The following is a 57,671-nucleotide window of genomic DNA, read 5'->3' on the forward strand; positions in this document are numbered from 1 at the left end:
GCGCGGGACAGACCCTCGTGCGCATCGACGACGGCGGGCCGGGGACACCGCTGGACGTCGACCCCGGCGGGCTCTCCGCCGTGCTGGGCGACGCCGACGTCATCCTCGTCTCCGACTACGGCGGTGGTATCACCCGGGACGAGTCCGTACGGGAAGTCCTCACCGAGACGGCGACTCGCGTGCCGATGGTCTGGGACCCGCATCCGCGCGGGGGAGAGCCGGTGCCCGGTTGCACCGTGGTCACCCCCAACCTGGCGGAGGCCCGCGCAGCGTTGGGCCGGCTGGACACGAGGCGGGCCGAACCCCCTGAGACCGCGGCCGGCGTCCCGGACGACCGGCTGGCCGAAGCGCTGCGGGTGGGATGGGACGCCCGTTCTGTCTCCGTGACCGCCGGGGGCTGCGGGGCATTCCTCGCCACCTCCGGCACCGCCGAGCTTCTGCCGACCGTTCCGGTGGACTCATCCGACCCCTGCGGTGCGGGTGACCGGTTCGCGGCCGCTGTCGCCGTCCAATTGGCTGCCGGTGGGTCGGTCCACCGCTCGGTCGAGGCCGCGGTCGCGGCCGCCGCCCAGTGGGTGGAGGCCGGAGGCGCCGCTGCGTTCCGTGACGGACGCATCGGGCCGGATGGCCCCGCGGCTCCCCGGCGGTCCGCACCACGCGCGCTCGCGCAGGACCCGCAGGAGGCGGCCATCCACGCGGTGGCTGCCACCCGGGCTCGCGGTGGCACCGTGGTCGCCACCGGCGGGTGCTTCGATGTGCTGCACCCCGGCCACCTGGAGACGCTGCGCCGGGCCCGTGACCTGGGTGACGTGCTGGTGGTCCTGCTCAACTCCGACGACTCGGTCAGCCGTCTCAAGGGGCCGAGCCGGCCGGTGGTGGTCCAACAGGACCGGGCGGCCCTGCTCATGGGGCTCCGAGATGTCGACGGCGTCCTGGTCTTCGACGAGGACGATCCGTGTGCCGCCCTGGACCGGCTGCGCCCGGACATCTGGGTCAAGGGCGGGGACTACACCGCGGACCTACTCCCCGAGACGCCACTGGTCCGCAGCTGGGGCGGACGCGTGGAGGTGCTGTCCTACCTGCCCGGCCACTCCACCACCGGCATTGTGGAACGCATCACCGCCGGGAACGTGGATGTCCGCTGAGGCCCCCGAGCCCTATACGGCCGCCTGGCTAGCTGCCGGGCGCGGCGAGGCGCCGGGCCATAGGCCAGGTGGCGCGATGGGCGCAGCACAGGCCGGTCCGGACGGGGCCACTCCCGTGGCACTGCGCCCGGATGACGTCCTCGTGCTCCGCGCCCTCGGTCTGGGCGACGCCCTGACCGGCGTCGCCGCCCTCCGCGGGGTGCGGCGGCGGTACCCGGACCGCCGCCTCGTGCTGGCAGGCCCCGCCGCGACCGGCCGCTTGCTCCGGGACCTGGGCATCGTGGACGAGGTGCTTCCGCTCCCCGGACTGGTTCCGCTGCCGGAGTGCAGGCCCGGATCGGTGGCGGTGAACCTGCACGGCCGGGGTCCCGCCAGCCACCGACTGCTGCAGCGGGCACGACCCGCGCGGCTGATCGCCTACGGCGCCCCGGAGGCCGGGCACGCCGGGCCGGGCTGGCGGACGGACGAACACGAGGTGGACCGTTGGTGCCGCCTGGTGCGTGAGGCCGGGGGCGAATGCTCCCGCGCCGACCTGCGGCTGAGGTCCCGGGACACTGCCGCGGATGAGCGCCGGGCCAGTGCCGCGCCCGGGCCGGTTCTGGTGCACCCGGGGGCGGCCTCGGCCTCTCGGCATTGGCCGGTGGAGCGTTGGCGCCAGGTGACCGCCGCACTGGCAGCGGACGGTCACCGGGTTCTGATCACCGGATCGGCGACCGAGTCCGGTCTGGGACACGCCGTGGCCAGTGGACTGGCCGGCGTCGAGGACCACACGGGTGGCCAGGGGCTGAGTGGCCTCTCCACAATGGTGCGTGAAGCCGCACTCGTCCTGAGCGCGGACACCGGAGTCGCCCACCTGGCCACGGGTTGGTGCGTTCCCTCCGTGGTGCTGTTCGGCCCGGTGCCCCCGGCACGGTGGGGGCCGGCAATCGACCCGGACCTCCACACCGTCCTCTGGCACGGCGACCCCGACGCCGGCTCATGGGGCGACCCGCACGGCGACACCCTGGACCCCCTGCTGGAGAAGGTGTCCGTCGACGAGGTTTTGGACGCCGCCCGCGTCCTCCTCCGCCCGTACCCGTCTCTGTCCCCGTCCCTCGAAAGGATCCATCGTGAACCCTGAGAACCGCCAGAGCGATACCGGAGCCGGACCGCGGCGCCCGATCCGCCGCGCCGTCGTCACCGGAGGCGCGGGCTTCCTCGGCAGTCACCTGTGCACCGAGCTGCGGCGGCGCGAGGTCGAGGTGGTCTGCCTGGACAACTTCCTCACCGGCAATGCCGTCAACATCGAGCACCTGATCGGCGATCCCGGCTTCCGGCTGGTCCAGTGCGACGTCACGGACTACATCCATGTCCCCGGCGAGGTGGACCTCGTGCTGCACTTCGCCTCACCGGCCTCCCCGATCGACTACCTGAAGCTGCCCATCCACACCCTCAAGGTGGGCTCGATCGGCACCCTGCACGCTCTGGGTCTGGCCAAGGACAAGGGGGCCCGCTTCATCCTCGCCTCCACCTCGGAGGTCTACGGGGATCCGCAGGTGCATCCCCAGTCCGAGGACTACTGGGGACACGTCAACCCGGTGGGGCCCCGCGGGGTGTATGACGAGGCCAAGCGCTTCGCCGAGGCCATGACGGTGGCCTATCAGGGGCAGCACGCGGTGGACACGGGCATCGTCCGGATCTTCAACACCTTCGGCCCGCGGATGCGCCCCTTCGACGGCCGGGCGATCCCCACCTTCATCCGGCAGGCGCTGGCCGGCGAGCCGTTGACCGTCACGGGTGACGGCGCGCAGACGCGCTCGGTCTGTTACGTCTCCGATCTGGTGCGCGGGATCCTGGCCCTGGCATGGAGCAGCCATTCCGGGCCGATGAACATCGGCAACCCCCACGAGCTCTCCGTGCTGCAGATCGCCCGGGACGTCGTGGCCGCCACCGGATCCGACTCGGCGATCGAGTTCATCGACCGCCCGGTGGACGATCCCATGGTCCGCCGCCCGGACACGACCCTGGCCTCCCACGAGCTGGACTGGACCCCGGAGGTGCCCTGGACAGAGGGCCTCGCGCGCACCGTGGAATGGTTCCGCACGGCCGTGGACGAGGACAGCCTTGAGGCGGCCACCCGCCAGGACTGACTGTGGGCTGACAACCTCCGTCGTCCCACAGCCGGGACGACGGCGGCCGGCTCAGCTGACGTACTGACGCGCCTTGCTGCGGCGCTGGGAGTCCTCCAGCGCGAGGAAGCGCTCCTCGACGCGCGGGGGCAGCACCCGGCGTTCGCGCAGCACCCAGCCGGCGCCGGCCAGGGCGTCGGTGATGCCGGCGGCGGTGGTGCGGTCCCGCGGCGCCGTGCTGAGCACGTCGCGCGTGCGGCGCACCGCGGCTCCCACCGGGCGGCGCAGCCAGATGAACCAGAGGGTGTTGCGCAGGCCGTGACGCCGGCGCAGGTGCGGATCACGGACCGTCGACGCCTGGTGGTGCACCAGCATGTCCGGCAGGTGGCACAGTTCCCAGCCCGCCGTGGCGAGGTCCGCCGCCATCAACTCCTCCTCGCCGCCGAGCCAGAGCCGCGGACTGAAACCGCCGACGTCGCGGAAGGCCGCCGTGCGCATCACCGAGGCCCCGGCCAGGAAGCTGCCGAGCGCCGGGCCCGGGAGCCACTCCGGGCCGGACACGGGGGAATGCAACAACTCGGCGTTGATGGGATCCTCCCGGCCGCCGGGCTCCACGAGGATCCGGCCGGTGACCACGCCCAGCAGGGGATGGGCGGACAGCGCCGCCACGGCCAGGTCCAGGGCGCCCGGCTCCCACCACGTGTCGTCGTCGCAGAACGCCACGAACTCGGTGGTCACCTGCTCCATGGCCAGGTTGCGTCCCACGGCACCCAGGTTGTCGGGGCTGGCGACCAGCACGACCTGAGGGTCTCCCGAGTACCGCTCCTGGATGGCTGGCGCCGTCCCGTCAGAGGACCCGTTGTCCACGACGACCACGCGGGGCCGCTCCGGCAGGGATGTCAGGCGTTCCAGCGACTGCAACGCTTCCGCCCGGCGGTTGTAGGTGATCATCACCACGGACAACCGAGCGTGAAGGGCCCCGGGTCCGCCGGGCGGCGGCGCCGGCGTGGCGGACACCATCACCTGGGGGCGCAACCGCGCGAGGTCGGCCTCGACGGAGGCGGGGACCGGTTGGCGGCGGCGCACCGCCGCCGGGATCCTCGGGAGGGCGGAGGCCAGCGCTCGTCGCCCCCTGGACCCGGCTGTCGCCGCCGTGCGGGCCTCGTGCCCCACGGACGCCCAGGGCCGACGCATCACCGTGGTCAGCAGCCGGCTCCGGAGCAGTTCCCGCTGGCGGGTCTCGTTCGGCTCCCTCAGACTCGAGGGATGGTGGTGGACCCACAGCTCCGGGGCATGGGCGAGCTCCCAGCCGGCGGCCGCCAGGTCCAGCGCCACCCGCTCCTCCTCGCCGGGGAATCGGACCACGGGGTCGAACCCACCCACCTGAAGGAATGCCGATCGGCGCACCATGGCGGCACAGGCTACGAAGCCCAGGAGCCGAGGTCCCGATCCGGTCGAGGCCGGCCCCAAGGGGGAGTCGGCCAGCACCGCATTGATGGGGTCCGGCACCTCGTCCGGCCCCACCGCGATGGAAGCAGCCAGCAGCCCCAGGCGCGGATGGTCCGCGAAGTGCTCCTCGCCGCGCCGCAGGGCGCCGGGCGACCACCAGGAGTCGTCATCGGCGAAGGCGACGAATTCCGTCTCCGCCAGCCGGGCACCCACGGATCGGGCCTCCGCGCCGTGGTTCCGCGAGAGCCGTACCACCCGCACACTCGGGAAGGCGGCCTCGATGGCCTCGGGCGACCCGTCCGTGGAGGCGTTGTCCACCACGATCACAGGCGCCTCGTGGTGTCCGAGGTAGGCCAGGAGCTCTTCACGGCGGTTGCGGGTGGCCACCACCACAGTGGTGCGTTCAGGTTTCCGGGATGCGGCCCCTGGTCCCGTCACGGCTGTCTCCCTTGGCTTGCTTGGCTTGCCCTGCAGATGCCTCCGAGCCTAGGGGGTACTCCGTGTACCGGGCCACAGAGGGGCCACCGATAGGCCAGCCGGACGACCTTCCGCTCTGGCCTACCTGCTGCTCCGGCCTATTTCCTGTCCTGGTTTCTGCCGTTTCTGCGCTTGGCCGCGTTCTTCTCCCGCTGGTGCAGGACCTTCTCGTGGATGGGGGCATCCGCCGAGGCACGCAGCTTGCGGTAGTACTCAGCGGCCTCGTCCTGACGCCGCGCCTCGTCCCCGGTGGTGATGTCCATCCGCAGATGCTCCTGCTCGTAGCCGAAGGCATCGACCAGGGTCTGCGCGTGCGGACGCAGGCGGGCCGCCAGACGGTTGATGTAGGTTCGCAGGGTGCGTGCACGTTGCGGGGAGATCCGGCCGGTCTCCAAGAACCAGCCCAGGTCGTCCTCGATCACCCGCAAGGCGAAGAGGTTGCGCATCCAGGTCATGACCTGGCGGGTGTGATCGTCCTCGATCTGCTCGATCGCCCGCGTGAACGCCTCCCATTCGAGCAATTCGCCGTGATTGCGGGCGGCATCGATCAGGTCCGCCTGGTGCAGGTTGAAGGTGGCGGCCTGTTCGGCCTGGGACTTCCGAGCCACCGGCATCAGGGCCTGGGCGACGGCCCCGGTCTTGGTCCGCACCCGATCCTCGAGCAGAGCCCTCTGGACCTCGGCATCCTTGAACCAACTGGCGCTCTTGCGCTCCGAGCCCGCATCCTGCACTGACTGCACCACGCGGCGCAGGCCGGACCGGTACACGACGGCCTCGGTGGCCTGGCCCCGGACGTAGCGGGACAGGGCTCCGATGGAGAGGTTGGTCAGGTCCTTGGAGTAGTCAGAGAGCAGTCGTTTGCCGACCAGCTGGAGCAAGACGTTGTTGTCTCCCTCGAAGGTCACGAAGATGTCCAGGTCGTGGCGCAGCGAGGCGAAGCGGTTCTTCGCCATGTATCCCGCACCACCACAGGCCTCACGGGATTCCTGCAGCGTGTCCAGTGCGTTCCAGGTCGCCAGTGGCTTGATGGCCGCGGCCAGTGTCTCGAGTTCCTGCCGGTCCTCGTCGGTGTCTGACTCCCCGGAGAACACGGCGTCGAACTTCTCCAGCAACTCGTTGGCGGCGAAGGTGTCGGCATAGGTCCGGGCGAGGCGATCGATCAGGCGGCGCTGGTGGAGCTGGTAGTCCATCAGCACCTCCTCGTGCGTGTCCGAGGTCGCGTTGAACTGCCGGCGCTGATTGCCGTAGGTGATGGCACCGGTCAGGGCCAGGGCGGAGGCGGAGGCACCGGACAGAGCGAGGGAGACCCTGCCCTGGACCAGGGTGCCGATCATAGTGAAGAACCGGCGGCCGGGGGAGGCGATGTCCGAGGAATAGCCGCCCTTCTCGTCCACGGAGCCGTAGCGGTTCAGCAGGTTGGTACGGGGGATGCGCACGTGGTCGAAGTGCAGCCGGCCGTTGTCGATGCCGTTGAGCCCGCCCTTGTATCCATCGTCCTCGCCACCGATGCCCGGCAGGAAGCCGCCGGTCTCATCACGGAGCGGGACGTAGAAGGCGTGCACCCCGTGGTTGACCCCGCTGGTGATCAGCTGGGCGAAGACCACCGCGGCCTTGCCGTGGAGTGCGGCGTTGCCCAGGAACTCCTTCCAGGCCGCCTTGAAGGGCGTGTGGATCTCGAACTCATCGGTCTCCGGGACGTACGTCGCCGTGGTCGCCAGCGAGGAGACGTCCGAACCGTGGCCGATCTCCGTCATGGCGAAGGCACCCGGCACCTCCAGGCTCATGACGGCGGGCAGGAGGCGCTCGTGGTGCTCCTCCGTGCCCAGGTGCAGGATGGCGGAGCCGAACAGGCCCCACTGCACCCCGGCCTTGATCTGGAGCGACGGGTCGGCACTCACCAGTTCCGCGAACGTGGCGATGTTCCCGCCGTGGTTGTCACTGCCACCGAGATGCCGCGGGAACGCCTTGTTGACCTGACCGCGGTCCACGAGGATGCGCAGCTGACCCAGCACCCGCTCACGGTGGTCCTCCATGGTGAGGTTCTCGATCTTGTGCAGCTCCGGGTCCTTGACGTTCTCCCGTCCCTCCAGCCGGTCCGCGGCCCACCGACCGAGCAGCAGCTGCTGGACGGAGTCCAGGTCCAGTCCGCCGGGCTCTGCCGCGGAGATGGCGCTGAAGGCGCCCTGCGGTTCGGTGTCCGGATTCGCCTGGGTGGGCGGCACCGCGCCGGCCGGTACCGCGGTGGTGCTGGAATCAGAGGTGGTGGTCATGACTGCTCCTGTTCGGGAGTGGGCGGTTCGGTGGACGTGGCTCGTACGGGTTGTACACGGTGATCAGGCGGATCAGGCAGATCGACAGCGGCATAGGTGCCGGACAGGCCCACTGTGAGCCACGCGGTGATCTTGCGGGCCAGCCGACCCGCATCCGGCCGGTCGGCGCCGGATGGGGTGGACAACCAGGATTCTCCGGCCGAGCGGACCATGCCGATGGCGGCCCGCGGCCAGTACCAGGTGGCGGAGGCCGCGGAGGGACGACGGCCCTGCTGGCGCAGGTAGTCGCGGAAGTGGACATCCATGACGGCGGCGATCCGCTCGAAGAAGTCGGCCATCGCGGCCGGCTGCCCACCAGTGGCGCTGGGGCCGCCGGGCCCGCCGGACGGGCCGGACGGGCCGGACCCCTCGGTGGCCTCGGAGGTCTCCGGCGGCAGTCGCGTCGAGAAGGCATAGACATGGGGCGAGGACTCGGCCAGCCTGAGGTACACGGAGACCATCGCGTACAGACCCTCCAGGGCGTTGTCCGAGGTCTCCGCGGCGGCCAGCAGCTCACGTTCCATGAAGTCGATGGCGCGTTCGCCCACGGCGGCCTGCAAACCGTTCTTGTCCCCGAAGTACCGGTAGAAGACGCTCTTGGAGGTTCCGGCATGCGTGGCGATGTCGCCCATGGACGCCTGGGGTCCGAGATCGTGGACGGCGTGGCGGGCGGCCCGGATCAGTTCTGCGCGCCGCTGCAGGCGGTGCTCGTCCCAACGGGTGGCGCGGCCATCCGGCGTATCGGCGTCCTTGACTGCGGTATTCACGATACCGAGCGTATCAGGTACTCTGGGTATCAGTAAGCCCCGTCACGTTGCATCCACGGCCCGCCGTGAAACCCGAAGGGATCACCATGACCGAGAAGACCTCCCCGACCTCCGCGAACATCTCAGCCGCTCCGCAGGACTCACCGCGGATCGCGTCCGGCCAGCCCGCCATCGCCGGGGGCGAGGTGCGGCAGGCCGTCATCATCGGTGGAAACCGCACCCCGTTCGCGCGGTCCCATGGCGCCTATGCCAAGGCGACCAACAAGGACCTGCTGACCTCCGCCCTGAACGGACTCATTGCCCGGTTCGGGCTGCAGGGGGAGCGGATCGGGGAGGTCGCGGCCGGCGCGGTCATCAAGCACAGCAAGGACTTCAACCTGACCCGGGAATCCGTCCTCGGCACCTCGCTGGACCCGGCCACGCCGGCTCACGAGGTCCAGATCGCCTGTGCCACGGGCATGGAGGCCATCGGGGGGCTCGCCAACAAGATCCGACTGGGGCAACTCGACTCGGCCATCGGCGGTGGCGTGGACAGCATCTCCGACGCCCCCATCGTCTTCAACGACGCCGCGCGCGCCGTGCTGATGGAGCTCAACCGCGCCCGCACCACGCAGGACCGGATCAAGGCCGTCCTGAAGTTCCGTCCCGGCCACCTCGCTCCGGAGGCCCCGGGCACCGAGGAGCCCCGCACGGGGCTGTCCATGGGGGAACACCAGGCCCGGACCACACACCAGTGGGGAATCACCCGGCAGGCTCAGGACGAGCTGGCCCTGGCCAGCCACCACCACCTCGCAGCCGCCTATGACCGTGGCTTCTTCGACGATCTCGTGACGCCTTTCGGCACGCTGACCCGGGACAACAACCTGCGTGGGGACACGACGCTCGAGAAGCTCGGCAAGCTCAAGCCCGCCTTCGGCCGCGACCTCGGGGACGAGGCCACCATGACCGCCGGAAACTCCACCCCGCTGACGGACGGGGCCTCGACGGTCCTGCTCGGTTCCGAGGAATGGGCCGCCGAGAGGGGCCTGCCCGTGCTCGCCGACTTCGTGGACTTCGAGACCGGTGCCGTGGACTTCGTGGACGGCAAGGAGGGCTTGCTCATGGCACCGGCCTACGCCCTGTCCCGGCTCCTGCAGCGCCAGGGACTGTCCTTGCAGGACTTCGACTACTACGAGATCCATGAGGCCTTCGCCGGAACAGTCCTGTCCACCCTGAAGGCCTGGGAGGATGAGGACTTCTGCCGAGACCAGCTGGGTCTGGACGCGCCACTGGGAGCCATCGACCGATCCAAACTCAACGTCAACGGCTCCTCGCTGGCAGCCGGTCACCCGTTCGCCGCCACCGGCGGGCGGATCACCGCCACCCTGGCCACGATGCTCCACGAGAAGGGGCCGGGCTCCCTCGGCCTGATCTCGGTCTGCGCAGCCGGCGGCCAGGGCATCGTCGCGATCGTCCGGGGGCGCTGAGCACATGGCCAAGGCACCGCAGACCGATACCTACACCGCACTCGTCAACCAGCCGCTGGGCCAGAAGCTCGCCGGGGCCCTCGGACTGCCCCGGCCGGCTGTCCTCCGGCGCTACGAGCCCGGCCAGACACTCGTGGAGGGCTCCGTGCTCGTCCTCGGCGGCGGCCATGCCGCCGACGAGGCCGCAGCCGTCCTGCTGGACTGGGGACTGGACGTCCGCCGGCAGTCGGCTCCGGCCGACCGCTATGGCGCCGTCGTCGTCTGTTATGACGACGCCGTCACTCCGGCCGACCTGTCCGCCACCACCCTGCAGCTCGGGGCCGTGCAGCGGAAACTGGGCCCGTCGGCCCGCGTGGTCACCGTCTACCGTGATCCGCTCGGATCGGGCCAGCCCGCCGTCCGGGCCGCCCGCCGGGGCGTCGAAGGCCTGACCCGTTCACTCGCCCACGAGATGCGCCGCGGGGCCACCGCCAACGGGATCGTGCTGGGCGAGAACACCGCGCTGTCCACCCCGGGGGCCACCGGGGCGCTGCGCTTCCTGCTCTCGGCCAAGAGCGCCTTCGTCTCCGGCCAGTTCATCCCCGTCTCCTCCGATGCCGGCGCCCTGCCACGAGACTGGGAGAAACCCCTGGCGGGCAAGGTGGCCGTGGTGACCGGTGCCGCCCGGGGCATCGGTGCCGCCATCGCCGCGACCCTGCACCGCGATGGAGCGACCATCGTCGGGGTCGACGTACCGGCCGCCGGCGAGGCCCTGGCCGGCGTCGTCAACTCAATCAACGGCACCGCACTGCAATTGGACATCACCGCGGCCGATGCCGGGGAGCGGATCCTCGCGCACTGCGCTGAGCGCCATGGGCGGCTGGACATCGTGGTGCACAACGCCGGGATCACCCGGGACAAGAAGCTCGCCAACATGGACGCTGCCCGGTGGGACTCCGTGCTCGCCGTGAACATCGAGTCCCAGCTGGCGATGAACCGAGTCTTCCTGGCAGCGACCGGCCAGGGTGTCGTGGCGGACGAGCTGCGGATCGCCTCGCTCGCCTCGACGTCCGGGATCGCGGGCAACGCCGGCCAGACGAACTACGCGGCGTCCAAGGCGGGGGTCATGGGGATGGTCTCCGCCACAGCGGAACTGATGGGCCCCGCCGGAACGGCCGGCGGAGGCACCGTCAACGCGGTGGCCCCCGGCTTCATCGAGACCGAGATGACCGCCCGGATGCCGATGGCCACCCGTGAGGTCGCTCGCCGGTTGAACTCCCTCCAGCAGGGAGGCCGGCCCGTCGACGTGGCGGAGGCCATCGCCTACCTGGTCTCCGATGCGGCTGGCGGGACCTCCGGGGCCACGCTGCGTGTCTGCGGCCAGGGCATGATGGGAGCCTGAGATGGAACGCGAGACCATGACCCCACTGAGCTCGAGCTACCGGTCCGCCCTGTCCACGGCAGCCAAGGACGCGCTGGTCAGACGGAGCCGCCCACAGCAGCTGCCGGGACGGACCGTGGTGGTCCACGACCACGAGATCAGTGCTGAACTCGCCGCCCGGTACGCCCGGATGTTCCACCGGAACGGTCCGGCCCTGGACACAGCCGACCTGCCTTCGGTGCTCGTGCACGTCGCCTCCTTCCCGGCGGCCATGGAACTCATGGCCGATCCGGATTTCCCGCTGCCACTGCTCGGCATGGTCCACCTCCGCAACCGCGTGGTCCACCATGCCCCGGTACCGGCCGGCACCCCGGTGGAGGTGGCCGCCTCGGCCACCCGCCTGAGCGCCCATCCGTCGGGCACCACCGTGGACCTCGTCGTCACCGTCCACGGCCCGGCGCGCGTTGACCGCCCCGCTTACGGCACTGTCAGCGACCCGAGCGACGGGACCGGGGAGCTGCAGCTGTTGTGGGAGGGCACGTCCACGTACCTGGCCGCCGGAGTCCACCTGCCGGCCCATGAGCGCCCGGCCAAGGCCGGTCACCCGCCGTTCACGGCACCGCAGCTGACCGCACAGTGGCGCCTCCCCGCGTCCACCGGTCGGGAGTATGCCGCCGTGTCCGGGGACTTCAACCCGATCCACCTGAATCCGGTGACCGCGAAGCTCCTGGGGCAGAAGGGCATGATCGCCCACGGGATGTACCTGGCCGGGCGGATGCTCGCGGGCCGGGAGCCGGCGGGTGCCGGTCACGAGTGGGAGATCTCCTTCGCCACCCCGGTGCTACTCCCGGGCACGGTGTCCCTGGGCGTCGTCCACGCGGATCGCCGCAACGCTGAAATCACCACCGAGCTCACGACCGAGGTCACGGCGTGGAATGGCCGCACCGGCAGGCCGCACTTCACCGGCTCGATCACGGTCCCGGGCTCAGGTCCGGGACACAGATCGGGGCCGGGGCAGGGCAGGGCGTAGAGGACAGGAGCACGGCCCTACCGGTCGGCGGAGAGCACCTCGTACGCCTCTGACATGTGGGCCGCCATGGCGTCCCAGCCGAACGTCCCGGCCCGGCGCGCCGCCGCCTGGCCCATCCGCCGCCACGCGGGCAGGTCTGCCACGATGCGCTCCAGCTCCTGTGCCCAGGTCTCCGGGTCCAGGCCGTCCACCAGCCGGCCGGTCTCACCGTCCGCCACGGCGTAGGCGAGCCCGCCCACCCGGTGCGCCAGCACGGGGGTCCCGCAGGCCTGGGCCTCGAGGGCTACCAGGCCGAAGGACTCCGAGAAGCTCGGCACGACCACCACGTCCGCAGCCCGGTAGACCTCCGCCAACTCCTGCGCGGACACGGGACCGGAGTCCGCGCACTGACCCTCCAGTCCGGCGGCCGAGACCAGGGCGGGGAGGTCGAGCTCATCCGCGCCCGAGTGGGCACCGGTCAGGTGCAGCTGCACCGGCGGAACACCGGAGGCCCGCCGATTCACCAGGCCTGCGGCCCGAATGGCCACCTGCGGGCCCTTGTGCCCTTGGATACGCCCGGCGAACAGGACCTTGAGCCCGTCCGGCCGACCGGGCCAGTGGGCGCCGCCGTCGGGATGGAAGACGGACGTGTCCACGCCCGGCGGGACCACCCTGATCCGGGCTGGATCGGCTCCGTAGTGGCCCCTCAGCTCGTCCCGCTCGGCCGGGGTGTTGGCCACCAGCAGGTCGGCCGCCGCGGCGATCTGCTGCTCGGCGGCCTCCCGTTCCTCCGACTCGCTGGACCGCGCGTCCCGGGCGTTCTTGACGGCCGCCATGGTGTGCATGGTGTGCACGATCGGTGCGTTCAGGTCTCCGGCCACCGCCATTCCGGCCAGTCCGGAGAGCCAGTAGTGGGAATGCACCACCCAGCGACAGTCGTCCCCGTGGCATCCGCCCGCGGCAGTCAGGGCACCGGGGGCCGCGGCGGCGAAGTCGTCCACCCACCGCGGCAGCTCCTCCTTGGGGACGTCTGCGGCCGGGCCGGCGGGGACCGGGACCACCCGGGCCCGGGCCGCTCCCGGCACGTCGGGCACCGTCAGGTCCTCGACGCGCTGGCCGGTCCGGTCGCGGCGCGTGAGGACCCAGACCGGATGCCCAGCAGCGGCCAGGGTGATGGCCAGCTGACGGACGTAGACGTTCATGCCACCGGCATCACCCTGGCCCGGCTGTGCCAACGGTGAGGTGTGCAGGGACACCATCACCACGCCGAAGGGCCGCGTCACGGTGTGGGACGCCCGTGGTCGGACTGCCGGCCCGAGGTCGGGCGGGAGTTCAGCTCGTGGTGCACCGCGTCCAGTAGTCGGGCGAACCCGGGGACGGAGTCCAGGTCGTCGATGAGCACGGCCCGCCCGGCTGCGTCCGCGAGCGGGATCTCCCAGTTCGGGTATTCGTGCTGCTGGGTGCCCGGCTGGTTCTGGATGCGCCGTTCGCCCACGGCGTCCACCAGCGCGATGCCGTGCAGCAGGGAGGGTGCCTGGGCCAGGTAGCGGTGCAGGGCCACCACAATGTCCGCCACCGCGGTCGGATCGGCTGGGTCAGCCGAGCCAGCTGGGCCAGTCGGGGTGAGGGGTGCCGCGGCCTCGGCGGACAGGAATCCCGCCTCCACGACGGCCTGGAGGAACGCCCGGCGCTCGGCACCGGCCCGGTCCCGCTCGGCGTGGGGATCGCCGGCCACCAGGTCGAGGCGTTCACGCAGGTCCAGGTGCGTGCCGGCCAGGTACCCGGCGGTCGGGGGCAGGTCATGGGTGTTCACGGAGGACAGGCACTGGACCCGGTAGTCCTGGGGCGGCCGGGGCCGGCCGTCCTCCTGCTCGAACCACAGGATCGAGGTGCCCAACAGCCCGCGGTGCGCCAGGTAGTCCTGGACCCACGGTTCGAAGGTGCCCAGGTCCTCGCCCACGACGACGGCCCCCGCGCGTTCCGCCTCGAGCGCCAGGATGCCGATCATCGCCTCGTGATCGTAGGTGACGTACGCGCCCTCGGTGGGGGACTGGCCCACCGGGATCCACCACAGCCGGAACAGCCCCAGGATGTGGTCAACCCGGATGCCGCCCGCGTGGCGCAACACCGAGCGGAGCATGTCGCGGTACGCGCGGTAACCGGTCTCGGCCAGCCGTTCGGGGTGCCACGGTGACTGGGACCAGTCCTGGCCGCGTTGGTTGTACATGTCCGGTGGGGCGCCGACGGACATGGACGAGACGAGCTGGTCCTGCAGCATCCAGGCGTCCGCGTTGTTGCGGTCCGCCCCGACGGCCAGGTCCTGCATCAGTCCCAATCGCATACCCGCCTCCCGGGCCGCCTGCTGCGCCGTGGCCAACTGCGTGTCACACAACCACTGCATCCAGCGGTGGAAGTCGACGTCCTCGGCCAGCTCCTGGCGATACCGCTCGGCCAGCCGACCCCCCGGCGTGAACTCGGGGTCCTGCCAGACAGGATCGGTGGCGTCAAAGACGCTGCGCAGGGCACACCACAGCGCGAAGTCCTCCAGCCCCTGGCCTTCCTGCTCCCGGTAGGCGCGGTAGGCGTGCGCCCGCTCCGGCGGGGCAGTGACCTGATGGAGCCGGCGCAGGGCCGTCAACTTGGCGGCGATGGTGGCGTTGCGGTCCAGGGACTCGGCGTTCGCGTTGTCGGCCTGGCGGGCGGTGGCCAGAGCGTCCACCTCGCGGCGATCACGCGGGTCAAGGGCAGCGTACTCGGCGAGTTCCTCGATGCGCAGGTACATCGGGTTGGTGAACCGGCGGGTCGAGGGGGAGTACGGCGAGGACACCACCGGCGGTCCCGGCGCGGTGGCATGCAGGGGGTTGGACAGGACGTAGTCACCGCCGTGCACGGCGGTCTGGACCGCCAGTGCCGCCAGGTCCCCGAAGTCGCCCACGCCCCAGGAGGCTGAGGACCGTGCCGAGTACAGCTGGACGGACAGCCCCCAGCCGCGCTGATGGCGGTAGGGGTCTGCAGTCGTGAGACGTTCCGGCGTCACGACGAGGGCGGCCTCGACCTCGTTGCCGTCCTCCACCCTGGCGACCAACCGGTGCCATCCCACCGGCAGGTCCCGGGGGAGGCGGAAGGTGACCTGCCCGATCAGCTCGCCGTCGATGTTCTGAGGTTCTGTGAAGTCCTCGAGTTGTTCGAGGGGACTGGTCTCTCCGGTCTCCAGCAAAACCGCGACCGTGATGGCACTCCCGTGGGGGACGTGGACCTGGACCGAGGATCCCGATCCCGCGTGGGAGACCGTGGTGTGCGGCAGCATGCGGCGCCACGGGGCCAACCGCCGTCGCTCCAGTGCCACCTCCAGCCCCGCCGTGCCGTCAGGTTCGACGGTGCAGCCCAGGGCTGCCAGCACCCTGGTCAGCGTGAGGTCGGAGACCAGGTGTTCGTGACCGTCATGACCCCGGTAGGAGGTCTGGATGCCATAGGCGTGGGCCAGCCGCTGGAGCAGGTCGCGGGCTTCGGTCATGGCTGGTGGGCCTCTTTCACGTGCGGGTGCGGCCGGGCCACCGGATCCGGTGCCCCGGTCCGATTATGGCAGGCCATCGCCGGTGGCGGCTCAGCCGCGAGCCAGGGCCGGAGGCAAACAGGCCAGCTGGCGTCCGGACAGTCCCGAGCGGATGCGCCGGGCCTGGTCCGGAGTGTAGTCCGGGGCCACTTCCGTCTTCATCGGTGTGCGCGAGGACCAGGTAAAGGTCACCGAGAAGCGGTCCCGGGCGATCGGCGGTGTAGCCCGGTGGAGCAGACGGCAGTTGTCCGCCACCACGGCCGTCCACTTCGGCCCGGTCGCCGCGGTCACGGCACCCGCGGGGACCATGTCCGCCACCCGGGCATCGTCCACGAAACCGGCCACGTAGTGCAGCCGATCCACGGCGTACAGCGTCTCGGCCAGTGGAATGTAGGCGTACGGCCCACCCTGGTCGTCGACGTCGTTGAGCCACACCAGGATCTTCACGGTGCGCCGGTCCTCGGCATCCCGGTGCCAACGGCGCACGCCCACCGTCTGGTTGTTACCGATCTCGCGTCGTACGTCCGCACCGTAGTAGCGGGCCGGCACACCCAGGTAGTTCTCGACGATGTCCAGCATGCGGTCCTGCAACCCCCACTGCCAGAGAGACAGATCCGCCAGCAGGTCGTCAGTGGAGGGCCGCAGCGTACTGGCACCACCCGTGGGCAGGGCCGCCAACGGGGCCACGAGGCGGTCCAGGGCGGGCTTGAGCGCATCCGTGGTGGGGATGGCGAGATCGTCCAAGGGTCCGATGCGGACACCCTGCCGCTGCAGGGTGGAGACCAGCCCGGCCTGGGCCAGGTCGAGCGGAGGCAGATGCGGCGCCCAATTGCGGCGGCGCTCCTCATGCTTGCCGTCGGCGGCCCAGCGGACCGGCGTGACATTGGTCAGGATCTCCCGCTTGAGTCGATTCGCGAACCGTCCCAAGGGGCCCGCCACGGTCTCGGATGTGATCATGCGACTGAGGTTACAAGCGTGCATCGGCGGTGACGACGGCCATGGTGGCCGACGAGTAGTGGTGGGGTACCAGAGCGTCCGGTCACGTCCCCTATCACGTAGGAACAGCAGGTGCCCAGGTCCGTGGACCTGAAAAGACTGCAGTAGACCGTCAGAGCCGGTCGAAGGGCGCCGCGTACCGAAAGCGGCCGGTGTGTTCGTCGGATGTGGTGAGGGTCCTGACCTGGAAATAGTCGCCCCACGAAGGATCCGGCCCGATCACTCCGGCCAACGCCGCCGGCACGAAGCCGAAACGGGAGTAGTAGGCGGGTTCGCCCAGCAGTCCCACGAGAGACTCGCCCCTCGCCTCAGCGGCACCGAGGACCGCATGCATCAAGGCCGAGCCGATGCCGGAACCCTGCCGGTCCGGGCGAACACTCAGTGGCCCGAGACCGAGCACGGGCCGGCCACCCACAGAGGCACGGGCCGGCCACCCACAGAGGCACGGGTCGCGACGACATGGCCCACCACCAGACCGTCTTCGACGGCGACGAGGGACAGACCGGGGATCCATCCGGCGTCATCGCGTAGCCAACCGACCAGCACGGCCTCGCCCGGGTCTCCGCCGGGCTCCGGGGATGGCGCATGATGTTCGACGCCGCGGAAGGCAGCAGCTGTGACGGAGCGGATCGCCTCACGGTCCTCGGCGCGTTCCGTTCGAATGATCACCATGGATGCCTCCTTGGGGACATGCCCCAGAAACTCGTCCCACCATGGCAAAAACGGGGCTGGTTGTCACCAGCCCCGTTCCTGTTCGCCCCTGAGGTGGGCGTTCGATGTGCGCGGAGGGGGACTTGAACCCCCACGCCCTTGCGGGCACAGCGACCTCAACGCTGCGCGTCTGCCAATTCCGCCACCCGCGCGCACAATCCGGTTCGCACCGGATTTCCGCCGCCTCGAAAGGCAGCGCTGACAATCCTAACACCCTTTTCGCGTGCCTCCGTACACGGTCCGGACACGGGCCGATCCACCTCGCTAGGGTGGCACCATGAGCGCCACCTCCAGCCACGACTTCACGGACGACGTCGTCCGCATCTGCCGAGACCTGATCCGGATCGACACCTCGAATTACGGAGGCAACGATTCCCGGGGAGAACGCGAGGCCGCCGAGTACTGCGCGGCCCTGATGCGGGACGCCGGAATGGAGCCGACGGTCTACGAATCGTCCCCCGGCCGGGCCAGCGTGGTGGGTCGCGTCGCGGGGTGGGACACCCAGGCTCCCGCCCTGATCCTGCACGGCCACCTCGACGTGGTCCCCGCGGACGCCAGCGAGTGGACGGTGGACCCGTTCTCGGCCGAGCTGAGGGATGGGATGATCTGGGGCCGGGGTGCCGTGGACATGAAGGGCATGGATGCCATGATCCTCGCCGTCCTGGGCCACCTGCACCGCACCGGACAGCAGCCGCGCCGGGACCTCATCGTCGCCTTCTTCGCGGACGAGGAGGCCGGCGGCGTCTACGGCGCCCGCTGGATGGTGGACCACCATCCCGAGGTCTTCGCCGGGGCGACGGAGGCCATCAGCGAGGTCGGCGGTTTCTCCACGGACATCCGCGGGCAACGCGCCTACCTCCTGCAGACCGCCGAGAAGGGCCTGGCCTGGCTCAACCTGACCGCCACGGGAGCACCGGGCCACGGATCATCCGTGCATCCCGACAATGCCGTGACCCGGCTGTCCGGAGCCATCGAACGGATCGGCAACCACGCCTGGCCCCTGGACTACACGAAGACCACGCGCGCCCTGCTGGAGCAGGTCGCAGAGATCTGCGGGGTGGATTTCGACGAGGCGGATCCCACGCCCCAGCTCGAGGCCCTCGGCACGGCCTCCCGGTTCGTGGGCTCCACGCTGCGCAACAGCACCAACCCCACAGGACTGACTGCCGGCTACAAGCACAATGTGATCCCGGGCAAGGCGCAGGCCACCGTGGACGTCCGTTTCCTGCCGGGGCAGGAGGAGGAGGTCATGACCACCCTGCGTGAACTCGCCGGCGAGGGAGTGGACTTCAGTCATGAGCACCGGGACATCTCCCTGGAGGTCCCGTTCTCCGGCGACCTCGTGGATCTCATGGTCGACTCCCTCCAGGCGGAGGATCCCGGCGCTCCGGTACTGCCGTTCATGATGTCCGGCGGCACGGACAACAAGTCCCTGTCCCGGCTCGGGATCGCCGGCTACGGCTTCGCCCCCCTGCGGCTCCCCGCCGACCTCGACTTCACCGGGCTGTTCCACGGCATCGACGAGCGCGTCCCCGTCGAGGCCCTCGACTTCGGCTGCCGCGTGCTGCACCGGATGCTCGAACCCCGCTGACATCCGCCATGGCGGAACCGTCACCACCGAGCCGACCGGCCGCCCGAACCCCAGGAGGACCCCCTCATGCCGACCTCGCAGAATCCCCAGCTGGCCGCCGTGGGGACCATCCTGACGGACGACCTCCTCGCCGGGATCCGCGACCGCGCCCCCGGTTTCGACGAGACGAACGCCTTCCCGCAGCAGGACCTGGAGGTCCTGCGGGAGGCGGGGTACCTCGGGGCCCTCGCCCCCACAGCGGCCGGCGGACTGGGCTGGGACGTCTCGACCGTCGTCGCCGCCCAGAGGGTACTGGCCATGCATGCACCGGCGACCGCGCTGGCCGTGAACATGCACCAGATCTGGAACGCCGTGGCCTTCGTCCTGGGACGCCAGGGAGATGACTCCCTGGGCTTCATCCACCGCGAGTCGGCAGCGGGGGAGGTCTTCGCCTTCGGCATCTCCGAGGCGGGCAATGACGCGGTCCTGTTCGACTCGGACACCATGGCCGAGCCCCAGGGTGACGGCTCCTACCGGTTCACCGGGACCAAGATCTTCACCACCCTGTCCCCGGTGTGGGGCCGGCTCGGAATCTTCGGCAAGACGCCCGACGGCGGCCAGCTGGTCTTCGGCTTCCTCGATCGGTCAGCGGGTGGCTGGGAGGCCGACGCCTCCTCCTGGGACATGTTGGGAATGCGGGCCACTCACTCTCACACCACCCGGCTGCAGGGTGCCCTCGTCCCCGCCGACCGGATCGTGAGGCACATCCCCACCGGGCCGAACGCCGACCCGCTCACATTCGGGATCTTCGCGTCCTTCCTGACGTTGGTCGCGGCCGTCTACACGGGAATGGGGGACCGGGCCGTGGAACTGGCCACGCAGAGCCTGGCCCGGAGGACGTCCAAGGTCTCGGGGCGGGCACTGTCCCAGGATCCGGTACTGCGGTACAAGACCGGAGAGGCCGCCCTGCGGCAGCTGGCCGTGGACACCCACTTGCGGTCGGTGGCCGCGGACATCGACGCCGGTGCAGACCTGGGTGCCGAGTGGTTCCCCCGACTGGTGGCGAACAAGACCATGGCCGTCCGTACGGCCAAGGCCCAGGCGGACTTCGCACTCGAGGCCTCCGGGGGCGCCTCCTACCACCGCGGCAACGAGCTGTCCCGCATCTATCGCGATGTCATGGCCGGGGTGTTCCACCCCTCCGATGACGAGTCGGCGCACCAGACTCTCGCGAACCACCTCCTGGGGCCGGTCCAGGGTCCGGAGGCGTAGGTTCAGGCCCGCACGGCCAGGGTCGACCGGACGCGGATGATCCGACGGCGCAGCCAATAGCGCCGGGCGCCGCCGCGATAGAGGACCGTGCGCTGCAATTCCCACTTGCCGTACTCAGCATGCTCCACCACCCGACGCCGGGCCTCGGCCACGGAGTCCCTTGGGGCGACGGTCATCACCAGGTACTCCCAGTGGTCCCGCTGCTCCAGCGACTCCAGACCGCTGGTGATCTCCTGTTCGCGCATCCTTCTCCTTGGGGAACTGACGGGACAACGGACCCGGTCTCCGTGGATCGTGGCCGGTCCTCGACCAGTATCCGGCACGAGCGGGCCCGCTTCCGTGAAACCCTATGCCAGGCCGGGAAAAAACGGCTACCGTGGTGCCATGAGCATCGACCCGCGCGTGGCCCTTGAGGCCCTGGTTTCCGCATTCGAAGAACATCTGGCGGCCGCCACCGGCAAGCGTGACGATGACGATCCCGCGGTCGAGTCGGCTTTCTTCAACGTGGCCGACTCCTTCGAGGCCTACGAGGACGCCCTGTATGCCGCCACCGGTGAGTTCACCCCGCTGGACGTCTATGACGAGGATGACGACGACGAGGACGATCAGGACTCCGGCAGCTGACGGATCTGCCAGCAGGACGGCGAGCACACCTGAGAGCGGATCCAGGAGCGGAACTACGACCACGGGATGATCTTCGTCCCGTTCTTCCAGCGCGGGTGCGTCGCGAAGACAGGGTCCTCGAGCCTGTGACGTAGGGTTCTCTGATGTGAACTGGTTAGAAGCGATCATCCTGGGCCTGGTCCAGGGCTTGACGGAATTCCTTCCCATCTCGTCCTCGGCGCACCTGCGCATCGTCGGCGAATTCCTGCCCGGGGCCGCCGATCCGGGGGCGGCGTTCACCGCCATCACCCAGATCGGCACGGAGCTCGCGGTCCTGATCTTCTTCTGGAAGGACATCGTCCGGATCATCTCGCGCTGGTTCGGCTCCCTGGTCGGCAAGGTGGAACGCAACGACCCGGACGCCCGCATGGGCTGGCTGATCATCATCGGGTCGCTGCCCATCGCCGTGGCAGGCCTGCTCTTCGAGGACTACATCGACACCTCGTTCCGGTCCCTGTGGATCGTCGCCACGATGCTGATCGTCTTCGGCCTGCTGCTGGCGGTCGCCGACGCGCTCGGGCGGCAGACCAAGCCCTTGGAGAAGCTCACGCTCAAAGACGGCATCCTGTTCGGATTGGCGCAGATGATGGCCCTGATCCCCGGTGTCTCCCGGTCCGGCGGCACCATCACGATGGGCCTCGCCCTGGGCTTCACCCGCGAGGCCGCCGCCCGGTACGCCTTCCTGCTGGCCGTTCCGGCCGTCTTCGCGTCCGGCTTCTACAAGCTGTTCCAGGCTCTGGGCGAGCCAGGCGCCTCCGCCGCCTATGGCATGGGGGAGACCCTGGTCGCCACCCTCGTCGCCTTCGCGGTCGGCTATGTCGTCATCGGCTGGCTCATGAAGTTCATTTCAACCCACTCGTTCAGGCCCTTCGTCTGGTACCGCATCGGACTCGGCCTGCTCCTCTACATCCTGCTCGGCTTCGGAGTGATCAACGCCTGATGGAATCCTGGAACACCCCCCTCCCGGCTCGCCTGCCCGTCCAGCCGGACCGGCTCAAGATCCATGACACCTCCTCCCAGGCGGAACGCCATCCGGGCAATCTGGCCGAGGCGTCCCTGTACGTCTGCGGGATCACGCCCTACGACGCGACCCACCTCGGCCACGCGAACACGTACGTGACCTTCGACCTGCTCAACCGCTACTGGCGCGCCTGTGGCCTGCCGGTCACCTACGTGCAGAACGTCACCGATGTGGACGATCCGCTGCTGGAACGGGCGACCGCCACCGGCGTGGACTGGCGGGACCTGGCGGCGGACCAGACCGAGCTGTTCCGCTCGGACATGGAGGCCCTCAATGTCCTGGCCCCGGACCACTATGTCGGCGCCACCGAGACCGTGGACTGGGTGGTCCAGTCCGTCGAGGCCCTCGTGGACAACGGGACCGCCTACGCCGTGCCAGGTGTGGACGGAGGGCCCGACGGCGACGTCTACTTCTCGATCGACGCCGCCGAGGCGGCCACTGACTGGACCCTCGGCAGCATCGGACGCCTCGGGTCCGAGGAGATGTCCGCGGTCTTCCCGGACCGCGGCGGTGACCCGGAGCGCCCAGGAAAACGGCACCCTCTGGATCCCCTGCTGTGGCGCGTGGCCCGCCCCGGCGAACCGACCTGGGACGGCCGCTCCCTGGGCGCCGGCCGGCCGGGTTGGCACATCGAGTGCTCCGCCATTGCCCGGCGGCTGCTTCCGGCGCCCTTCACCGTCCAGGGAGGAGGCTCGGACCTGCGTTTCCCGCACCACGAGTTCAGTGCGGCCCACGCCACCGCCGCGGACGGGAAACCACTGGCCGGTACCTTCGTCCATGCCGGGATGGTCGGCTACGAGGGCGAGAAGATGTCCAAGTCCCTGGGCAACCTCGTCCTGGTCTCCCGGTTGCGCCAGCAGGGCATCGAGGCGGTGGCCATCCGCGCTGCGCTGCTCTCCAACCACTACCGTGCCGACTGGGAGTGGACCCCTGAGCTGTTGCGGCAGGCGATGGACCGAGTGGCCCGGTGGCGCCAGGCCCTCGGACTCGAGACGGCCGAGGACGGTTCCGCCGTACTGGCCGCCGCCCACCGCGCGCTGTCCCACGACCTGGATGCTCCGGCCGCATTGACCGAACTGGACCGCTGGGCGGAACGAGCCCTGGACCGGAATGCCGTGGATCAGTACAGCGCGGCGCCCTCCTCGGACCTTTCGGCCCCGGACGTCCGGACGGTGGCCAACGGCCTGCTCGGCCTGATGCTCTGAGTCGACCTGATGGGGTACGGCTAGTCCCGGCCGCGCCGGCGCAGGTACCGCTCGAACTCCTGGGCGATGGCCTCGCCAGAGGCCTCGGGCAGTTCCTCGGTGTCCCGCGCGCGCTCCAGCTGTTCCACGTAGGCGGCCACGTCGGGGTCCTCACCGGCGAGTTCGTTCACGCCGCGTTCCCAGGCCTCGGCGTCCTCGACGAGCGGCGTGAGGTCCAGGTTCACCTGGACGAGGTCCTCGATCCGGCGCAGCAGGGACAATTCCGCCTTGGGGGAGGGCGCCTGGGAGACATAGTGGGGGACCGTGGCCCACACGGACACCGTCGGCAGTCCCGCCCGCGCGGCCGTGTCCGTCACCACGCCGACGATCCCGGTCGGGCCCTCGTACGTCGGCCGTTGGGCGCCCAGGGCCTCCCGGAGCTCTGGATCCGCGCTGGAGGGCTTGGCCGGCAGTGGCCGGGTGTGCGGGACGTCGGCCAGCAGCGCCCCCAGCATGATCACGGCGTCCACGTTCTGCTCTGCGGCATGGGTCAGCAGTTCGGCCGTGAAGGCCTGCCACCGATAACTGGGCTCGGCTCCGGACACCAGGATGATGTCGAGGCCCTCCACGTCGGTCACCCGGAACATGCGCGTCTGCGGCCAGCACAGCGTGCCGAGCCCATCAGCGTCGCGCACCACCGTGGGTCGGGTGAACTGGTAATCGTAGTAGTCGCCGTCCGTCAGGGAGCCGGCCGCGGCCGCACCCCATTGACGGCGCAACAGTTCGATCGCGCTGGTAGCCGCCTCGCCAGCGTCGTTCCAGCCCTCGAAGGCCGCGACCATGACCACTGGCCGGCGTCCGGAGACCATTCCGGCCAGATGGTCGCGCAGCCCCGACTGCCGGGCTGGTGTTCCGTCCATCTCTGCCATGATGGCCACCCTAGACCCGTGTGAACGTGGGGTGCCAGACGTGTCCCGGACGTGAGCTGGACGTGAGCCCGACCAGAACCGGACTTGAGCTCTCCGGGCCGGCCCCCGTCAGGAGCCCGGCCGTCCGCCACTAGACTGGCAGGCATGCCCATCCGATCCTCCGCAGGCGCTCCGCGCCCCCAGGACCGCCCGACGACCCCGATGCCCGAGCCCGGCCCCGGCGGGGAGGCTGTGCCCGCAGCGGTCCTCTGGGACATGGACGGCACCCTCGTGGACACCGAACCCCTGTGGAACGAGAGCCAGCGTGCCCTCGTGGAGGCCGCCGGTGGGCGCTGGACCACAGAGCTGGCTCACGGGCTGGTGGGTCAGGCGCTGGACCACGGGGCCCGCCTGCTCCAGGAAGCCGGGGTCACGCTCAGCGTGGGGGAGATCATCGAACACACCATGTCGGACGTGGTCAACGGAGTGCGACGATCTGTGCCGTGGCGCCCAGGTGCCCGGGAACTGCTCACCTCGTTGCGGGATGCCGCCGTGCCGTGTGCCCTCGTCACCATGTCCCACGCCCCGCTGGCCGCCGTGGTCGCCGAGTCCGTTCCCACCGGTTCACTCGAGTTCCTCGTCACGGGGGACATGGTCCTGCGGGGCAAGCCGGACCCGGAGCCCTATGTGACGGCACTGGATGTCATGGCGCGCCGCCACGAGAGCCTGGACCGGAGCGGCTGTGTCGCGGTCGAGGACTCGATGCCCGGATTGCTGTCCGCGACCGGCGCGGGCCTGGCCGTCGTGGCGGTCCCGCATGTCCTGGCGCTGCCCGATGACCCACGGTGGGAGAAATGGACCACCCTCGCCGGCCGCACCCCCCGTGACCTCGCCACGGTGGCGGCGCGGATGTCGGCTGCCTCGTGAGCAGCGACACCCTCGAGCCCGGTTCCGACCGCCGCGGGAAGCTCCGCCTCGGCTCACTGATCGGGGTTCCGGTCTACCTGTCCTGGAGCTGGTCGCTCATCGCCCTGTTCGTGGTGGTGCTGTTCGGGCCTCAGGTCCAACGGCTGTTCCCCGAACTGGGTATCGGAGCCTATGGGATCGCCTTCCTCTACGCCGTACTCCTGTTGCTCTCGGTCCTCGTACACGAGTTGGCCCATGCCGCCACCGCCAAGGCGTTCGGCTGGCCCACCACGGAGATCGTCCTCAACCTGTGGGGCGGCCACACCCAGTTCGGCAGTTTCCAGGCCACGCCGGGCCGCTCCCTCGTGACGGCGCTGGCGGGACCCGCCGCCAACGTGCTGCTGGCCCTCGGCGGCCAACTGCTCATGGTCACGTGGGCCCCCGACGGCGTCGGGAGCCTGCTGCTCGGCATCTTCACCTACGCGAACTGGCTGGTGGCGGTCTTCAACGCGCTCCCGGGCCTTCCCCTGGACGGTGGGCGGATCGTCGAATCAGCCGTGTGGGCGGCCACGGGGGACCAGGACAAGGGCACCATCGCCGCGGGCTGGGCCGGGCGCATCATCGTGCTGGCCCTGGTGGTCGGGGTGGTGGTGGTGCCCCTGGTGCAAGGTCGGCCGGCCGACATCCCGCTGATCGTCATCCTGGTGATGGTCGGCTATTTCCTCTGGACCGGCGCCACCGAATCCATCCGTGGCGCCCAGCTCCGGCTGCGGGTCCCGGGCCTGACCGCCGCCCAGCTCATGCACCCGGCCATCGGCGTGCTCCACACCGCCACCGTGGCGGACGTCCGGGGCCGGCCCTCGGGCACGCTCGCGGTGCTCGTGGCCCCCACCGGCCAGCCGGAGGCCATCGTCGACGAGAACGCTCTGGCCCGCGTCCAGGACCAGGACGCCTCGTCCGTCCTGGCAGCGGCCACCGCCCGGGCCCTGACGCACGGCGCCGTAGTCCGCGCCAGCGATGCCGGCCGCCCCCTGGTGGACCGGCTCGCCGCAGTGGACGGCTCGGAATACGCTGTACTGGCGCCGGACGGCACCGTCTGTGGCGTACTCCGCCAACCCGATGTGGTCCAGTGGCTCACCACGGGCCGCCGTCGCTGACCCTCACCACCCACCAGAAGGACCACCGCCGCATGACCGACATCCCCAGCCCCACCGGCGTCAACGAACGCCGTGGCCCCCTGCGCCCCGGCCAGCGGGTCCAGCTCAAGGACGCCAAGGGACGTCTGAACACCATCACCCTCACGGAGGGCGGGCAGTTCCACAGCTATCAGGGCGTCCTGCACCATGACGATCTGATCGGGGGTCCGGACGGCGTGGTGGCGAGGAACTCGGCTGGTCACGAATACCAGGTCCTGCGCCCGTTGATCAGCGACTTCGTCCTGTCCATGCCGCGCGGGGCCACCGTCGTCTATCCCAAGGACTCCGGTCAGATTGTGCAGATGGCGGACATCTTCCCCGGTGCGCGGGTGGTGGAGGCCGGCGTCGGCTCAGGCGGCCTGTCCATCTCCCTGCTGCGCGCGGTGGGTGACGCGGGGGAACTGCACTCCTACGAACGCCGCGAGGAGTTCGCGGACGTGGCCCGCGCCAACGTCCAGACCTTCTTCGGCGGGGAGCACCCGGCCTGGCAGATCCACCTCGGCGACGCACAGGAGGAGATGACCGCGGTCCATGAACCTGGTTCCGTCGACCGCGTGGTGCTGGACATGCTCGCCCCGTGGGAGTGCCTGGACGCGGTCGCGACGGTGCTGGCGCCGGGCGGTGTGTGGATCAACTACGTCGCCACGGCCACCCAACTCTCCCGCGTGGCGGAGGCGATCCGTGAGGACGGACGGTTCACCCAGACCGAGGCCTCGGAGACCATGGTTCGCGGATGGCACCTCGACGGCCTGGCCGTGCGTCCCGATCACCGCATGGTCGCCCACACCGGCTTCCTGCTGGTCTGCCGCCGCCTGGCCACCGGCCAGGAGGCCCTGGCCCTGAAGAAGCGCTCCAAGGTCTCCGAGTTCAAGGCCGTGGACGTGGAGGCCTGGCAACCGGAGGACGAATCACGCTGGACCCCGCAGGCACTGGGCGAACGCCCCGTGACGGACAAGAAGGCGCGTAAAGCGGCCCGCGAGGCGGCGTCCATGGAGCAGAGGGGCGCGCGACGCCACCTTGCGGACACGGATCCCGGTGAGGGCCCGGCCGCCGCTGCAGATCCGACGGCGCCGGTGGAGCCGGTCGACCCGGCGGATCTCTGACCGACGGACCGTCCACCGGCCCAGCCCTTGGTTACGCCACCAGCCAAGCGCACCACAGCGTTCGTGGACAGGCCTAGGATGGATAGGTAAGGCTGACCTCAGGTATTCCCCGATCCGGTTGGCCGGAAAGGTATCCGTGAGCGATCCCACCACTGCCGGAACCACGCCGATGGAGTCCGGCCTGACGCAGCAGCTGGATGCGGCGAAGCGTCGCGCCTCCACCCTCGTGGAGAAGAACCGGACGCTCGAATACCAGTTGCAGACCGCCGCACGGAACAACCGCCGCATGGTCGACCTGCTGGAGGAGACCCGGGACGAGATCACCACGCTCAAGGCCGCCCTGGAGCTCGACGGGGAGGCCCCGTTCGCCTTCGCCACGGTCCTGGAGGTCCACCCGGCCCGCGAGCCCGTCGAGGGCGTCGAGATCGCGGCGACGGTGCAGGGTGGCGTGGACGTCGTCCACAACGGCCGCCGGATGCGGGTGACCGCATCCCCCCTGTTGGAGCCCGCCCGGATCACCCCCGGCTCCGACGTGCTGCTGAACGAGTCCCTGACCATCGTGTCCGTGCTCGAGGCCGAACGGGCCGGGGAGCTGGTCCGGGTGAAGGAGACCTTGGACGACGGCCTGCTGGTCGTCGTCGGGCGCGGAGACGAGGAACGCGTGGTGCGCCGGTCGCACCGCCTCTCGGGTCAGCGCATCCGCGTCGGGGACGCCGTCACCTATGACTCGCGCACCGGCCAGGCCCTCGATGTCGTCCCGCTGAACGAGGTCCAGGACGTGGTTCTCGAGGAACTCCCCGATGTCAGCTACGAGGACATCGGGGGCCTGCGGGACCAGATCGAACAGATCCGCGACTCCATCGAGATGCCCTTCCTGCACCCGGGCCTGTACCGCGAGCACGGGCTCAAGGCCCCCAAGGGCATCCTGCTCTACGGGCCTCCGGGAACCGGCAAGACCCTGATCGCCAAGGCCGTGGCCTCCTCCCTGGCCGCACGCTCCACGGAGGAGCGCCGCTCCTACTTCCTCAACATCAAGGGCCCCGAGCTGCTGAACAAGTATGTGGGGGAGACGGAACGGCACATCCGCACCATCTTCGCCCGCGCCCGCGAGAAGGCCTCCGACGGGTACCCGGTCGTGGTGTTCTTCGACGAGATGGAGTCGCTGTTCCGCACCCGCGGCTCCGGCGTCTCCTCGGACGTGGAGACCACGATCGTTCCCCAGCTGCTGGCTGAGATCGATGGCGTGGAACGACTGGACAACGTCATCGTCATCGGCGCCTCGAACCGCGAGGACATGATCGACCCGGCAATCCTCCGCCCCGGCCGCCTGGACGTGAAGATCCGTGTCTCCCGGCCGGACGCCGAGGGCGCCGCGGACATCTTCGGCAAGTACCTCACCACCGCCCTGCCCCTGCACGCCGCCGAACTGGAGCGTCACGGCAGCCGGGCGGACACCGTCGCTGCGATGATCGCCACCGTCACGGACCACCTGTTCACCCGGGGCCCGGAGACCGAGTACCTCGAGGTCACCTACGTGGACGGCACCACTCGGACGCTGTACTTCGCCGATTTCACCTCCGGTGCCGTCATCGCGAACATCGTGGACCGGGCCAAGAAACAGGCCATCAAGGACTACCTGACCGCCGGCTCCACCGAGGAGGCCAAGGGGCTGCGCACCGCGCACCTGCTGCAGGCCGTCCAGGACGAGTTCACCGAGCAGGAGGATCTCCCGAACAACACCTCACCCGAGGAGTGGGCCCGGGTCTCCGGTCACCGCGGCGGACGCGTCGCCGGGATCCGGATGCTGGTCCGCCATGGTTCCCCGAATTCCGCAGAGTCCAGGACCTCGAATGAGGGCCCCGGCAACTCCGGCGCCCCTGGCATCACTGGGATCCCGGTGGGCCCCGGCACGACGACGGCGAGCGCCTCCCAGCAGGGGGCACGGTGACGCACGTGCCCCCACCCCCGGACAGTGCGGCCGGCGTCGGGCCCGTGGTGGCGGACCGGCACGGGCTGGTCCCGGCCGATGCCGTGCTTCCGGCGGGCCGCGACACCGCCGGCTGGGGAGTTCACCGGGTGATGGGGCTGGAGACCGAGTACGGCGTCCATGCCCCCGCCAACCCCGGTGCCGGCCACTCCGTGCTCTCTGTGGAGGTGGTCAACGCCTATGCGGACCTCGTGACGTCCCAGGGCGGGACCGTGGCGGGCACGGAATGGGACTACGGGGAGGAATCCCCGCTCGTGGACGCCCGCGGCTGGCAGCTGCCCCGCTCGGCGGCCCATCCCACGCAGTTGACGGATCAGCCACTGATGGGCGAGGACGGCAGTCCCGTGCACCTGCTGACGAACCTGGTGCTGCCCAACGGGGCCCGCCTCTACGTGGACCATGCCCATCCCGAGTACTCCTCACCCGAGACCACGAACCCGTTGGACGCCATGGTGTGGGACCAGGCGGGTGACTTGGTGGCGTTGGCCGCCTCGCAGCGCATCGCCGCGGCACCGGGGGAGCCCCAGGTGCTGCTGTACAAGAACAACACGGACAACAAATCGGTGTCCTACGGCGCCCACGAGAACTACCTGGTGGCCCGCAGCCTGGACTTCGAGGAACTCGCACAGCGCCTGGTGCCGTTCTTCACGGCCCGGCAGGTGATCTGCGGGGCAGGTCGCGTCGGGCTTGGCGTCACCGGGTCGAGCCCCGGGTTCCAGATCAGCCAGCGGGCGGACTTCTTCGAGGAGCAGGTCGGCCTGGAGACCACAGTGCGGCGGCCCATCGTGAACACGAGGGACGAGCCGCATGCCGACGCCGACCGGTACCGCCGGCTGCACGTGATCATCGGGGACGCCAACCTCTCGCAGTACGCGACCTGGCTGCGCTGCGGGATGACCGCCCTCGTGCTCTCCATGATCGAGCTCGGCACCGCGCCGGAGGTGGAGCTCCTGGACCCCGTGACGGCCCTGCAGCGGATCAGCCACGATCCCACCCTGCAGGCCACCGTCCCCCTGGTGCGTCCCCTGGAGGGTGCCGTCCCGGGCGGTCGCCGTGAGGCCACCGGGCTGGAGATCATGCGCGTCTATCTCGAGGCCGCCGAGCGGCATGTCCACCGTTTCGGCATGGGGGACCAGGCCACGCTGGACGTCCTGAATGCCTGGCGGGAGTCCGTCGAGACTCTCGGGACTGATCCGGCCGCCATGGCCGACCGGCTGGACTGGGTGGCCAAGTACCAGCTGCTGTCCGGGTACCGGCAGCGCCACGGCCTGGGCTGGGACGATCCCCGCGTCGGCATGATGGACCTGCAGTATGCGGACCTGCGGCCGGACAAGGGGCTCTACCAGGCGATGCTGCGCCGTGGCTCGCTCCGCAGGCTGGTGCCGGACGAGAGGATCCGCGACGCCGTCGGCTCGCCTCCGCGGGACACCCGGGCCTGGGCACGCGGCCGGACGGTGGACGTGTTCGGACGCCACGTGGTCGGAGCCAGTTGGGACACCCTCCTGGTGCGTGAGGACGGCGAGGGCCCCCTCTACCGGTTCCATCAGCGAGAGCCGCTGGCCGGCTCGGCAGAACAAATGTCCGGGGTGTTCGAGGAGCCGGTGGCGGAGGGTTCCTACGGACGGCTGCTCGAGGCCCTGTCCCGGGTGCAGGCCGGCCCGCAACGGCATCACGGACACCCCTGACTCCGCTGACTCCCCTCACCGACAGACAACCATCACCACCATCAGGAGCGACCATGTCACAGCAGTACGGCTCATCCTTCGAGCGCGAGGAAGACTCCGCCAACGGTCCGGACGCGGATCCCACGCCGGCGCCCACGGGCGCCGCGGGCCAGACCAGCACCGCTGACCTGGACAGTCTGCTCGACGAGATCGACTCGGTGCTCGAGACGAACGCCGAGGAGTTCGTCAAGGGCTTCGTCCAGAAGGGCGGCCAGTAGCCCGCATGGATCGCAGGATCATGGGCGTCGAGACCGAATTCGGCGTGCACTACTCCCATCCGGGATCACGGCCGCTGACGCCCGAGGAGGTCGCCCGGTACCTGTTCCGTCCCGTGGTCGAGTGGGGACGCTCCTCCAACGTGTTCATCAGCAACGGCTCCCGGCTGTATCTGGACGTGGGCTCCCACCCGGAGTACGCCACGGCGGAGTGCTCCACCCTGGATGAGCTCGTGGCAGTGGACAAGGCCGGAGAACGGGTCATGCAGGAGTTGATCGACGAGGCCACCGGGCACATGAGGGCTGACGGCTTCACCGGGACCATCTACCTGTACAAGAACAACGCCGACTCCGCGGGCAACTCCTACGGTTCCCACGAGAACTACCTGCTGAACCGCCGGACCGAGTTCCGCCGGCTCTCCGAGGCACTGATCCCCTTCCTGATCACCCGGCAATTGGTCACCGGGGCGGGCAAGGCCATCGGAGTCCGCACCGGGACCGGCGACGGGGGCCTGCACGGGGCCACTGGGACGGAGGCACCCATTTCCGGCCCTCCGGAACCCCACTTCGCCTTCTCCCAACGGGCCGACCACGTGATGGAGGGCATCTCCTCCGCCACCACCCGTTCCCGGCCCATCATCAACACGCGGGACGAGCCCCACGCGGACGCCGCCGAGTACCGCCGCCTCCACGTGATCGTGGGGGACTCGAACATGTCCGAGACGACCCAACTGGTCCGGTTCGGGGCCACCGACCTGCTGCTGCGCATGATCGAGGCCGGCCGGACCCTGGGCGACCACCAGTTGGCCAATCCCATCCGGGCCATCCGGCAGGTGTCCCACGACCTCACCGGTACTGCCGAACTCGAACTGCGCAACGGCGGCCACCGTTCGGCCCTGCAGCTGCAGCGGCACTACCTGGAGCATGCCACCGCCTTCGTGCGGGAGAACGGGCCCCACCATGATCGGGTTCCGGCCGTGCTCGATCTGTGGGAGCGCACTCTGGATGCCGTGGAGAGCGGCGACTACTCCCAGATCGACACCGAGATCGACTGGGCCATCAAGCACCGCTTCCTGTCCCGGTACGCCGCGAAGAACTCCCTGGACTGGGATGCGCCACGGATCGCCCAACTCGACCTCTCCTACCACGACATCACGCCCCAGCGGGGCCTGTTCTCGCTGTTGCAGTCGCGCGGGGCCGCCGCCCGATTCCTGGACGATGCCGCCATCGAGGACGCAGTCGACAACCCGCCGCCGTCCACCCGGGCCACCCTGCGGGGCCGGTTCATCCGGGCTGCACGGAAGGCTGACCAGACCTATTCGGTCGACTGGACCCACCTGAAGCTCAACGACCGACCGCTCCAGGCCATCAGCATCAAGGACCCGTTCCAGACCGAGTCCGATCGGCTCGATGCGCTCATCGGTCATCTGCCTCACGCGGCTGGCGGGGAGTCCGACTCATCCAGCGTCCATCCAGTCTGACGTGACAGACTGAAAAGGCCGGGTGAAGGCCCGGCCTGGGTGTCGCCCCTCCGCCCTCCTCGGCCGGGAGCTGGCCCCGTCCCGTACTACCGAAGGATCCCATGTCCCGCTCTGTGCCCCGTCAGCAGTCTCGATCGCGCCGGTCCCGCGCCGCCGCGCCCCTGTCCCTCTCCCTCGTCGGCGCCCTGCTTCTGGCCGGTTGTGCCGCCCCGGAGCCGCGTGGCGCCGGTGACATCGAGGCACTGGAGCCAGTGTCCATGGAGGTCAACGAAGAGGGCGTCCCCGAGGTCACCGTGGACGGAGAGATCCAGGCTGAGGAGGTCTCCTCCCGCGTGCTGAAGGACGGCGACGGCGCGGACGTCAACGACGGCGACATCGCCCTGGTGCAGACCGCCATCGTGGATCCGGCCTCCGGCGAGGTCACCGCTGAGAACTTCACCCAGGGCTCTGAGGCCGTGTTCCTCAACGACACGCTGAAGGAGGGCAATGACGTCCTCTACAACATGCTCGACCAGAACAAGGTCGGCGCACAGATCTCCTTCTTCATGCCCGGAGCCCAGATGGGCCAGGGGGCCCCGGACCAGCTGATGGTCTTCCAGATCTCTGACGTCCGGCCGGCGCGCGCCGAGGGTGAGTCCGTGGAGGTCACGGATGAGGCCCTCCCTGAGGTGACCCTCAACGAGGACTCCGGCGAGCCCACCATCGCTGCGCCCGAGGGCGACGCCCCGACCGATCTCGTCGTGCAGCCGCTCATCGAGGGCGACGGCGAGGAGGTTGGCGAGGGGGACCACGTCACCGTCCAGTACAAGGGCGTGAAGTGGTCCGACGGCGAGGAGTTCGACTCCTCGTGGTCGCGCGGCGAACCTGCAGGATTCCCGCTCAGTGGCGTCGTCGCCGGCTGGTCAGAGGGACTGCAGGGCCAGAAGGTCGGCTCCCAGGTGCTCATCGTCGTGCCGCCCGCGAAGGGTTACGGGGATTCCGAGGGCCATGAGCTGCAGGAGGAGACGCTCGTCTTCGTCGTGGACATCCTGCACACCATGCCACCGGCCCAGCCCGCCGAGGCACCGGAATCGACCGAGTCTGCACCCTCAGAATCGGCACCGGCAGAGTCGGCCCCCGCGGAGTCGGCGTCCCCTGAGTCTGAGTAGGCTGGGACGGACCGCAGAACCGACCCGAACTGATCTGAGCCCTACCTTCTGGAAGGAAGAAACCCATGTCCTTCGGACAGCGCAATTACGACCGCACCCGCCCGGAGATCGAGTTTCCCGGTGACAACCCGCCGGAGGAGCTGGTCATCGAGGACATCGCCGAGGGCTCCGGCCAGGCCGTCCAAGCCGGCGACCGGGTCTCCTGCCACTACCTCGGGGTGGCCTGGTCCACCGGTGCCGAGTTCGACGCCTCCTGGAACCGCGGCCAGCCGCTGGACTTCCAGGTCGGCGTCGGCCAGGTCATCAAAGGCTGGGACGACGGCCTGCTGGGAATGAAGCTCGGCGGCCGCCGCCGTCTCGAGATCCCACCGCACCTGGCCTACGGGGACGCCGGTGCCGGCGGCGAGATCGGTCCGGGCGAGACCCTGATCTTCGTGGTGGACCTCGTCGGGATCAACTGAACCCACCGTGTCCGCCGCATCGCCAGCGCGCTCCACGGAGCGCATCGTCTCCCTGCTGTGGGTGCTCTTGGCCAGCGGCCGCCGCGGGGTCACCCGCGAGTATCTGATGACCTCCGTGGACGCCTACTCGCTGTCCCCGTCCGCCGCGGCGTTCGAGAAGATGTTCACCCGTGACAAGGAAGTCCTGAAGGGCATCGGCGTGCCGTTGGAGTCCTTCACGGTCCAGGACGAGTCCGGCTTCGAGTCCTCGGAACCGGGCGGGGAGACCCGCTACCGGATCGACGAGGACCGGATGTACCTGCCGGCCGTCCCCTTCACCAACGGGGAGCGCCTGGCCCTGATGCGGGCGGAATCCGCCTGGGCCGGTTCAGAGATCGGCCATGCCGTGGTCCGGGCCCTCGGCCGGGTGGACGCGGGGGAGGACTGGCTCGAGGCCAGGTCCGGCTCTGACCACGAGGCCTTCGGAGTGCGCCTGGCGGGAGCGGACCGCTACCTGACAGAACTCGGGGACATGGTCCGCGACCAGTCGGTGGTGCGCTTCAGCTACCGGACAGTGAATGCCGAGCGCGCCGAGGACAGGACCGTCCGCGTCTGGGCACTGACCAATCCGACGGGCGTCTGGTACCTCGTCGGATGGGACCTCGACCGGCAGCAACAACGCACCTTCCGGCTGACCCGCATCGAGTCCGAGCCCCGGGTGGCTGCGGCCGGCCCCGGCCATGACCGCGCCCCGCGCCGGCCCGCCGACTTCGACGTCCAGGCGGTCCACGACGTGGTTTCCGGGCAGCGGCAGCCGGCGTCCACCGTGCTGCACCTGGCCGCCGGCCGGGCCGTCCACCTGCGGATCGGTGCCGAGCCCACCGGGAACCCCACCACGGTGCCGAAGGGCTGGGACGAGGTCCGGGTGACCTACACTCGCCCGGCGGAACTGGCGGGGAGCATCGCCGCGGCGGGACCCCTGGCCAGGGTTCCGGACATCGGGGACCCGCTGCGGGCCGCCGTCGTGACGTTGATCGAGGGCGCCCTGACCTCCCATGCAGCCCCGCAGCCGGAATACACTCTCAGCACGCCGAAGCGGCGCCGCAACCGCCGGACCGACCGAGACAAGGTCGCTGCCGTGGTGGACGCCATCGGACTGGCGAACCGGCGTGGCGGGATCAGCCGCACTGAACTGGCCGAGCGGCTCCACGTCGGCGACCGCGAGCTCACCGCCATCCTCGACGAGCTCTGGTTCTGCGGCATGCCCGAGCGGCAGTTCGCCGGGCAGCAGTTCGAGGTCTTGGAGCAGGACGGCCGGATCCGCATCACCCAGGCCGAACGACTCTCCGGGCCTCTTCGCCTCAGTGTCCCAGAGGCCGCCGCCCTGGCCATCGGCCTCCGCGCCGCAGCGGGCATCCCGGGACTCACGGACACCGACCGGCAGGACACGGCGTCGGCGCTGGACAAGATCCTGGCCGCATCCGGTCCCGAGGTGGAGCAGGCCGGCGCCGGGATTGTGGCCGGATTCGACTTCGGTCCCTTCACTGAGCTGGCCGGCCGGCTGCACGCCGCCGTCCGCGAACGGACTCTGCTCTCGATCGACTACCACTCCGCGACCAGGGACGAGACCTCCACCCGCACCGTGGAGCCGCTGCGCATCACCAGCGAGGGGGGCCACGGGTACCTGCAGGCCTGGTGCCGCTCGAGCGACGGCCGGCGGAACTTCCGTCTCGACCGGATCGCCGCCGTCCGCGAGACAGGTGAGACCTTCGAAACCCGTCACCTGCCTGCGGACGACCGCCTGTTCACCCAGCACGGTGACGAGGCCGCCGTGACCATCCACTTCGCCCACCGCATCCGTGACCTGGCCGCCGGATTCGATCCGGAGAGGACCGCCGTCCTGGGGGACGGCTCGGTGATCGCGGAGGTCAGGCTCGCCCACCCCGACTATGCCCACGCCCAGGCGGCCCGCTTCGGAGGGGAGTTCCGGGTGCTGGCCCCCCAGGACCTCGTCGAATCGACAGTCGACTGGCTCCAGCGCGCCCGAACCGGATACGTCACCGGGAATTCACCGTCACCGGGTGTCTCCTCGGGCTCCGGCCCAGCGGCGTGACGTAAACTCGACAACGTTCAATCGAAAGGACGCCCCCCATGGCTGGACTTCAGGGATGGCAGCTCGTCATCATCATCGCCATCGTGCTGTTGCTGTTCGCGGCCCCCAAGCTGCCCGCGATGGCCCGCAACCTCGGCCAGTCGATGCGGATCTTCAAGTCCGAGGTCAAGCAGATGAAGGACGATGGCCCCGACAAGAAGGCCAACCAGGGCACGTCAGACTCTGCGGACGGCCAGGACCCCGAGGGCTCGGACGCCGTCGAGGGCCGCATCGTCAACGGTGACGCCGACGGCACGCGGAACGGTCGGAAGACCGGCACCAACGACCAGCAGTAGCAGCAGGTCACCGCCTCCATGACGACTGCTCCCAAGGCGGCCCGCACAAAGCGCACCAAGGTTACCCGGGCCTCCCGCAAGGACAACCCCGCGGGGGAGATGGCCCTCAAGGACCACCTCAAGGAACTGCGCAACCGCCTCATCGTCGCCGGCATCGGCCTGACCCTGGGCGCGGTCGTCGGGTTCATCATCTACCAGCCGTTCTTCTCGGCCCTGATCGACCCGGTGCACCGGCTCTCCGACGAGGGCCGCATCGTCACGGTGTCCTTCAGCGCCGTGGGGCAGCCCTTCGACATCATGCTCCAGGTCGCCCTGTTCGTGGGCCTCGTCATCTCGAGCCCCGTCTGGCTGTACCAGGTCTGGGCCTTCGTGGTGCCGGGGCTGAAGAAGAAGGAGAAGCGCTACGCCCTGGGGTTCATCGGGGCTGCTGTCCCGCTGTTCGTCCTGGGCGTCGTGCTGGGCTGGCTCGTCCTGCCCGAGGCGGTCCAGTTCTTCGTGGGACTGTCCCCGGAGGGCACCGCCAACGTGATCTCGGCGGACGTCTACATCCCCTTCGTGTTGCGATTGTTCCTGGCCTTCGGGTTCGCCCTCGTACTGCCCGTGGTGCTGGTCGGCCTGAACATGATCGGGGTCCTGCCCGGCCGGCAGATCATCAAACACTGGCGGATCACCGTCTTCCTGATCGCTCTCATCGCCGCCCTGGCCGCGCCGGGCTCGGATGCCATCACCATGTTCTACCTCGCGATGCCGCTGATCCTGCTCTTCGGTGTCGCCATCATCATCTGCCTGGTCAACGACAAGCGGCGGGCCAAGCGTGCCGCGAAGGCCGAGCAGGACAACGAGGAGTACCTCACCACGGGTCCGAGGCCCCTCGACGAACTGTAGGCAACGGCCACCCGCCAGCCACCGCCCGCCAGTCACCGCCGGGCTCTGCCGGCCCGGTCGGCGGCAGAGACCGGCTATGTCCTAGGCTGGCCCCATGGCACCTTCCGCGGACAACACCACCGGCCAGCCGAGTCCCGCGGAGCGCTACGCGGCCGCCAAGCGCCGGGCCGCAGACGCGCGGACCGAACTGGGTCGGTTCACCACCACCCTGGGCTTCGAGTTGGACCCGTTCCAGGCCGAGGCCTGCCGTGAACTCGAGGCCGGCAACGGCGTCCTGGTGGCTGCCCCGACCGGCGCCGGCAAGACGGTGGTCGGCGAGTTCGCCATCCACCTCGCCCTGACCCACGGCCAGAAGGCCTTCTACACCACCCCGATCAAGGCCCTGAGCAACCAGAAGTTCCAGGAGCTCGTCGCCACCTACGGGGCCGAACGGGTGGGCCTGCTGACGGGGGACACCGCCATCAACTCCGAGGCCGAGGTGGTGGTGATGACCACCGAGGTGCTGCGGAACATGCTCTACGCCGATTCCGACACGCTGACGAACCTGGCCTATGTGGTGATGGACGAGGTCCACTACCTGGCCGACCGCTTCCGCGGGGCCGTCTGGGAAGAGGTCATCATCCACCTCCCGGAGCACGTGCAGCTCGTGTCCCTGTCCGCGACCGTCTCCAATGCGGAGGAGTTCGGCGCCTGGCTGGACACGGTGCGCGGCTCCACCTCGGTGGTGGTCTCCGAGCACCGCCCCGTCCCGCTGTGGCAGTACGTCATGGCCGGCAACCAGCTCTACGACCTCTTCGCCACCGAGGTGGCCTTCGACGAGGTCGCCCCTGTCAGCGACGACCCGGCCTCGGATGCGCAGCCCGCCCCGGAGCCCAAGGACACCTCCGGGGGCCGCCTGGTGCTCAATCCCGAGCTGGCCCGCCTGGCCGAGGACCAGCGGCGCCGCGAGGAACGCAGTGACTGGGGGCGTCCTGGCCGCAGCACCTACCGTGGCGGACGCGGCGGCCCCCGGGGCCGCGGCGGCGGCAAGACCGGCGGGGGCAGGAGCGGCGGCCGGGACGGCGGCGGTTCCGGCCGCCAGCCGCGGGACCGCCGGCGGTCCGGCCCGGCCCCCTACGGCCGGGACGAGCGCACCGCCACCGCCCGGTACGACGGCGGCACGGCCGGCTCCACGCAGGCCTCCTCGGGCGGTGGGCGGCAGGGGGAGCCCCAACGCCATTCCGGGCAGCTGCGCATCTCCCGCCCCGGGATGGTCCGGGTGCTCGAACGGGAGGGACTGCTGCCCTGCATCACGTTCATCTTCTCCCGCGCGGGGTGTGACGGCGCCGTGGAGCAGTGCCTGGCCGTCGGGCTGGACCTGACGACGCCGGGGGAGAAGCAGCAGATCCAGGCGATGGTGGACGAGGCCGGTCAGTCCCTGCCGGCCGAGGACCTGGATGTCCTGGGCTTCTGGGGCTGGCGTGACGGGTTGTCCCGGGGGTTCGCGGCCCACCACGCCGGCATGCTCCCGCCCTTCAAGGAAGTGGTGGAGAAGCTGTTCGGCCTCGGGCTCGTCAAGGTCGTCTTCGCCACGGAGACCCTCGCGCTGGGCGTCAACATGCCCGCCCGGACCGTGGTGCTGGAGAAGCTCGAGAAGTACAACGGTGAGGCGCACGTGAACATCACGGCGGGGGAGTACACCCAGTTGACGGGGCGTGCCGGGCGCCGCGGCATCGACGTGGAGGGCCATGGGGTGGTCCTCTGGCGTCCGGGACTGGACCCGGCTGCCGTGGCGGGGCTGGCCTCCCGGCGTACCTACCCGCTGAACTCCTCCTTCCGCCCCACGTACAACATGTCCGTCAACCTCATCGCCCAGTTCGGCCTCGAGCGCTCCCGGGCGATCCTGGAGTCCTCCTTCGCCCAGTTCCAGGCGGACCGCTCGGTGGTCGGGCTGGCCCGGGAGGTCCGGACCCGGGAACAGTCCCTGGACGGCTATGAACAGTCCATGACCTGCCACCTCGGCGATTTCACGGAGTACGCCCGATTGCGCAAGGAGCTCTCGGAGGCGGAGAAGGACACGTCGAAGGGCCGTAACCGGGCCCGCCAACGGGCCGTCAAGGACTCCCTGGCCAATCTGCTGCCCGGGGACATCATCGAGGTGCCGGGAACGCGCCGTCTGGGCACCGCCGTCGTCGTGTTCCCCGCGGGAAACCCGGCCAACCCCCGGGTGGGCATCATCACGCAGGAGGCGCAATTGCGGCGGATCGGCACGGACGATGTGACGGAGCCCGTGGACCCGGTCGGCGGGGCGCGATTGCCGCAGAACATCCAGGTCAAGACCCCCACGCAGCGCAAGGACATCGCAGCCGCCATGCGCACGGCCCTGCGCGAGCACCGTCCGGCGCCGGGCCAGCGCACCGCGGCCGGGTTCAGGTTCCAGGACGATGGCAGCACCGGCCGCGTCGAGGACCTGCGGCGCCAGCTCGAGCGCCACCCCTGCCACGGCTGCAAGGACCGCGAGGACCACGCCCGTTGGGCCGAACGCTGGTGGAAGCTGCGCCGCGAGATCGACCAGCTGTCCTCCCGGATCCAGGGCCGGACCAACACCATCGCCAAGGCGTTCGACCGGCTCGTGGGCCTGCTGACCACCTACGGCTACGTGGCAGTCGGGGACGGCACCCGGACCGTGCCCGGAGCCGTGGCCGGCACCGAAGACTCACCGGGCGTCACCGCCGCCGGGCAGACCCTGCGGCGCATCTACGGTGAACGGGACCTGCTGACCTCACTGGTGCTGGAGGACGGGCTGGCGGACGGGCTCGACCCGGAGGAGTTGGCCGGCCTCGCCGCCCTGCTGGTGTTCCAGGCCAAGGGGGCCGAGAACGTCGGGATCCCGCAGATGCCCACCCCCGCCCTCCAGCACGTGCTGGAGGGCACCGCCGAGCACTGGTACGAGTTGCAGCTGGCCGAACGCGGGGCCCAACTCGAGCCGACCGCGGAGCCGGATCCCGGACTGGTGTGGCCCATCCATCGCTGGGCCCGTGGCCGGAACCTGAGGGACACGCTGAAGGGCACCGACCTCGCGGCAGGCGACTTCGTCCGGTGGGCCCGCCAGGTGATCGACCTGCTGGACCAGTTGGCCAAGGTGCCCGGCCGCCCCGGGTTCGCCGGCCAGTGCCGACGTGCTACGGATCTCGTCCGTCGCGGCGTCGTGGCCTACTCGGGTGTGGATAGTCTGGAGGGATGAGCACCCTCTTCGTCAACGGGACCCTCCACTCCACCGCCGATCCGTATGCCACCGCCATGCTGGTGGACTCCGGTTCCGTGGCCTGGGTGGGAGCCGAGGACACGGCGGCCTCGATGCGCGCGCGTTCCGGAGCCGACTGGCAGGTCGTGGATCTGGACGGCGCCCTCGTGGTGCCCGCCTTCGTGGACTCCCTCGTTCTGCCCTCGGATCCCGCCCACGACGCCGGCCCGATCACGTCCGCTCACACCACCGCCGCCGCCGCCGGTGTCTTCATGTCCATCACCGGCTCCGTCACCTGCGGCACCGCCGCCGGGATATCTGCAGAACACGGCACCCGGGCCATCCACTACCGCGCCGTCGGCACCGACGAGGTGACCGGCACAGCCGATGATCTTGCGGCACTGGCCTCCGCTGACTCGATCGCGGGGCTGTCGGCCGTCGTCGGTCCTGGGGGACTCGACGCCGCGGCCGTGACCCGCTTGGCCGCCAGCGCCACCTCCGCCGGCGTCCAGCTGTACTTGCTGCCCCAGGATCCGGATGCCTTGGCCATGGTTATCTCCGCCCTCCGGTCCACGGCGGAGACCCAGGGGACTGCGGCCCTCGGCATGGTTCGCCACCGCCTGTCCTGGAACGGTCCGCTGGAGCAGGATGCCATCCAGACCCTGGCGGAGAACAGCCTGTCCTTCACGGCCGTTCTGGATGCCGACGGCACCCTCGCCGCTCCGATCGCCTCCCTGTTGTCCAATGCCGTCCCGGTGTCCTTCGGCAGCGGCACCAGAGCCCCGGATCCATGGTCGGCCATCCGCGCGAGCCTCGAGCATCCCGATCTGGATCAGCGGATCTCCGCCCGCTCCGGGTTCACGGCCGCCACCAAGGCCGGACTGCGAGCCCTCCCGATGTCCCTCGGCGCCGGCCTCACGATGGCGGGCCGGATCGCGCCCTCTTCCCCGGCCACGTTCGGCATCTGGGCGGCTGACGCCCTCAGTGTGCAGGCGCCGGACGGACGGGTTGCCGCGTGGAGCACGGACACCCGGGCGGGTACACCCCTGCTGCCCGTGCTCGAGGAGGGGACCGCCGCACCGGAATGCCTGGCCACTTTGGTGGACGGCACCGAGGTCTACCGCTCCTCGGCGTGGACCTGATCGGCACCGCTCAGACCTGTGCACCGCCGTCCGGCCTATACTTGACCCCCGATGCCCTCGGACACTCCCAAAGGATTTTTTCGCCTATGCGCCTGCTGACGATCATTCCCACCTACAACGAGATCGAATCGCTGCCCCGCACGCTCGACCGACTGCGTGTCGCCGTGCCGGAATCCGACGTGCTCGTGGTGGACGATGCCTCACCGGACGGGACCGGTGACTGGGCCGACCGCGCCGCCGTGGCCGATCCGCAGATCCACGTGCTCCACCGCACCCAGAAGAACGGCCTGGGCGGAGCCTATATCGCCGGCTTCCACTGGGGCCTGGACCAGGGATACGACGTCCTGGTCGAGATGGACGCGGATGGCTCGCATCAGCCTGAGCAGCTGCCCCGCCTGATCGAGGCCATCGACCGCGCCGACTTGGTGATCGGCTCACGCCGGGTACCGGGGGGCAAGATGGTCAACTGGCCTGCTCACCGCAAGCTGATCTCGATCTGCGGATCCCTGTACCCCCGGATCATGCTGGGACTGAACCTGACCGACGTCACCGCGGGCTACCGGGCCTACCGTGCGGACACCCTGCGGGCCATCGACCTGGACGACGTACAGTCCAAGGGCTACGGTTTCCAGGTGGACATGACCTTCCGCACGGCTCTGCTGGGCAAGAAGATCGTCGAAGTGCCGATCACCTTCGTGGAGCGTGAGTACGGCGAGTCCAAGATGAGCGGAAACATCGTCACCGAGGCCGTCGCGTCAGTGACCCAATGGGGACTGACGGCCCGCTGGAACGTCCTGAAGGGCAAGCTCGGCCTCTGACTGGACGGCACCAACGGAAGAACCCCCGACCATCCGGTCGGGGGTTCTTGCGTTCACGCGGGTGGCGGAAGGGTCAGGAGACCTTCTCGCCGCGGCGTTCGCGCAGCTTGTCCAGTTGTCCCTTGAGGGTGTCCTCCAGCTCGTCGATGCTGCGGCGCTCGAGCAGCATGTCCCAGTGGGTGCGCACGGGCTTGGCATCGGACTCGTCCGGCTTGTCACCGTTGACGAGGAAGGCCACCTTGCCGGTCTTCGAGGTCCACGTCGGCGGAATATCCGCGTCGGTGGCGAAGGTCACGAGCACCTTCTCCCCGTCCTCACAGCGGTACTCGACCCGCTGGCGCGGTGCGGGCTCGACTCCGGCCTCGGACTCCATGGACTGGGCACCAAGGCGCATGCCGCGCAGGCTACGGTCGCTCATTCGATCTCCTTCCGGCCCCGTCGGCGGGGCGGTACAACGTCGACCACCCAGTCTAGTGGGTGTGGGGGTACTCTCCGGGCCAACGCCCCGGCGGCGGGTTTTGTTCCCACTGCCGGGGCATTGGCCAAAGGGTCAGGCCGGGTTGCCGCCCTGGCCCGGATCCGGTTCCTGTCCGGTGTCCTGCCCCGGGGTCCGCGCCGGCCGGGAGGGAAGGTCGGCAGGATCGGACTTTGCCCGGAGCGCACGTTCCGCCGTCTCCGAGTGCTCATCCTCCAGGATGGCCGGCGGTGCCAGCGCCTCCTCCAGCGGGGTGTCAACGATCTTGGCCACACTCTGGCTCGACTCGTTCAACTCCGCGGCCGTGGTCGGACGGGGTTCACGATGCCGGCGCCGGGCACCGGCGGTCACCTCACCCGGGCGATCAGCGTCGCCCGCCTCGTCCGAGCCGTCGGCGGTGCCGGACCCTGAGGTCCGGGACAACAGATCGGAGGCCCCCACGCCGCTGGCGGCGCCGGAGCCGCCGAAGGCGTCACCCAGGCGGCCGAGAGCATCGGTGAGCTCGGCCGGGATGACCCACATCGTGTTGGCGTCGCCCTCGGCGATCTTCGGCAGGGTCTCCAGGTACTTGTAGGCCAGCAGGTCCGGGTCCGGACGGCCCTCGTGGATGGCCTCGAAGACCACGTGGATCGCCTCGGCCTCCGCGTTGGCCCGCAGGATGCGGGACTGGGCGTCGCCCTCCGCCTCGAGGATGGCGGACTGGCGCTGCCCCTCGGCGGTGAGGATCTCGGCCTGCTTGGTGCCCTCGGCGGTCAGGATGGCGGCACGGCGGTCCCGCTCAGCCCGCATCTGCTTCTCCATGGAGTCCTGGATGGACAGGGGCGGGTCGATCGCCTTGAGCTCCACTCGGGAGACGCGCAGGCCCCACTTTCCGGTGGCCTCATCCAGCACCCCGCGCAGCTGGTTGTTGATCGAGTCACGGCTGGTGAGGGCCTGTTCCAGATTCATGCCGCCCACCACGTTGCGCAACGTGGTGGTGGTCAACTGCTCCACGGCATGGATGTAGTTGTTGATCTCGTAGGTAGCGGCCTTGGCGTCGTTGACCTGGAAATACACCACGGTGTCGATGGACACCACGAGGTTGTCCTCCGTGATCACCGGTTGCGGCGGGAAGGACACCACCTGTTCACGCATGTCGATGAGGGGACGCATGCGGTCGATGAAGGGAATCATCAGCGTCAGGCCGGCGCCCTTGGTTGCCTGGTACTTGCCCAGGCGTTCCACGATGCCGGTCCGCGCCTGGGGCACGATGCGCACCGCTCGGATCAGGATGATGGCCACGAGGACCGCGACGACTATGAGCACGATGAGGACTTCCACGCCGATGCTCCCTCCTGCGGCCCCGTTCGGACCACGTTGTGAGTCTGCTGGTGTGCAGACGTTGTGCCGCGGCGGTCGCGGCGTCAGGTTCCTTCAGGGAGTCCGGCGGCGCCGGAATCCCAGTCAATGGCGGCCTTCGGGTGGATGATCAGCGTGGCGCCGTCCACCTCGTCGATCTCCGCTTCGTTGCCCGCAGGGATGGTCACGCCCGTGGCCGAGCGTGCCGTCCAGGTCTCACCGTCGATCTTCGCCAGGCCGGCGGTGGATCCGGTGTCCTCCAGGACCACCACGGTGCGGCCGGGCATCGAGTCCACGTTGGTCAGTTGGTCCGCTGAGCCCTTCCTCAGTTGCCTCAGCGCCGTGGGCCGGACGGCCGCGAGCATCAGCAGGGAGACACCGGCGAACATCACGATCTGCAACCATGCCTCGCCGCCCACGAGGGCGGTGGCCAGCGCGGCGGCAGAGCCCGCGGCCAGCATGAGGAAGACCAGATCCAGGACCATGGTCTCGAGGACGGCGAACACCACGGCGAGGCTCAGCCACAGCACCCACAGGTTGTCACCCACCCATTCGATCACTGCGGCCTCCTCGATTAGCCTTCTCCCCCCATCCTGCCTGCTCAACGGGCGAGGGACAACGTAGGTTATGGACATGCGACCTGATCAACTGGATCTCCTCACCACCGTGGATGCGCCGACGCTGACCCCGGACGGCGGCCGGCTCGTGATCGGCACGGCCCGCCCGGACTTCACGACGGACGGCTACACCGGCCAGTTGTGGGTCATGCCCACGGACGGTTCCGCCCCGGCGCGGCGCCTCACCCAGGGCTACCGGGACTGTGGAGCGCAGCTGTCCCCGGACGGCACCACCGTGGCGTTCCTGCGATCTCCGGTGCCCGATTCTGACTCCACAGCGTCATCCTCTCCACAATTGGCCCTGATCCCGCTGGACGGGGGCGAGGGCCAGACCGTCACCGATCGTCGGTTAGGCGTCACGGGGTTCGCATGGTCTCCGGACTCCCGCTGGATCACGTTCTCCTCTCCCGAACCGGAACCGGGCCGCTATGGGACCGTGGCCGGCGTCGGGCCAGGGCAGGAGGATCCGCGTCTGGTGACGGGCCCGGATCACCGGTTGAACGGGGAGGGGTACACGGCGGACAAGCGTCCCCGACTGTTCGAGATCGAGGTGCCCGATGCAGCTGGCGAGCTGGTCTTCGCAGCCCGGGGCCGGATGGCAGAGCCTGAAAGCTCTCAGGCCGTCTCGCCGGCGTTGCCCACTGCGCGTCCGCTGACCGGGGGAGAGCGGGCCGCCACTGACCCCGTCTATGCCGCGGACAGTCGCCACGTGTTCTTCGCGACCACCCCGGAGGCCGGATTCGGACAGAGCCTACGCACCGCCGTCGCCGTGGTGGAGGCGCGCCGCGATGCTGCCGGAACACCGCGACCGCCGGGCTCCGGGCCTTCGGCAGATCCCGACGCCGGCCCCGTGCGCCTCGTGGCCGGCGGCACCGAGGTGCGCGTCGGGTTCGGGTCCCCGTGCATCTCCCGGAACGGGGAGTGGCTGTATCTGCTGGGCCAGGACCTGGGGGAGTCCGGTCTGGAGTTCGTGGCGTCCAACGCTGCCGTGTATGCCCTGCCGGCGGCCGGCGCCGTACGGGAGGCCATCACCGGATGGGACCGCCCCGTGGCCAGCCTGCAACCGCGGTTGTTGACGGATCCCGCGGCCACGGGCTTCGCCGGCCCCTTGCGGCCCTCAGGCCAGGACCAGGTGCTGGCATTGGGGGCGAGCCGCGGCAGGACAGTGCTGGTACGGGTGTCCCACCAAGGCCACCCCGAGGTGGTCGTGGACCGGCAGGGTGAGGTGACGGGCGCCTGCGAGGCGGGCGGCACGCTCGCCGTCACCTCCACGAGTGCGGCCTCTCCGGGCGCGGTGGCCATCCAGCACCGGGACGGCGGCCTCCAGGAGCTCTTCGACCCGAACGCCGCCTGGCGTGCAGACCTCCCACCGGCCGCCGGACTGGAGCGCGAGTACGGCGGGCCGGGTGATCCTCGTGGTCACCGTCCGGACCAGCCTGCCGTCCACGGCTGGGTCTTCCTGCCAGACGGTCCGGGGCCCCACCCGGTCATCCTCAACATCCACGGCGGACCGTACGCCCAGTACACCTGGTCCTGGTTCGACGAGACCCAGGTGCTCGTGGCCGCTGGATATGCCGTGGTGATGTGCAATCCCCGCGGATCCGACGGCTACGGCGCCGCCCACGGGGCCGCCGTCCAGGGGCGCATGGGGACGGTCGACCACCAGGACATCATTGCCTTCCTGGACGGGGCGCTCGAGGAGTTCGGGCCTCAGGGCAGCGGCCAGCTGGACGCCCGCCGGATCGGCATTCAAGGCGGGTCCTATGGCGGATACATGACCGCCTGGATCACCGCCCATGACCAGCGGTTCACCGCTGCCATCGTGGAACGTGGCTACCTGGACCCCGTTTCGGCGCTGGGTTCCAGCGACATCGGCTGGTTCTTCAGCGAGCAGTACATGGGCTCGGATCCCGAACGCCTGCGGCAGCAGAGTCCCCTGCACCACGTCGATCGAGTCCGCACACCCACCCTGGTGATCCACTCGGAGGAGGACCTGCGCTGCCCGATCGAGCATGCGCAGCGCTACTACCGGGCCCTCTGGGCCCAGGGAGTGGAGGCGGAACTGCTGATCTTCCCGGGGGAGGACCACGAGCTGTCCCGGTCCGGCACCCCCTGGCACCGGCGGGTGCGCTTCGAGCATCTTCTCCGCTGGTGGGACCGGCATCTCGCCGCACAAGTTACTGAGGAGTAGTATCAGGGCGTGACCCTCTCCACCCAGACCTCCCCGGGCAGCCCGTCCTCGCTGTACCCGCACCTGTTCCGCCCCCTCGAGGTCCTCGGGGGCACCCTGCCGAACCGGATCATCATGGGCTCCATGCACCTGGGCCTTGAGGACCGGCGTGCGGACGCGGCCAAGCTCGCCGCGTTCTACGCCGAGCGGGCCCGCGGGGGAGTGGGGCTGATCGTCACCGGGGGCTACGCACCCAACCTCACGGGGCGCCTGACGCCCTTCGCAGGGACCATGCGCTCGGGGCGGGACGCCGCCACCCATCGGATCATCACCGACGCGGTGCATGCCGAGGGCGGGCGGATCGCCCTCCAGATCCTGCACGCCGGCCGTTATGCCTACCACCCCTTCTCGGCCGCCCCCGGGACGTCCCCGTCCCCCATCACCCCGTTCTCGCCGCGGGTCCTCTCCACCCGGGCCGTGGAGCGTACCGTCGGGGCCTTTGTCCGGTCGGCCGGGTACGCCCGCCAGGCCGGTTATGACGGCGTCGAGATCATGGGCTCCGAGGGATACCTGATCAATCAGTTCCTCTCACCCCGGACCAACTCCCGCACCGATGCGTGGGGCGGCTCGGCAGCAGGGCGCCGCCGCTTCGCCACGGAGACCGTCCGCCGCATCCGCGACGCCGCCGGGGAGGACTTCATCATCACGTTCCGGATGTCCATGGTGGATCTGGTCCCGGACGGTCAGACTCTCGAGGAGACCCTGGACCTGGCGCGGGAACTCGAGCGGGCTGGCGTGAGCCTGCTGAACACCGGGATCGGCTGGCATGAGGCGCGGGTGCCCACCATCGTCACGTCGGTGCCCCGCGCCGCGTTCGCGGACTTCACGGCCCGCATCCGGGAGGCGGTCTCGGTTCCCGTCGCCGCCTCGAACCGCATCAACATGCCTCACACGGCGGAGCAGATTCTCGCCGATGGCCGGGCTGACCTCGTCACCATGGCCCGGCCGTTCCTCGCCGATCCGGACTGGGTGCTGAAAGCGGATGCCGGGACGCCGGAACGGATCAACTCCTGCATCGGCTGCAACCAGGCCTGCCTGGACCACACGTTCCAGAACAAGCCGGCCTCCTGCCTGGTCAACCCGCGCGCCGGGCGGGAGACCGATCCCGCGTTCCCCCCGCTGCCGGACCGGGCCCTCCTGCCAGTGACCCCGGTGTCCACGGGTCATCCGGCTCCTGCACCGCACCGTGACTCACCCCCCGCAGGCGCCGTCCGCGCCCGGACAACGGCACTGCGCGTGGCCGTCGTCGGCGCCGGGCCGGCCGGGCTGGCCGCCTCCACCCAGGCCGCTGCCCGGGGCCACGAGGTGGACCTGTTCGAAGCCTCGGACAGCATCGGCGGACAGTTCCGCCTCGCCCGGCAGATCCCCGGCAAGGAGGAGTTCGCCGAGACCCTGCGCTATTACGAGCACCGGCTGATGGAGACCGGCGTGAATCTGCGCCTGGCCCACCGAGTCACCGCCACCGAGCTGCTCGACGGTGGGTACGACCGCATCCTGCTGGCCACCGGGGTGGTGCCCCGCACCGTGGACCTCCCCGGCGCGAACCGACCCAACGTGCACGCCTATCCGGATGTGGTGGACGGCCGGGTGCACTGCGGACCGCGCGTGGCGGTGATCGGTGCCGGCGGCATCGGCTTCGACGTGTCCGAACTGCTGACCGAGCCGCACCGCGAGGGCCGCGAGGGCCGGGAGTACCCCGACAGCGGGACGCAGAGCGATGGGCCAGAGCCCGGCACCCTGGTCGGCGCCCAACCGCTCGAGGACTGGCAGCAGCAATGGGGCGTGGACCCAGAGTTCGCCGGACGCGGCGGCCTGGCACAGGCCAGGCCGGAGGCACCGGCCCGGACCGTCCACCTCATCCAGCGCAAGACCACCAAGATGGGAGCGGGTCTCGGTAAGACCACGGGCTGGGTCCACCGCGCCGCCCTGAAGGCACGCGGTGTCGACTTCATCACCGGTGCCGGCTACGTCAGGATCGACGACGACGGCCTCCACCTGGACGTCGACGGCGCCCGCCGCGTTCTGGCGGTGGATGATGTCGTCGTGTGCGCCGGCCAGGTCTCCCAGCGCGAGTTGTACGGGACGCTGGAGGCCGCCGGGGCCGACGTCGTGCTCCTCGGCGGAGCTGATGTGGCCGCGGAACTGGACGCCAAGCGGGCCATTGAGCAGGCGACGCGGATGGCCGCGGCGCTCTGACGACCTGTGGCCCCTCCCGGACTCCCCGTACACTGGGGCCCATGGCTACCGTCTACCAAGCAACCCTGGTGCCCTCGAAGCAGGAGCTCCTGGAGTCCTGGCTGGCCCAGCAACCCTGGTCCGGTGAGGGCGAGCTGGTCAGGGTCGGCGCCTACCGCTATGACGATCCGGACGGCGAGGTGGGCGTCGAGGGACATCTGGTCCACCGGCAGGGCAGCGACCAGGTTCTGCACGTGCCCATGTCCTACCGAGGAGCCCCGCTCGAGGGCGCGGAACCCTACCTGATCGGCACCGTGGACCATTCCGTGCTCGGACAACGCTGGATCTACGACGCCATGGCGGACCCGGTGGCCACCGCCTGCTTCCAGCGGGCCCTCGACGGACTGCAGCAGCAGGCCGAGGTGCACCTCTACGAGGAGGACGGCCAGTACATCGGCCACGAAGCTGATGAGGTCAGCGTGACCGTGCTGGGCCCTCTGGCGGACCAGCCGGGACGGGTCCAGGTCCACCGGGTGGTCTCCGACCCGGAGACGGCCGGTTCCGAGCATCTCGCCGAATCCCGCCGACTGTGGGCCACCTGGCCCGGCGGCAGCGGTATCATCTTCAGCCTCAACACGGACGAGCCCGCCTGAGCCGACGCCGGCACGGTCGAGGAGCGCCGGTCAGAGGACGGTGAATCCGTCCGAGAGCGGCCCGCGGCCCGTCAGCGCCTCCGCGACCACCACGCCCGCGCCGCGGGCGACCGCGAGATCGGCGGCCACTCGCGGCACCACGGGATCCAACGCGGCGGGCATCGTCTGCCCGGTGGCGCGCGCCACGTCCACGGTGTGCACCGCCAGCTCGAAGATCCGCGTGGCCAGGTAGCCAGCCAGGGTCATGGTGCCCGCCGGCGTGCGCAGTTCAACGTCCAGTGCCGTGGATTCCAGGACGGCCAGCACCTCTGCGCGATCCCGTTCGATGACGGACAGCGGCTCCTCGCCGAGGGCCTCGCCTGCGTTCCGGCCACGCTCGGCGACCTCTTCGTCATCACTGACGTTCCGTCCCGGCTGGGGCGCCCAGAACGCGGCGAAGTATCCAACGGGCCCGTCCACCCGGACTGCACCGGGCTCCGGTCCGGCCGCGACGTAGCGGGTCACATTGGTGTGGGAGCGATTGGTGTGGCCAGCCAGGGACCGAACCGTCCACACGCCCAGACCGGGCGCCTCCCAGTCGGTGACGCCGCGACAGGCTTCCAGAAAGGCCGTCGAGGCCGCACGGTAGTGCTCGATCGCCTCACGGTCTGGGCCGTCGTGTTGCGGGGTGGTCGCCATGGCCCACAGTGTGGCATCGACGCCCCGTATGTCACCAGAGCAGGGCACGGGACCTTCAGACTCGTCCTGCGGAAATCCGGGGATCGCGCTGGATCGGCCGGGAGACACCCGGATACGTGCGTGATGACCACCGGGACGCTGGGGGGCAATCACCTGACAGAATGGTGACGGTGACCCCCCCCGCCCCGCGCCCAGTGCCGCGCCCGCTGCGGCGCCGAGTACCTCAGGCTCCGCCAGCCGCCGGATCCCGGTGGAGGACTTGGTGCGCCTCCGGAGGGTGCGCGATCGGATCGACCGGGAGTACCGCGAGCCGCTCGACGTGGAGGCCTTGGCCCGCGGTGAGGCCATGTCCGCAGGACACCTGAGCCGGCTGTTCAAGAGGGCCTACGGCGAATCGCCCTACTCCTATCTGATGACTCGGCGGATCGAGCGGGCGATGTCCCTGCTGCGCCGTGGAGGCTTGAGCGTCACGGAGGTCTGCTTCGAGGTGGGCAGCTCCTCCTTGGGGACGTTCAGTACCCGGTTCTCCGAGCTGGTGGGCATGCCACCGAGCGAGTACCGTGACCGGGCATCCCGCGACCCGGACGGGCTGCCCACGTGCGTGGTGCGGCACGCCACCCGGCCGCTGCGGAAGCCTCCGGGGAATCCCGTGGAGAATCCCGGGGACCATCCGGTCAGGAATCAAGAAGCGCCCGTCGCCGGCCACGTCCTACGCTGAACCCATGACCATCACCATTCACTCCAGCTTCCTGCCCCACACTGACCCGGAGGCCTCCCTGGCCTTCTACCGTGACCTGCTCGGATTCGAGGTGCGCCTCGACGTCGGTGAGGGCACCATGCGGTGGATCACGGTCGGTCCGGCCGACCAACCGGATACGGCCATCGTGCTCACCCCGCCGGCGGTGGATCCGGGACTCAGCGAGGCTGAGCGGCAGGCCATCACCGAGATGATGGCGAAGGGCACCTACGCCGGCATCAACCTCGCCACCGACGATCTGGACGGCTTCTTCGAACGCGTCCAAGCCGGCGGAGCGGACGTGGTCCAGGAGCCCATCGAACAGCCATACGGCCTGCGTGATTGCGCCTTCCGTGATCCATCCGGGAATATGGTTCGCGTCCAGCAGTCCAGCTGAACCCACCACACCACAGTCCCACAGTGGCGGGCGCCTCGTCCCGGCACCACGTTCCCGTCCGCCCAGACATCCCGCATCGGAGCCCGCATGAGCACATCCACCGGCCAGTCCACCGAAGCTGCACCAGGCCACGTGGCCGATGCGCATGACACGATCCGCGTGGTCGGGGCCCGGCAGAATAACCTGAAGGACATCAGCGTCGATTTGCCCAAGCGACGGCTGACCGTATTCACCGGGGTGTCCGGGTCAGGAAAGAGCTCACTCGTCTTCGGCACCATCGCGGCCGAATCGCAGCGGCTCATCAACGAGACCTACTCGGCGTTCGTGCAGGGGTTCATGCCGTCCATGGACCGCCCCGAGGTGGACGTCCTCGAGGGTCTGACCACCGCGATCATCGTGGACCAGGAGCGGATGGGCGCCAACCCGCGGTCCACCCTGGGGACCGCCACAGACGTCAACGCGATCCTGCGCGTCCTGTTCAGCCGTGTAGGCCAGCCGTACGTGGGTCCGCCCAACGCCTTCTCGTTCAATGTGCCCTCGGTCTCGGCTTCCGGGGCCATCACGGTGGAGCGCGGCGGCAAGACCATCGCGGAGAAGGCCAGCTTCAACATGCTCGGCGGCATGTGCCCGCGCTGCGAAGGCCGCGGCTCGGTCACTGACTTCGACCTGACTGCTCTCTTCGACGAGGACAAGTCGCTCCGCGAAGGCGCCCTGACCATCCCCGGTTACTCCATGGACGGCTGGTACGGGCGGATCTTCGAGGGCTCTGGCTACTTCGACATGGACAAACCGATCAAGAAGTTCACCAAGAAGCAGATGCACGACCTGCTCTACCGTGAGGCCACCAAGATCAAGGTCGAGGGCATCAACCTGACCTACCTCGGCCTGATCCCGCAGATCCAGAAATCGATGCTGGTCAAGGACCGGGACGCCATGCAGCCGCACATCCGCCGCTTCGTGGACCAGGCCGTCACCTTCACCACCTGCCCCGACTGCGAGGGCACCCGGCTGGCCCCGGAGGCCCGATCCTCGAAGATCAACGGCAAGAACATCGCCGAGGTGTGCGCGATGCAGATCTCGGATCTCGCTGCCTGGGTGGGGGAGCTGGAGTTGCCCGAGGCTGCGCCCCTGTTGAGGAACCTCTCCGAGACCCTGGAGTCCTTCGTGGACATCGGCCTGGGCTACCTCAGTCTCGACCGCCCCGCCGGCACGCTGTCCGGGGGCGAGGCTCAGCGCACCAAGATGATCCGCCACCTGGGCTCCTCGCTGACCGATGTCACCTACGTCTTCGACGAGCCCACGATCGGTCTGCACCCGCACGACATCGAGAAGATGAACCAGCTGCTGCTCGAGTTGCGGGACAAGGGCAACACCGTCCTGGTGGTCGAGCACAAGCCGGAGACCATCCGGATCGCCGACCATGTGGTGGACCTCGGCCCGCGCGCCGGGACCGACGGCGGTCAAATCACCTTCCAGGGCGACCTGGACGGCCTGCGCGCCTCGGACACCCTCACCGGACGGCACCTGGACGACCGTGCCCGCCTCAAGGAGTCGGTGCGGGCGGCCACCGGTCACGTCGAGGTTCGAGGGGCGGACGCCAACAACCTGCAGGACGTCGACGTCGACCTGCCCACAGGCGTGCTGGTTGCCGTCACCGGGGTGGCCGGCTCCGGCAAGAGCTCGCTGATCCACGGTTCGGTGGCCGGACGTGAGGGCGTTGTGGTGGTGGACCAGTCCGCCATCAAGGGCTCCCGACGTTCCAACCCGGCCACCTACACCGGCCTGCTGGAGCCGATCCGCAAGGCCTTCGCCAAGGCCAACGGGGTCAAGCCCGCCCTGTTCAGCGCCAACTCCGAGGGTGCCTGCCCCACCTGCAAGGGCGCGGGCGTGATCTACACCGAACTGGGCTTCATGTCCACGGTGGCCTCCACCTGCCAGGACTGTGACGGACAGCGTTACCAGGCCGCAGTCCTGGAGTACCGCTTCGGGCCCGGCGGCGGCCAGAACATCGCCGAGGTCCTCGGCATGTCCGTGGCCCAGGCCGAGGAGTTCTTTGGAGAAGGCGAGGCCCGCCTTCCCGCAGCCCACAAGATCCTGGTGCGCCTGGCCGACGTCGGGCTCGGGTACCTGAAGCTGGGACAGCCCCTCACCACACTGTCCGGTGGCGAGCGGCAGCGGCTCAAGCTGGCGAACGAGATGGGGGAGAAAGGCGAGGTCTACATCCTCGACGAGCCGACCACCGGCCTGCACCTGGCCGACGTCGAGAACCTCCTGGGCCTGCTGGACCGTCTCGTGGACTCGGGCAAGACCGTGATCGTGATCGAGCATCACCAGGCGGTGATGGCCCATGCCGACTGGATCGTCGACCTTGGTCCGGGTGCCGGGCACGACGGCGGCCGGATCGTCTTCGAGGGCACGCCGGCAGACTTGGTGGCCGGGGCCGGGACCGCGGGGGAGACCCTGACGGGACGGCACCTGGCCGAGTACGTCGGGTCATAACCGTCAGGGGGTCGGCTGCCGACTACCAGTACCGCCGTTGCACTCCTGACCGGCCATTGCGTACCGGAGGAGTGTCCGAGTTGCGCCGGGGTATGCGGCGTCATCCGTCGGCGTGCTGGTGTTGTGGATATCTGTGACGTGGTTCATGGGGGTTTGTTTAGACTGGTCGGGGGCCTGGCAGGCGGGATCTGGCTGGGCTGCTGTGTTGATGAGTGCTGATGAGTGTTGGCGAGCCGTGGGGACGGCGTACTGCCTCGTCTGGGAATGAGTTGGTTTCCGGGTTCGTGGTCGGTGGCCCTGTGGCCCTGAGGGAGGGGTCTGCATGACCGATCCGGTGAATCGTCCTGTCCGACTGGCAGAGTGCGCGTCGAAGCCTTGGCTGAAGGTACGCTCATGGCGCGGTTCTGCGGTGGCAGGTGTGGCCGCACTGGGGCTGATATTGACCGCGTGTTCCGGGGATGGGGGAGACGGCGGATCTCCGTCGGGATCTCCGAGCGCTACAGAGGTCTCGACCAGTTCTGGGTCGCCAAGCGGCTCCGCCCCGGACAGCGCATCTCCAAGCGCAACCGATTTTGGTTCATATGAGCCAGCCACAGAGACCTCGCCGGCGAAAAACGTGCCGGTCCCGGAAAAGCCGGAAGCGGTGAAAGAGCCAACGGAGGAGGGGCTTGAGGCTGCGGTCGAGTACTGGTGGGAAACCGAACACTTTCTCAAGGCCACTGGCGACTCCAGCCCTATGGGCGAAGTGTCCAATGATGACTGCATCGCATGCCAGGACCTCATTGAGGACTGGACGTGGGTGTATGAGGAGGGAGGCTGGGCAATGGTGGATGCTGCCGACATCGATGTCCGCGTAGCTAGCGTTGACGATGTTGGAGGCACCTTCATCTTTTTCGCATCAGAGGAGCCCGGCGAAGTTTTCCAGCCAGATGGAACACGCGTCGAAGGCGCCAGCTCGACTGGATCTAAGGACATCGCCTGGACTGGATCCGCGACGTTTGTCGAGGAATTCGACGCCTGGCTGATCGACGAATTGTCAGTCGAAGGTTCCTGACGATGGATAGATCTCGGGTTCCACTATTTGCTGTCTTGGTTGCTTTCTTTATTTTCACACTGACACTCGGGGCTGGTCCGTCGTTAGGCGTATCAGTCTCTGTGACCAAGAACTGGAACGACATCAATGCAAATACGGGAGAGAACACTATTGATGTCACGGTCACGTCGGAAACCACCGGGGAATCAGACCCGAATACAGGGGATGAGTCGCAGCGAGGCGAACGTACTAGTTCTCTAGTAGATCAATCGTCCGGAAGCCAAGAACCATTGGACCCGGAGCGCATCATTTCCATTACGCAACCTTATTGCTTTTCCTTGGACGGTACCGGACAACTCGATTGTTTTGAGACTGCCTCGATCGTCTGTGGTGACGAAGGCAGCCAATGGGTGATTCAGGCACAGTACCCGGCGAATGATCTTGCCGCTATCGAGCGTGTCGGCTCACCGTTTTGTTCGGATCCGGCCGAGCCGGTGATATTAGATCCCGCTTCCGGGACTTCGGATACTCCGCCGATGCCGGTGGTGACGTTGGCTGATTTCCGGGCCTTGGATATTGCCCCGTCGGAGATCGAGTCTGACTCCGGTGGCTTTGGTTTGATTCGGGGGAATACGAATTTCTTCGCGACTGAGGAGGACCAGACGTTGAACACCACGATGTTGGGTCAGCAGGTGGCGATTCAGGCGGTTCCGGTGCAGTGGACCTGGGACTACGGGGACGGCTCGGAGCAGTTGTCGAATCCGTACCCGGGTGGGCCGCAGGTGGAGTTCAACCAGGAGACCACCACCAGCCATGTCTACGAGGACACCGGCCAATACGCAGTGGGGCTGACCACGTCCTACCGGGGGCAGTTTTCCGTCAATGATGGGCCGTGGATCGCGATCCCGGGCACTGCCGAGGTCCCGAGTGCACCGGTCACCGCGGACATCTGGCGGTCCCAGTCCAAGAACGTCGCCGACGACTGCCACGAAAACCCCGAAGGTTGGGCCTGCGGCAACCCCTTCGTCGACGGATAATCTGGCGCTGGCGCAGAAGTCACCGGAGGGACAGCCACGTTATCGGGATTGGAGGTCTCGGCGGCGGTAGCCCCAGAATCCCACCGCCGTGAGTGCCACGGCGATGGCCGTCATCGCCAGCAACGGTGCCGCCTCGGCGTCCTGTCCGGGTAGGGCCGGCGTGTGTGTGAAGGGGGAGAGGTCCAGGGCCCAGTCCGGCAGCTGAAGCAGGTCGCCGAGGAACAGGGCCAGGGCGATCCATACGACGAACAACCAGGCGAGCAAGGTCCACCGGGGCTGGAATCCGAACAGGGCCAGGGCCAGTGAGGTGGCCACCAGCAATGCCGGCAGGTAAGCCGCGGCGGCGAGGGCCATCTCCCCGACCCAGTGCGCGTCCCCGGTGCCCGCCCAGACCCCCACGCCGACGCCGACGCCTCCGAGCAGGGTGAGGAGGGCGACCTCGATAATCACCGTGACGGACCACCCCGCCAGATAGCCGGAACGCGTGCGGCCGGAGACGAGCAGCAGTTCCGATCTACCGGTAGACTCCTCACCCTGCAGGGCCAGGATGCCGGAGACCCCCAGGATCAGCGGGGCGATCATCACGAAGGACAGGATGACCGCTGCGAACTCTGCGGTCAGGTCCGTACCTTCCACGGCGATCCACTCGGCGAGAGCCGGGTTCTCTTCCAGCATGTCGTCGAGCGAATTGGCCAGGGCCCCCATCGCGATGGCAAAGAAGAACACGCCGACGCCCCATGCCAGGGCCGAGCCTCGCTGGAGTCGCCCGGCCAGGCCGGCGATGGAGTGCAAGCTGCCGGCCGCCGTCGCCGGTCCGCGGCGTGCCGGACGCAGTCCGGCACCGAGATCACGCCGGTGGGACAAGATGATGGCCAGCGCAAACAGGACAACGATCACGGCAAGGGACACGGCCAGCGGCCACCAACGCAGGTCCACGAAGAGACGAGTCTGTTGGGCCCAGGCGAAGGGGGAGAACCAGGACAGCCAGGAACCGGTGTTCTCGATCACGTCACCCACGCCTCGGAGCAGGTAGGCCACGGCAACTCCCGCCATGGCCATGCCGGTGGCGCTGCGGGCGTGCTCGGTCAGCTGGGCGGCCACAGTGGCCAGGGCAGCGAA

General features: G+C 69.5%; 49 protein-coding genes and 1 tRNA gene (2 of these 50 only partly in view). 34 read left to right on the forward strand and 16 right to left on the reverse strand.

Annotated elements, in window-relative coordinates:
• The 3 genes from BOSE125_RS06300 to BOSE125_RS06310 form a co-directional block, all read left to right on the forward strand.
• Window positions 1-1,145, forward strand: partial view of a PfkB family carbohydrate kinase gene (locus tag BOSE125_RS06300; protein WP_159551008.1) — the 3' portion only. It extends 319 nt beyond the left edge of the window; only the last 1,145 of its 1,464 coding nucleotides appear in the window; the start codon falls outside the window, past its left edge; it ends in the stop codon at window positions 1,143-1,145.
• A 76-nt stretch (window positions 1,146-1,221) separates the two neighbouring features.
• On the forward strand, window positions 1,222-2,265 hold the full coding sequence (locus BOSE125_RS06305) for a glycosyltransferase family 9 protein (RefSeq protein WP_159551010.1): 1,044 nt from the start codon (window positions 1,222-1,224) through the stop codon (window positions 2,263-2,265).
• A complete protein-coding gene (locus tag BOSE125_RS06310; protein WP_159551012.1) occupies window positions 2,255-3,274 on the forward strand; it encodes an NAD-dependent epimerase/dehydratase family protein in 1,020 nt (339 codons plus the stop codon). The genes BOSE125_RS06305 and BOSE125_RS06310 overlap by 11 nt, the downstream gene beginning before the upstream one ends.
• Before the next feature lie 51 nt (window positions 3,275-3,325).
• Here BOSE125_RS06310 and BOSE125_RS17935 read toward each other — a convergent pair whose 3' ends face one another.
• The 3 genes from BOSE125_RS17935 to BOSE125_RS06330 all read right to left on the reverse strand — a co-directional run bounded on the left by BOSE125_RS17935 (window position 3,326) and on the right by BOSE125_RS06330 (window position 8,255).
• Window positions 3,326-5,140: a glycosyltransferase family 2 protein gene (locus tag BOSE125_RS17935; protein ID WP_236557843.1), complete on the reverse strand. Its 1,815-nt coding sequence runs from the start codon at window positions 5,138-5,140 to the stop codon at window positions 3,326-3,328.
• A 137-nt stretch (window positions 5,141-5,277) separates the two neighbouring features.
• Window positions 5,278-7,449 (reverse strand): acyl-CoA dehydrogenase, encoded by a 2,172-nt coding sequence (locus BOSE125_RS06325; protein WP_159551014.1) that lies wholly within the window; start codon window positions 7,447-7,449, stop codon window positions 5,278-5,280.
• Entirely contained in the window at window positions 7,446-8,255 is an 810-nt protein-coding gene (locus BOSE125_RS06330) for a TetR/AcrR family transcriptional regulator (protein ID WP_236557844.1), read from the reverse strand. The genes BOSE125_RS06325 and BOSE125_RS06330 overlap by 4 nt, the downstream gene beginning before the upstream one ends.
• Window positions 8,256-8,341: 86 nt before the next feature.
• On the opposite strand from BOSE125_RS06330, the gene BOSE125_RS06335 reads away from it, so the two are divergent.
• From BOSE125_RS06335 to BOSE125_RS06345, 3 genes are read left to right on the forward strand one after another with little or no spacing between them, the layout of a single operon-like run.
• Entirely contained in the window at window positions 8,342-9,721 is a 1,380-nt protein-coding gene (locus BOSE125_RS06335; protein WP_159551016.1) for an acetyl-CoA C-acetyltransferase, read from the forward strand.
• A 4-nt stretch (window positions 9,722-9,725) separates the two neighbouring features.
• The gene (locus tag BOSE125_RS06340) at window positions 9,726-11,102 is read left to right on the forward strand and encodes a 3-oxoacyl-ACP reductase (protein ID WP_159551018.1); all 1,377 of its coding nucleotides are present in this window, start codon (window positions 9,726-9,728) and stop codon (window positions 11,100-11,102) included.
• Window positions 11,103-11,118: 16 nt separating this feature from the next.
• Window positions 11,119-12,111 (forward strand): MaoC/PaaZ C-terminal domain-containing protein, encoded by a 993-nt coding sequence (locus BOSE125_RS06345; protein ID WP_159551020.1) that lies wholly within the window; start codon window positions 11,119-11,121, stop codon window positions 12,109-12,111.
• Between the two features lie 17 nt (window positions 12,112-12,128).
• Here the strand turns inward: BOSE125_RS06345 and BOSE125_RS06350 are convergent, their stop codons facing one another.
• The 6 genes from BOSE125_RS06350 to BOSE125_RS06375 form a co-directional block, all read right to left on the reverse strand.
• Entirely contained in the window at window positions 12,129-13,373 is a 1,245-nt protein-coding gene (locus tag BOSE125_RS06350) for a glycosyltransferase (RefSeq protein WP_236557845.1), read from the reverse strand.
• Entirely contained in the window at window positions 13,370-15,604 is a 2,235-nt protein-coding gene (malQ, locus tag BOSE125_RS06355; protein ID WP_159551022.1) for a 4-alpha-glucanotransferase, read from the reverse strand. The genes BOSE125_RS06350 and malQ overlap by 4 nt, the downstream gene beginning before the upstream one ends.
• Window positions 15,605-15,694: 90 nt before the next feature.
• The gene (locus BOSE125_RS06360) at window positions 15,695-16,600 is read right to left on the reverse strand and encodes a hypothetical protein (protein ID WP_159551024.1); all 906 of its coding nucleotides are present in this window, start codon (window positions 16,598-16,600) and stop codon (window positions 15,695-15,697) included.
• A 151-nt stretch (window positions 16,601-16,751) separates the two neighbouring features.
• On the reverse strand, window positions 16,752-17,054 hold the full coding sequence (locus tag BOSE125_RS06365; RefSeq protein WP_236557846.1) for a GNAT family N-acetyltransferase: 303 nt from the start codon (window positions 17,052-17,054) through the stop codon (window positions 16,752-16,754).
• Window positions 17,018-17,311, reverse strand: a complete 294-nt coding sequence (locus BOSE125_RS06370) for a hypothetical protein (protein WP_201301150.1) — start codon at window positions 17,309-17,311, stop codon at window positions 17,018-17,020. Before BOSE125_RS06370 ends, BOSE125_RS06365 begins: the two co-directional genes overlap by 37 nt.
• 107 nt (window positions 17,312-17,418) lie before the next feature.
• Window positions 17,419-17,502, reverse strand: a tRNA-Leu gene (locus tag BOSE125_RS06375).
• Window positions 17,503-17,627: 125 nt separating this feature from the next.
• Between BOSE125_RS06375 and BOSE125_RS06380 the strand changes: the two genes are divergently transcribed.
• Window positions 17,628-18,941 carry a M20/M25/M40 family metallo-hydrolase gene (locus BOSE125_RS06380; protein ID WP_159551026.1) on the forward strand — a complete coding sequence of 438 codons (1,314 nt, stop codon included), beginning with the start codon at window positions 17,628-17,630 and terminating at the stop codon, window positions 18,939-18,941.
• Window positions 18,942-19,007: 66 nt separating this feature from the next.
• Window positions 19,008-20,192 (forward strand): acyl-CoA dehydrogenase family protein, encoded by a 1,185-nt coding sequence (locus BOSE125_RS06385; protein ID WP_159551028.1) that lies wholly within the window; start codon window positions 19,008-19,010, stop codon window positions 20,190-20,192.
• 2 nt (window positions 20,193-20,194) lie between these two features.
• Here BOSE125_RS06385 and BOSE125_RS06390 read toward each other — a convergent pair whose 3' ends face one another.
• A complete protein-coding gene (locus BOSE125_RS06390) occupies window positions 20,195-20,437 on the reverse strand; it encodes a DUF5703 family protein (RefSeq protein WP_159551030.1) in 243 nt (80 codons plus the stop codon).
• 139 nt (window positions 20,438-20,576) lie between these two features.
• On the opposite strand from BOSE125_RS06390, the gene BOSE125_RS06395 reads away from it, so the two are divergent.
• The 3 genes from BOSE125_RS06395 (at window position 20,577) to mshC (ending at window position 23,081) form a co-directional block, all read left to right on the forward strand.
• Window positions 20,577-20,816 (forward strand): hypothetical protein, encoded by a 240-nt coding sequence (locus tag BOSE125_RS06395; RefSeq protein WP_159551032.1) that lies wholly within the window; start codon window positions 20,577-20,579, stop codon window positions 20,814-20,816.
• Between the two features lie 145 nt (window positions 20,817-20,961).
• Window positions 20,962-21,795: an undecaprenyl-diphosphate phosphatase gene (locus BOSE125_RS06400; protein WP_159551034.1), complete on the forward strand. Its 834-nt coding sequence runs from the start codon at window positions 20,962-20,964 to the stop codon at window positions 21,793-21,795.
• On the forward strand, window positions 21,795-23,081 hold the full coding sequence (gene mshC / locus BOSE125_RS06405; RefSeq protein ID WP_159551036.1) for a cysteine--1-D-myo-inosityl 2-amino-2-deoxy-alpha-D-glucopyranoside ligase: 1,287 nt from the start codon (window positions 21,795-21,797) through the stop codon (window positions 23,079-23,081). Before BOSE125_RS06400 ends, mshC begins: the two co-directional genes overlap by 1 nt.
• 20 nt (window positions 23,082-23,101) lie before the next feature.
• Here the strand turns inward: mshC and BOSE125_RS06410 are convergent, their stop codons facing one another.
• Window positions 23,102-23,989 (reverse strand): PAC2 family protein, encoded by an 888-nt coding sequence (locus BOSE125_RS06410; protein ID WP_159551038.1) that lies wholly within the window; start codon window positions 23,987-23,989, stop codon window positions 23,102-23,104.
• 144 nt (window positions 23,990-24,133) lie between these two features.
• Between BOSE125_RS06410 and BOSE125_RS06415 the strand changes: the two genes are divergently transcribed.
• The 15 genes from BOSE125_RS06415 to BOSE125_RS06485 all read left to right on the forward strand — a co-directional run bounded on the left by BOSE125_RS06415 (window position 24,134) and on the right by BOSE125_RS06485 (window position 42,684).
• Window positions 24,134-24,895 (forward strand): HAD family phosphatase, encoded by a 762-nt coding sequence (locus tag BOSE125_RS06415; protein WP_159551040.1) that lies wholly within the window; start codon window positions 24,134-24,136, stop codon window positions 24,893-24,895.
• Complete coding sequence (locus BOSE125_RS06420) at window positions 24,892-26,031, forward strand: site-2 protease family protein (RefSeq protein ID WP_159551042.1); 1,140 nt, start codon at window positions 24,892-24,894, stop codon at window positions 26,029-26,031. The genes BOSE125_RS06415 and BOSE125_RS06420 overlap by 4 nt, the downstream gene beginning before the upstream one ends.
• A 32-nt stretch (window positions 26,032-26,063) precedes the next feature.
• The gene (locus tag BOSE125_RS06425; RefSeq protein ID WP_159551044.1) at window positions 26,064-27,173 is read left to right on the forward strand and encodes a tRNA (adenine-N1)-methyltransferase; all 1,110 of its coding nucleotides are present in this window, start codon (window positions 26,064-26,066) and stop codon (window positions 27,171-27,173) included.
• 169 nt (window positions 27,174-27,342) lie between these two features.
• Window positions 27,343-29,121, forward strand: a complete 1,779-nt coding sequence (gene arc, locus BOSE125_RS06430) for a proteasome ATPase (RefSeq protein ID WP_159554814.1) — start codon at window positions 27,343-27,345, stop codon at window positions 29,119-29,121.
• Between the two features lie 131 nt (window positions 29,122-29,252).
• Window positions 29,253-30,845 carry a depupylase/deamidase Dop gene (gene dop, locus BOSE125_RS06435; RefSeq protein WP_159554816.1) on the forward strand — a complete coding sequence of 531 codons (1,593 nt, stop codon included), beginning with the start codon at window positions 29,253-29,255 and terminating at the stop codon, window positions 30,843-30,845.
• Between the two features lie 53 nt (window positions 30,846-30,898).
• Window positions 30,899-31,102: a ubiquitin-like protein Pup gene (locus tag BOSE125_RS06440; protein ID WP_159551046.1), complete on the forward strand. Its 204-nt coding sequence runs from the start codon at window positions 30,899-30,901 to the stop codon at window positions 31,100-31,102.
• Between the two features lie 5 nt (window positions 31,103-31,107).
• Entirely contained in the window at window positions 31,108-32,580 is a 1,473-nt protein-coding gene (gene pafA / locus BOSE125_RS06445; RefSeq protein ID WP_159551048.1) for a Pup--protein ligase, read from the forward strand.
• A 101-nt stretch (window positions 32,581-32,681) separates the two neighbouring features.
• A complete protein-coding gene (locus tag BOSE125_RS06450; RefSeq protein ID WP_159551049.1) occupies window positions 32,682-33,728 on the forward strand; it encodes an FKBP-type peptidyl-prolyl cis-trans isomerase in 1,047 nt (348 codons plus the stop codon).
• A 65-nt stretch (window positions 33,729-33,793) separates the two neighbouring features.
• Window positions 33,794-34,189: an FKBP-type peptidyl-prolyl cis-trans isomerase gene (locus tag BOSE125_RS06455; RefSeq protein WP_159551050.1), complete on the forward strand. Its 396-nt coding sequence runs from the start codon at window positions 33,794-33,796 to the stop codon at window positions 34,187-34,189.
• Between the two features lie 7 nt (window positions 34,190-34,196).
• Window positions 34,197-36,281 (forward strand): YafY family protein, encoded by a 2,085-nt coding sequence (locus tag BOSE125_RS06460; RefSeq protein ID WP_159551051.1) that lies wholly within the window; start codon window positions 34,197-34,199, stop codon window positions 36,279-36,281.
• A 38-nt stretch (window positions 36,282-36,319) separates the two neighbouring features.
• Window positions 36,320-36,616, forward strand: coding sequence for a Sec-independent protein translocase subunit TatA (gene tatA, locus BOSE125_RS06465; protein ID WP_159551052.1), 297 nt, complete (start codon window positions 36,320-36,322; stop codon window positions 36,614-36,616).
• 18 nt (window positions 36,617-36,634) lie between these two features.
• Window positions 36,635-37,501, forward strand: coding sequence for a twin-arginine translocase subunit TatC (gene tatC, locus BOSE125_RS06470; RefSeq protein WP_371300573.1), 867 nt, complete (start codon window positions 36,635-36,637; stop codon window positions 37,499-37,501).
• A gap of 94 nt (window positions 37,502-37,595) precedes the next feature.
• Window positions 37,596-40,724, forward strand: a complete 3,129-nt coding sequence (locus tag BOSE125_RS06475) for an RNA helicase (RefSeq protein ID WP_159551053.1) — start codon at window positions 37,596-37,598, stop codon at window positions 40,722-40,724.
• The gene (locus BOSE125_RS06480) at window positions 40,721-41,866 is read left to right on the forward strand and encodes a hypothetical protein (RefSeq protein ID WP_159551054.1); all 1,146 of its coding nucleotides are present in this window, start codon (window positions 40,721-40,723) and stop codon (window positions 41,864-41,866) included. The genes BOSE125_RS06475 and BOSE125_RS06480 overlap by 4 nt, the downstream gene beginning before the upstream one ends.
• A gap of 86 nt (window positions 41,867-41,952) precedes the next feature.
• Complete coding sequence (locus BOSE125_RS06485) at window positions 41,953-42,684, forward strand: polyprenol monophosphomannose synthase (RefSeq protein ID WP_159551055.1); 732 nt, start codon at window positions 41,953-41,955, stop codon at window positions 42,682-42,684.
• Between the two features lie 73 nt (window positions 42,685-42,757).
• Here BOSE125_RS06485 and BOSE125_RS06490 read toward each other — a convergent pair whose 3' ends face one another.
• The 3 genes from BOSE125_RS06490 to BOSE125_RS06500 form a co-directional block, all read right to left on the reverse strand.
• Window positions 42,758-43,102 (reverse strand): RNA polymerase-binding protein RbpA, encoded by a 345-nt coding sequence (locus BOSE125_RS06490; RefSeq protein WP_159551056.1) that lies wholly within the window; start codon window positions 43,100-43,102, stop codon window positions 42,758-42,760.
• Window positions 43,103-43,234: 132 nt separating this feature from the next.
• Entirely contained in the window at window positions 43,235-44,479 is a 1,245-nt protein-coding gene (locus tag BOSE125_RS06495) for an SPFH domain-containing protein (protein WP_236557848.1), read from the reverse strand.
• Window positions 44,480-44,562: 83 nt separating this feature from the next.
• Complete coding sequence (locus BOSE125_RS06500; protein ID WP_159551057.1) at window positions 44,563-45,057, reverse strand: NfeD family protein; 495 nt, start codon at window positions 45,055-45,057, stop codon at window positions 44,563-44,565.
• Window positions 45,058-45,130: 73 nt separating this feature from the next.
• Here BOSE125_RS06500 and BOSE125_RS06505 point away from each other — a divergent pair, with 73 nt between their 5' ends.
• From BOSE125_RS06505 to BOSE125_RS06515, 3 genes are read left to right on the forward strand one after another with little or no spacing between them, the layout of a single operon-like run.
• Entirely contained in the window at window positions 45,131-47,305 is a 2,175-nt protein-coding gene (locus BOSE125_RS06505) for a S9 family peptidase (protein WP_159551058.1), read from the forward strand.
• Between the two features lie 9 nt (window positions 47,306-47,314).
• Window positions 47,315-49,540, forward strand: a complete 2,226-nt coding sequence (locus BOSE125_RS06510) for an NADPH-dependent 2,4-dienoyl-CoA reductase (RefSeq protein WP_159551059.1) — start codon at window positions 47,315-47,317, stop codon at window positions 49,538-49,540.
• 41 nt (window positions 49,541-49,581) lie between these two features.
• Window positions 49,582-50,172 carry a CG0192-related protein gene (locus BOSE125_RS06515; protein WP_159551061.1) on the forward strand — a complete coding sequence of 197 codons (591 nt, stop codon included), beginning with the start codon at window positions 49,582-49,584 and terminating at the stop codon, window positions 50,170-50,172.
• Window positions 50,173-50,202: 30 nt separating this feature from the next.
• Here the strand turns inward: BOSE125_RS06515 and BOSE125_RS06520 are convergent, their stop codons facing one another.
• Window positions 50,203-50,850 (reverse strand): maleylpyruvate isomerase N-terminal domain-containing protein, encoded by a 648-nt coding sequence (locus BOSE125_RS06520; protein WP_159551062.1) that lies wholly within the window; start codon window positions 50,848-50,850, stop codon window positions 50,203-50,205.
• A 259-nt stretch (window positions 50,851-51,109) separates the two neighbouring features.
• Between BOSE125_RS06520 and BOSE125_RS06525 the strand changes: the two genes are divergently transcribed.
• The 5 genes from BOSE125_RS06525 to BOSE125_RS17940 all read left to right on the forward strand — a co-directional run bounded on the left by BOSE125_RS06525 (window position 51,110) and on the right by BOSE125_RS17940 (window position 56,552).
• Window positions 51,110-51,568, forward strand: coding sequence for a helix-turn-helix transcriptional regulator (locus tag BOSE125_RS06525; RefSeq protein ID WP_371300755.1), 459 nt, complete (start codon window positions 51,110-51,112; stop codon window positions 51,566-51,568).
• Between the two features lie 4 nt (window positions 51,569-51,572).
• Entirely contained in the window at window positions 51,573-51,983 is a 411-nt protein-coding gene (locus BOSE125_RS06530) for a VOC family protein (protein ID WP_159551064.1), read from the forward strand.
• An 87-nt stretch (window positions 51,984-52,070) separates the two neighbouring features.
• Complete coding sequence (locus BOSE125_RS06535) at window positions 52,071-54,482, forward strand: excinuclease ABC subunit UvrA (protein ID WP_159551066.1); 2,412 nt, start codon at window positions 52,071-52,073, stop codon at window positions 54,480-54,482.
• Window positions 54,483-54,804: 322 nt separating this feature from the next.
• Window positions 54,805-55,536 (forward strand): DUF6318 family protein, encoded by a 732-nt coding sequence (locus BOSE125_RS06540; RefSeq protein WP_159551068.1) that lies wholly within the window; start codon window positions 54,805-54,807, stop codon window positions 55,534-55,536.
• A gap of 101 nt (window positions 55,537-55,637) precedes the next feature.
• Complete coding sequence (locus BOSE125_RS17940) at window positions 55,638-56,552, forward strand: PKD domain-containing protein (RefSeq protein ID WP_236557850.1); 915 nt, start codon at window positions 55,638-55,640, stop codon at window positions 56,550-56,552.
• 39 nt (window positions 56,553-56,591) lie between these two features.
• On the opposite strand, the gene BOSE125_RS06550 is transcribed toward BOSE125_RS17940, so the two are convergent.
• A protein-coding gene (locus tag BOSE125_RS06550; protein WP_236557851.1) for an ABC transporter permease crosses the window boundary here: on the reverse strand, window positions 56,592-57,671 show its 3' portion. Its footprint extends 591 nt past the window's final position; the window shows 1,080 of its 1,671 coding nt (coding positions 592-1,671); the start codon falls outside the window, past its right edge; its stop codon occupies window positions 56,592-56,594.

Source organism: Citricoccus sp. K5 (assembly GCF_902506195.1).
Taxonomy (GTDB): domain Bacteria; phylum Actinomycetota; class Actinomycetes; order Actinomycetales; family Micrococcaceae; genus Citricoccus.

Bases quoted from the DNA above. Each gene is read 5' to 3' on its own strand.
- BOSE125_RS06540 (WP_159551068.1), top strand. From the start codon at position 54,805: ATGACCGATCCGGTGAATCGTCCTGTCCGACTGGCAGAGTGCGCGTCG.
- BOSE125_RS06335 (WP_159551016.1), top strand. From the start codon at position 8,342: ATGACCGAGAAGACCTCCCCGACCTCCGCGAACATCTCAGCCGCTCCG.
- BOSE125_RS06385 (WP_159551028.1), top strand. From the start codon at position 19,008: ATGCCGACCTCGCAGAATCCCCAGCTGGCCGCCGTGGGGACCATCCTG.
- tatA (WP_159551052.1), top strand. From the start codon at position 36,320: ATGGCTGGACTTCAGGGATGGCAGCTCGTCATCATCATCGCCATCGTG.
- malQ (WP_159551022.1), bottom strand. From the start codon at position 15,604: ATGACCGAAGCCCGCGACCTGCTCCAGCGGCTGGCCCACGCCTATGGC.
- BOSE125_RS06390 (WP_159551030.1), bottom strand. From the start codon at position 20,437: ATGCGCGAACAGGAGATCACCAGCGGTCTGGAGTCGCTGGAGCAGCGG.
- BOSE125_RS06455 (WP_159551050.1), top strand. From the start codon at position 33,794: ATGTCCTTCGGACAGCGCAATTACGACCGCACCCGCCCGGAGATCGAG.
- BOSE125_RS06360 (WP_159551024.1), bottom strand. From the start codon at position 16,600: ATGATCACATCCGAGACCGTGGCGGGCCCCTTGGGACGGTTCGCGAAT.
- BOSE125_RS06425 (WP_159551044.1), top strand. From the start codon at position 26,064: ATGACCGACATCCCCAGCCCCACCGGCGTCAACGAACGCCGTGGCCCC.
- BOSE125_RS06530 (WP_159551064.1), top strand. From the start codon at position 51,573: ATGACCATCACCATTCACTCCAGCTTCCTGCCCCACACTGACCCGGAG.
- BOSE125_RS06450 (WP_159551049.1), top strand. From the start codon at position 32,682: ATGTCCCGCTCTGTGCCCCGTCAGCAGTCTCGATCGCGCCGGTCCCGC.
- pafA (WP_159551048.1), top strand. From the start codon at position 31,108: ATGGATCGCAGGATCATGGGCGTCGAGACCGAATTCGGCGTGCACTAC.
- BOSE125_RS06440 (WP_159551046.1), top strand. From the start codon at position 30,899: ATGTCACAGCAGTACGGCTCATCCTTCGAGCGCGAGGAAGACTCCGCC.
- tatC (WP_371300573.1), top strand. From the start codon at position 36,635: ATGACGACTGCTCCCAAGGCGGCCCGCACAAAGCGCACCAAGGTTACC.
- BOSE125_RS06485 (WP_159551055.1), top strand. From the start codon at position 41,953: ATGCGCCTGCTGACGATCATTCCCACCTACAACGAGATCGAATCGCTG.
- BOSE125_RS06395 (WP_159551032.1), top strand. From the start codon at position 20,577: ATGAGCATCGACCCGCGCGTGGCCCTTGAGGCCCTGGTTTCCGCATTC.
- BOSE125_RS06505 (WP_159551058.1), top strand. From the start codon at position 45,131: ATGCGACCTGATCAACTGGATCTCCTCACCACCGTGGATGCGCCGACG.
- dop (WP_159554816.1), top strand. From the start codon at position 29,253: ATGGGGCTGGAGACCGAGTACGGCGTCCATGCCCCCGCCAACCCCGGT.
- BOSE125_RS06415 (WP_159551040.1), top strand. From the start codon at position 24,134: ATGCCCATCCGATCCTCCGCAGGCGCTCCGCGCCCCCAGGACCGCCCG.
- mshC (WP_159551036.1), top strand. From the start codon at position 21,795: ATGGAATCCTGGAACACCCCCCTCCCGGCTCGCCTGCCCGTCCAGCCG.
- BOSE125_RS06535 (WP_159551066.1), top strand. From the start codon at position 52,071: ATGAGCACATCCACCGGCCAGTCCACCGAAGCTGCACCAGGCCACGTG.
- BOSE125_RS06410 (WP_159551038.1), bottom strand. From the start codon at position 23,989: ATGGCAGAGATGGACGGAACACCAGCCCGGCAGTCGGGGCTGCGCGAC.
- BOSE125_RS06325 (WP_159551014.1), bottom strand. From the start codon at position 7,449: ATGACCACCACCTCTGATTCCAGCACCACCGCGGTACCGGCCGGCGCG.
- BOSE125_RS06305 (WP_159551010.1), top strand. From the start codon at position 1,222: ATGGGCGCAGCACAGGCCGGTCCGGACGGGGCCACTCCCGTGGCACTG.
- BOSE125_RS06520 (WP_159551062.1), bottom strand. From the start codon at position 50,850: ATGGCGACCACCCCGCAACACGACGGCCCAGACCGTGAGGCGATCGAG.
- BOSE125_RS06340 (WP_159551018.1), top strand. From the start codon at position 9,726: ATGGCCAAGGCACCGCAGACCGATACCTACACCGCACTCGTCAACCAG.
- BOSE125_RS06515 (WP_159551061.1), top strand. From the start codon at position 49,582: ATGGCTACCGTCTACCAAGCAACCCTGGTGCCCTCGAAGCAGGAGCTC.
- BOSE125_RS06480 (WP_159551054.1), top strand. From the start codon at position 40,721: ATGAGCACCCTCTTCGTCAACGGGACCCTCCACTCCACCGCCGATCCG.
- BOSE125_RS06490 (WP_159551056.1), bottom strand. From the start codon at position 43,102: ATGAGCGACCGTAGCCTGCGCGGCATGCGCCTTGGTGCCCAGTCCATG.
- BOSE125_RS06475 (WP_159551053.1), top strand. From the start codon at position 37,596: ATGGCACCTTCCGCGGACAACACCACCGGCCAGCCGAGTCCCGCGGAG.
- arc (WP_159554814.1), top strand. From the start codon at position 27,343: ATGGAGTCCGGCCTGACGCAGCAGCTGGATGCGGCGAAGCGTCGCGCC.
- BOSE125_RS06345 (WP_159551020.1), top strand. From the start codon at position 11,119: ATGACCCCACTGAGCTCGAGCTACCGGTCCGCCCTGTCCACGGCAGCC.
- BOSE125_RS06380 (WP_159551026.1), top strand. From the start codon at position 17,628: ATGAGCGCCACCTCCAGCCACGACTTCACGGACGACGTCGTCCGCATC.
- BOSE125_RS06370 (WP_201301150.1), bottom strand. From the start codon at position 17,311: ATGGTGATCATTCGAACGGAACGCGCCGAGGACCGTGAGGCGATCCGC.